Origin of the sequence: Gaoshiqia sediminis, assembly GCF_025907915.1 — a bacterium.
In the GTDB taxonomy this organism is placed as follows: domain Bacteria; phylum Bacteroidota; class Bacteroidia; order Bacteroidales; family Prolixibacteraceae; genus Gaoshiqia; species Gaoshiqia sediminis.
Map to the genome: position 1 here is coordinate 1 of NZ_JAPAAF010000036.1, position 45,792 is coordinate 45,792.

Annotated in this window: 40 protein-coding genes; 23 read left to right on the plus strand and 17 right to left on the minus strand. The window is 48.9% G+C overall.

The genetic code is table 11. The features are described from left to right. Window positions 1–347: 347 nt before the first annotated feature. Both N2K84_RS16780 and tnpA read left to right on the plus strand, forming a co-directional pair. A complete protein-coding gene (locus tag N2K84_RS16780) occupies window positions 348–545 on the plus strand; it encodes a hypothetical protein (protein WP_282592988.1) in 198 nt (65 codons plus the stop codon). 1,435 nt (window positions 546–1,980) lie between these two features. Further along, entirely contained in the window at window positions 1,981–2,427 is a 447-nt protein-coding gene (tnpA, locus tag N2K84_RS16785) for an IS200/IS605 family transposase (protein ID WP_282592989.1), read from the plus strand. A 208-nt stretch (window positions 2,428–2,635) separates the two neighbouring features. Here tnpA and hcp read toward each other — a convergent pair whose 3' ends face one another. Further along, a complete protein-coding gene (gene hcp, locus N2K84_RS16790) occupies window positions 2,636–4,291 on the minus strand; it encodes a hydroxylamine reductase (protein WP_282592990.1) in 1,656 nt (551 codons plus the stop codon). Window positions 4,292–4,485: 194 nt separating this feature from the next. Beyond that, entirely contained in the window at window positions 4,486–5,373 is an 888-nt protein-coding gene (locus N2K84_RS16795; RefSeq protein WP_282592991.1) for an ATP-binding protein, read from the minus strand. Window positions 5,374–5,454: 81 nt separating this feature from the next. On the opposite strand from N2K84_RS16795, the gene N2K84_RS16800 reads away from it, so the two are divergent. Further along, window positions 5,455–6,129: a Crp/Fnr family transcriptional regulator gene (locus tag N2K84_RS16800; RefSeq protein ID WP_282592992.1), complete on the plus strand. Its 675-nt coding sequence runs from the start codon at window positions 5,455–5,457 to the stop codon at window positions 6,127–6,129. A 69-nt stretch (window positions 6,130–6,198) separates the two neighbouring features. Here the strand turns inward: N2K84_RS16800 and N2K84_RS16805 are convergent, their stop codons facing one another. Further along, window positions 6,199–8,559 carry a GH92 family glycosyl hydrolase gene (locus N2K84_RS16805; protein ID WP_282592993.1) on the minus strand — a complete coding sequence of 787 codons (2,361 nt, stop codon included), beginning with the start codon at window positions 8,557–8,559 and terminating at the stop codon, window positions 6,199–6,201. Window positions 8,560–8,603: 44 nt separating this feature from the next. Further along, the gene (locus N2K84_RS16810; RefSeq protein WP_282592994.1) at window positions 8,604–9,299 is read right to left on the minus strand and encodes a basic secretory protein-like protein; all 696 of its coding nucleotides are present in this window, start codon (window positions 9,297–9,299) and stop codon (window positions 8,604–8,606) included. Window positions 9,300–9,522: 223 nt separating this feature from the next. On the opposite strand from N2K84_RS16810, the gene pgeF reads away from it, so the two are divergent. Next, window positions 9,523–10,293, plus strand: coding sequence for a peptidoglycan editing factor PgeF (pgeF, locus tag N2K84_RS16815; protein ID WP_282592995.1), 771 nt, complete (start codon window positions 9,523–9,525; stop codon window positions 10,291–10,293). A 95-nt stretch (window positions 10,294–10,388) separates the two neighbouring features. Here the strand turns inward: pgeF and N2K84_RS16820 are convergent, their stop codons facing one another. Next, window positions 10,389–11,210: an aldo/keto reductase gene (locus N2K84_RS16820; RefSeq protein ID WP_282592996.1), complete on the minus strand. Its 822-nt coding sequence runs from the start codon at window positions 11,208–11,210 to the stop codon at window positions 10,389–10,391. Between the two features lie 227 nt (window positions 11,211–11,437). On the opposite strand from N2K84_RS16820, the gene N2K84_RS16825 reads away from it, so the two are divergent. From N2K84_RS16825 to N2K84_RS16835, 3 genes are all read left to right on the plus strand, one after another. Further along, window positions 11,438–12,685 (plus strand): aspartate kinase, encoded by a 1,248-nt coding sequence (locus N2K84_RS16825; protein ID WP_282592997.1) that lies wholly within the window; start codon window positions 11,438–11,440, stop codon window positions 12,683–12,685. A 176-nt stretch (window positions 12,686–12,861) separates the two neighbouring features. Next, on the plus strand, window positions 12,862–13,350 hold the full coding sequence (locus tag N2K84_RS16830) for a hypothetical protein (RefSeq protein WP_282592998.1): 489 nt from the start codon (window positions 12,862–12,864) through the stop codon (window positions 13,348–13,350). 87 nt (window positions 13,351–13,437) lie between these two features. Further along, window positions 13,438–14,733, plus strand: a complete 1,296-nt coding sequence (locus N2K84_RS16835; RefSeq protein WP_282592999.1) for an efflux RND transporter periplasmic adaptor subunit — start codon at window positions 13,438–13,440, stop codon at window positions 14,731–14,733. A gap of 41 nt (window positions 14,734–14,774) precedes the next feature. Here the strand turns inward: N2K84_RS16835 and N2K84_RS16840 are convergent, their stop codons facing one another. After that, window positions 14,775–15,929, minus strand: coding sequence for a carboxypeptidase-like regulatory domain-containing protein (locus N2K84_RS16840; RefSeq protein ID WP_282593000.1), 1,155 nt, complete (start codon window positions 15,927–15,929; stop codon window positions 14,775–14,777). Window positions 15,930–16,226: 297 nt separating this feature from the next. Between N2K84_RS16840 and N2K84_RS16845 the strand changes: the two genes are divergently transcribed. Beyond that, a complete protein-coding gene (locus N2K84_RS16845; protein WP_282593001.1) occupies window positions 16,227–16,883 on the plus strand; it encodes a hypothetical protein in 657 nt (218 codons plus the stop codon). Window positions 16,884–17,008: 125 nt separating this feature from the next. Continuing rightward, window positions 17,009–17,608 carry a 3-keto-disaccharide hydrolase gene (locus tag N2K84_RS16850; RefSeq protein WP_282593002.1) on the plus strand — a complete coding sequence of 200 codons (600 nt, stop codon included), beginning with the start codon at window positions 17,009–17,011 and terminating at the stop codon, window positions 17,606–17,608. A gap of 129 nt (window positions 17,609–17,737) precedes the next feature. Here the strand turns inward: N2K84_RS16850 and N2K84_RS16855 are convergent, their stop codons facing one another. Together N2K84_RS16855 and N2K84_RS16860 are read right to left on the minus strand one after the other, a co-directional pair. After that, on the minus strand, window positions 17,738–19,075 hold the full coding sequence (locus tag N2K84_RS16855; RefSeq protein ID WP_282593003.1) for a deoxyguanosinetriphosphate triphosphohydrolase: 1,338 nt from the start codon (window positions 19,073–19,075) through the stop codon (window positions 17,738–17,740). A 39-nt stretch (window positions 19,076–19,114) separates the two neighbouring features. Continuing rightward, complete coding sequence (locus tag N2K84_RS16860) at window positions 19,115–19,831, minus strand: M48 family metallopeptidase (protein WP_282593004.1); 717 nt, start codon at window positions 19,829–19,831, stop codon at window positions 19,115–19,117. Window positions 19,832–19,875: 44 nt separating this feature from the next. Between N2K84_RS16860 and N2K84_RS16865 the strand changes: the two genes are divergently transcribed. From N2K84_RS16865 to N2K84_RS16890, 6 genes are all read left to right on the plus strand, one after another. Continuing rightward, entirely contained in the window at window positions 19,876–20,580 is a 705-nt protein-coding gene (locus N2K84_RS16865; RefSeq protein ID WP_282593005.1) for a hypothetical protein, read from the plus strand. A 570-nt stretch (window positions 20,581–21,150) separates the two neighbouring features. Continuing rightward, entirely contained in the window at window positions 21,151–21,876 is a 726-nt protein-coding gene (locus N2K84_RS16870; RefSeq protein WP_282593006.1) for an ABC transporter ATP-binding protein, read from the plus strand. 11 nt (window positions 21,877–21,887) lie between these two features. Beyond that, the gene (locus N2K84_RS16875; RefSeq protein ID WP_282593007.1) at window positions 21,888–23,138 is read left to right on the plus strand and encodes an ABC transporter permease; all 1,251 of its coding nucleotides are present in this window, start codon (window positions 21,888–21,890) and stop codon (window positions 23,136–23,138) included. Window positions 23,139–23,156: 18 nt separating this feature from the next. Further along, window positions 23,157–24,416, plus strand: coding sequence for an ABC transporter permease (locus N2K84_RS16880; protein WP_282593008.1), 1,260 nt, complete (start codon window positions 23,157–23,159; stop codon window positions 24,414–24,416). A gap of 159 nt (window positions 24,417–24,575) precedes the next feature. Continuing rightward, window positions 24,576–25,703, plus strand: coding sequence for an efflux RND transporter periplasmic adaptor subunit (locus tag N2K84_RS16885; protein ID WP_282593009.1), 1,128 nt, complete (start codon window positions 24,576–24,578; stop codon window positions 25,701–25,703). Window positions 25,704–25,762: 59 nt separating this feature from the next. Beyond that, window positions 25,763–27,097: a TolC family protein gene (locus N2K84_RS16890; RefSeq protein WP_282593010.1), complete on the plus strand. Its 1,335-nt coding sequence runs from the start codon at window positions 25,763–25,765 to the stop codon at window positions 27,095–27,097. On the opposite strand, the gene N2K84_RS16895 is transcribed toward N2K84_RS16890, so the two are convergent. Further along, a complete protein-coding gene (locus N2K84_RS16895; RefSeq protein WP_282593011.1) occupies window positions 27,070–27,300 on the minus strand; it encodes a hypothetical protein in 231 nt (76 codons plus the stop codon). The two genes, N2K84_RS16890 and N2K84_RS16895, sit on opposite strands and share 28 nt — an antisense overlap. 136 nt (window positions 27,301–27,436) lie before the next feature. Between N2K84_RS16895 and N2K84_RS16900 the strand changes: the two genes are divergently transcribed. The 4 genes from N2K84_RS16900 to N2K84_RS16915 all read left to right on the plus strand — a co-directional run bounded on the left by N2K84_RS16900 (window position 27,437) and on the right by N2K84_RS16915 (window position 31,254). Further along, on the plus strand, window positions 27,437–28,051 hold the full coding sequence (locus N2K84_RS16900; protein ID WP_282593012.1) for a porin family protein: 615 nt from the start codon (window positions 27,437–27,439) through the stop codon (window positions 28,049–28,051). A 253-nt stretch (window positions 28,052–28,304) separates the two neighbouring features. Next, window positions 28,305–28,901 carry a porin family protein gene (locus N2K84_RS16905; protein ID WP_282593013.1) on the plus strand — a complete coding sequence of 199 codons (597 nt, stop codon included), beginning with the start codon at window positions 28,305–28,307 and terminating at the stop codon, window positions 28,899–28,901. Between the two features lie 210 nt (window positions 28,902–29,111). After that, a complete protein-coding gene (locus N2K84_RS16910; protein WP_282593014.1) occupies window positions 29,112–30,698 on the plus strand; it encodes a hypothetical protein in 1,587 nt (528 codons plus the stop codon). Continuing rightward, window positions 30,685–31,254: a hypothetical protein gene (locus tag N2K84_RS16915; protein ID WP_282593015.1), complete on the plus strand. Its 570-nt coding sequence runs from the start codon at window positions 30,685–30,687 to the stop codon at window positions 31,252–31,254. The genes N2K84_RS16910 and N2K84_RS16915 overlap by 14 nt, the downstream gene beginning before the upstream one ends. A 217-nt stretch (window positions 31,255–31,471) precedes the next feature. Here the strand turns inward: N2K84_RS16915 and N2K84_RS16920 are convergent, their stop codons facing one another. Together N2K84_RS16920 and N2K84_RS16925 are read right to left on the minus strand one after the other, a co-directional pair. Beyond that, window positions 31,472–31,879, minus strand: coding sequence for a DUF4332 domain-containing protein (locus tag N2K84_RS16920; protein ID WP_282593016.1), 408 nt, complete (start codon window positions 31,877–31,879; stop codon window positions 31,472–31,474). A gap of 28 nt (window positions 31,880–31,907) precedes the next feature. Continuing rightward, window positions 31,908–32,351 (minus strand): hypothetical protein, encoded by a 444-nt coding sequence (locus tag N2K84_RS16925; protein ID WP_282593017.1) that lies wholly within the window; start codon window positions 32,349–32,351, stop codon window positions 31,908–31,910. Window positions 32,352–32,411: 60 nt separating this feature from the next. On the opposite strand from N2K84_RS16925, the gene N2K84_RS16930 reads away from it, so the two are divergent. After that, a complete protein-coding gene (locus N2K84_RS16930; RefSeq protein WP_282593018.1) occupies window positions 32,412–33,965 on the plus strand; it encodes a helicase HerA-like domain-containing protein in 1,554 nt (517 codons plus the stop codon). A 6-nt stretch (window positions 33,966–33,971) separates the two neighbouring features. On the opposite strand, the gene ypfJ is transcribed toward N2K84_RS16930, so the two are convergent. The 6 genes from ypfJ to N2K84_RS16960 form a co-directional block, all read right to left on the minus strand. Then, window positions 33,972–34,823: a KPN_02809 family neutral zinc metallopeptidase gene (gene ypfJ / locus N2K84_RS16935; RefSeq protein WP_282593019.1), complete on the minus strand. Its 852-nt coding sequence runs from the start codon at window positions 34,821–34,823 to the stop codon at window positions 33,972–33,974. A gap of 75 nt (window positions 34,824–34,898) precedes the next feature. After that, window positions 34,899–35,633: a PPK2 family polyphosphate kinase gene (locus N2K84_RS16940; RefSeq protein ID WP_282593020.1), complete on the minus strand. Its 735-nt coding sequence runs from the start codon at window positions 35,631–35,633 to the stop codon at window positions 34,899–34,901. A gap of 249 nt (window positions 35,634–35,882) precedes the next feature. Next, window positions 35,883–37,070 carry a glycine C-acetyltransferase gene (kbl, locus tag N2K84_RS16945; RefSeq protein WP_282593021.1) on the minus strand — a complete coding sequence of 396 codons (1,188 nt, stop codon included), beginning with the start codon at window positions 37,068–37,070 and terminating at the stop codon, window positions 35,883–35,885. Window positions 37,071–37,248: 178 nt separating this feature from the next. Continuing rightward, window positions 37,249–38,490, minus strand: coding sequence for a hypothetical protein (locus N2K84_RS16950; protein WP_282593022.1), 1,242 nt, complete (start codon window positions 38,488–38,490; stop codon window positions 37,249–37,251). A gap of 102 nt (window positions 38,491–38,592) precedes the next feature. Continuing rightward, on the minus strand, window positions 38,593–39,204 hold the full coding sequence (locus tag N2K84_RS16955; RefSeq protein ID WP_282593023.1) for a ribonuclease HII: 612 nt from the start codon (window positions 39,202–39,204) through the stop codon (window positions 38,593–38,595). A gap of 91 nt (window positions 39,205–39,295) precedes the next feature. After that, entirely contained in the window at window positions 39,296–40,426 is a 1,131-nt protein-coding gene (locus tag N2K84_RS16960) for a glycosyltransferase family 4 protein (RefSeq protein WP_282593024.1), read from the minus strand. Window positions 40,427–40,521: 95 nt separating this feature from the next. Between N2K84_RS16960 and N2K84_RS16965 the strand changes: the two genes are divergently transcribed. The 3 genes from N2K84_RS16965 (at window position 40,522) to N2K84_RS16975 (ending at window position 45,168) form a co-directional block, all read left to right on the plus strand. Next, complete coding sequence (locus N2K84_RS16965; RefSeq protein WP_282593025.1) at window positions 40,522–41,967, plus strand: oligosaccharide flippase family protein; 1,446 nt, start codon at window positions 40,522–40,524, stop codon at window positions 41,965–41,967. Then, window positions 41,964–42,602, plus strand: coding sequence for a DUF3267 domain-containing protein (locus tag N2K84_RS16970; protein ID WP_282593026.1), 639 nt, complete (start codon window positions 41,964–41,966; stop codon window positions 42,600–42,602). The genes N2K84_RS16965 and N2K84_RS16970 overlap by 4 nt, the downstream gene beginning before the upstream one ends. A gap of 349 nt (window positions 42,603–42,951) precedes the next feature. Then, entirely contained in the window at window positions 42,952–45,168 is a 2,217-nt protein-coding gene (locus tag N2K84_RS16975; protein ID WP_282593027.1) for an APC family permease, read from the plus strand. Window positions 45,169–45,792: the final 624 nt, after the last annotated feature.

Here is a 45,792-nt window from a genome sequence, read left to right on the forward strand (position 1 = left end):
GGATTTGCACCAATATTGATCAGAGTGGCTGGTCAGGCAATCCTGAACAGCCGGGTTGGGATGTTTATAGAATTGGCATATGCCGCAACGGTGCGCCCCCATCCGGGGCCGAATTTCTCACCGACATGCTCTTTCTATAAACATACGATGCCTCCGGCATCAAATTGGATCAATTGGGAGCCTTTAGCCCGCACTTCGCCGCCGCTTTGTAATTGGTGTCTTGCCCGTCACAGCAAACTTTTGCATTTTCAAAGTATAGGGGACGGAGGGGTACGCTTTATAGAAACGCACCAGCCCGGGGTTTTTTGTGGCCAATTTTTTGTAATTTTGTTATAAACAAAAGAAATATGGCAACAGTAATTATAAACGAAAAAACAAAAGTAGGAAAGGCCCTTATTGAGTATCTGAAAAATACCGGTCATGCTACAATTATTGAAAAATCACCGGCAGTTGACAGCGTAACAAAAGGACTTTCAGAGCTTAATCAGGTATTGAAAGGTAAAAAGAAAGGCACTCCTGCCCGTAAATTCCTGTCTGAGCTATGACCGATGTAATTTTGCTTGACAACTTTAAACACGACGCAAAACGCTTGGTGTAAAATAATATATTACCGACGGAGTATTCCAGCCATATATTGTAGCCCTGCCTTCACTGGTGGGGCTTTTTTCGTTATGCCCCAAGCTGGCGCCGCTTTGTAATCCCGATCTGGCAGGATATCGGTGTTGGACCCCGAAGTCTTGCCGTTGCCCCGGGAGACACGCATGTTGCTCTGCGAAACCCTGCCGCGGATGCGCGGCAAGGTCTTGTTGACTGGAGAGATCATGCCGTTGATGCGCGGTGGGCCCGTGTTGCGTTTCGAAACCTTGCCACAGCTCCGGGGGAAGCCGTTGTTGCGTTGAGAAACCCTGCCGTGCGTCAGCGGGAAGGCCTTGTTGCGTTGCGAAATGTTGCCCCGTGGCTGGTCCGGATTCAACCACGTTGTGGTTGTTGGCACATCGGCAACCCGCGACCACGTATTTCATCCCCCATACATTCCATCCCCATGCATTCCATCCCCATGCATTTCATACATGGCTATTCACATTTAATCGCTTCGCGATTTTTGCGGTGGTTTGAATGGCCTGGTGCAATGCAACGACAACGGGTGAAACCCGTTAAATGTGAATAGCCATAGGTGCAACCTGTGGATGTGGTGAAACCTGAGGTTTCAATGCGCTCCGCGGCCCGCAACCCAGGGACGGGGTTGAATCTGGAATAAACGATATCACATTCTAATTTAGCCACATTCGTGGTTGTTGCCCCCGATTGTCATTTTTCCCCATACATTCCATCCCCATGCATTCCATACATGGCTATTCACATTTAATCGCTTCGCGATTTTTGCGGTGGTTTGAATGGCCTGGTGCAGTGCAACGATAACGGGTGAAACCCGTTAAATGTGAATAGCCATAGGTGCAACCTGTGGATGTGATGAAACCCGAAGTGTCAATGCGCTCCGCGGCCCGCAACCCCGGGACGGGGTTGAATATGGAATAAACGATATCGCATTTTAATTTAACCACATTCGTGGTTGTTGTCCCCGATTGCCATTGTTCCCCATGCATTCCAACCCCATGCATTTCATACATGGCTATTCACATTTAATCGCTTTGCGATTTTTGCGGTGGTTTGAATAGCCTGGTGCAATGCAACGATAACGGGTGAAACCCGTTAAATGTGAATAGCCATAGGTGCAACCTGTGGATGTGGTGAAACCCGAGGTGGCAATGCGCTCCGCGGCCCGCAACCCCGGGACGGGGTTGAATATGGAATAAACGATATCGCATTCTAATTTACCCACATTCGTGGCTGTTGCCCCCGATTGTCATTGTTCCCCATGCATTCCAACCCATGCATTCCATGCATGTCTATTCATATTTAATCGCTTCGCGATTATAAAAAAAATGCTAAATGATTGGTATATTTATAGAAAACAAAGCTATGAGTACCTATACACAAATCCTTTATCAAATCGTTTATAGCACCAAAAACCGGGAACAAACGCTGTTAGAACCCAATCGGGAAGAACTCTATAAATACATTTGGGGAGTTCTGAAAAACAAAGATTGTCACCTATACCGAATTGGGGGTGTTGATGACCACATCCATATTGTAACTCATATCCATCCATCAGTTTCGTTGGCATCGCTTGTAAAAGACATTAAATTATCCAGTTCAGGTTATATCAAAACCAATCGGCTATTTCCGGATTTCAACGGCTGGCAAAACGGGTATGGTGGTTTCACTTATTCATTTAAAGACAAGGATCATTTGATTGGATATGTGAAAAAACAGGAGCAACACCACAAAACAGTAACTTTTAGAGATGAATTGATTGAATTACTGAAAGATCATGGAATTGAGTTTGATGAGAAATATTTGTTATAAACTCTTCTCGCTTGCGCCGATCTGTGTCGGTGTGCAATTCAATAGAATTGGAATTTTATTTTTGCAGGATAAGGCACACATTACAAATTTGCTTTGGACGGGGCGGGATCCGCGACAGCCGTAAAGCACGAAAGGGCGTCCTTGCGGACAGCCCTCCCGTTTTCTACCTTCCAATCATTCACTCAACCTATCATGAAAATCAGTTTGCTTAGGCTACTTCGCCCAGGAACAGTTTCATATCTTCATCCACGGTAGTGATTCCGGCAATGCCGAAGTTTTGTACCAGTACGTTGGCCACGTTTGGCGACAGGAATGCCGGCAGGGTTGGTCCAAGGTGGATGTTTTTCACGCCCAGGTACAGCAGGGCCAGCAATACGATCACCGCTTTTTGTTCGTACCAGGCAATGTTGTAGGCGATGGGCAGATCGTTCACATCTTCCAGTTCGAAGATTTCTTTCAGTTTCAGCGCTACCACGGCCAGTGAGTACGAGTCGTTGCACTGTCCGGCGTCGATCACGCGCGGGATGCCGTTGATGTCGCCCAGGGGCAGTTTGTTGTAGCGGTATTTGGCGCAACCGGCTGTCAGGATCACGGTATCCTGCGGCAGTTTTTGGGCAAACTCGGTATAGTATTCGCGGCTCATCATGCGGCCATCGCAACCGGCCATCACAAAGAACTTACGGATGGCGCCGGTTTTTACGGCTTCAACAATCGGTCCGGCCAGTTCGAATACTTGGTTGTGGGCAAATCCGCCGACAATCTCGCCACTCTCGATTTCAGTAGGGGCAGCGCATTTTTTTGCATGCTCAATAATGGCCGAGAAATCTTTCATCTCGCCTGGTTTGCGGTCGGGGATGTGCATCGATCCGGCCAGTCCGCTGGCGCCGGTGGTGTAAATGCGGTCTTTGTACGTTGCTTTTTCCAGTGGCGGAACAATGCAGTTGGTGGTGAACAGGATCGGTCCGTTGAAGGTTTCGAATTCTTCTTTTTGTTTCCACCAGGCATTTCCGTAGTTACCTACCAGATGCTTGTATTTTTTGAATTCCGGATAGTAGTTGGCGGGCAACATTTCGCTGTGGGTATATACATCCACACCGGTACCTTCGGTTTGTTTCAGCAGGTCTTCCATGTCGCGCAGGTCGTGGCCCGAAATCAGGATCGCGGGGTTGTTGCGCACACCGATGTTCACTTTGGTCACTTCCGGGTTTCCGTAGGCCGAGGTGTTGGCAGCGTCGAGCAGGGCCATCACGTCCACACCGAATTTACCGGTTTCGAGGGTCAGGTTAACCAGTTCGTCAACCGACAGATCTTTGGTAGTGGCAGCCAGGGCATCTTGCATAAAGTCGAAGATTTCCTGTTTTTCGTGGTTCAGGTTGTAAGCGTGTTCGGCATAGGCAGCCAATCCTTTCAACCCGTAAATAATAAGTTCTTTCAGCGAGCGAACATCTTCGTTCTTTTCGCTCAAAACGCCTACTTCTTGTGCTTTGGCTTCAAATTCGTCGCCGGTTGAGGCAGTCCAGTGCAGCGATTCGTGAGCGCCAACCGATAGGCCTGCTGCTTCTACTTTGGCTTTCAGTTCGTCGCGGAGTTTCAGCATCCGTTTAATGCGGATCACAAATGCGGTATGGTCGAAGTTGGCATTGGTGATGGTACTGAACAGACCGTCGAAGATGGCTTTGTTTACGCTTTTTTCAGCCTTGCCGACTGTTTGTAACTGGCCGTTCAGGATGGCGATTCCTTTCAAAACGAATAGCAGGGTGTCCTGCAAATTGGCCACGTCGCTGGTTTTTCCGCAAACGCCTTTAATGGTACATCCAATTCCTTTTGATGCCTCCTGGCACTGATAGCAAAACATGTTTTCCATAACTAAATTCTATTAATATTTAATTTTTACTTTTTTAAAAATTCCAAAGACTCTTGAGCCGGGTCATCCTGAACTTGTTGCAGGTTCTGCTTTTAATAAACATCTTTCCTGTCGTAAACAGATTCCGAAACAAGTTCGGAATGACCTCAACTGGTTAAGATGGCAGAAATAAGAACGTTTCCGGCGTAGTCTGTCTAAATCCACTCTTCCGACAGGATGTCGCCTTTGATTCCGACCACAATTTCTTTTACCGGAACTTTGCGTTTGGCTTGCTGTGCCGCAATCTGCACCAGTTGGGTGAGGCCGCCGCAGCAAGGAACTTCCATAATAACCAGGGTGATGGTGTTTATACGGGAGTCGTCGATTAAACGACGTATTTTTTCCACATAAATTTCTTTTCCTGAGTCGAGTTTCGGGCAAGCGATGACCAGTTTTTTTCCGCGAATGAAGGTGCGGTGAAAGTCGCCGTGGGCAAACGCAGCGCAGTCGGCAGCGATCAGCAAATCAGAGCCTTGAAAATATCCGGCAGCCGGGTTGATCAAATGTAATTGTACGGGCCATTGTTGCAGTTCCGATTGTCCGGCTGGGGCTGCCACTTCCGGCGCCATCATGAAGGCGGGGCGTTCGAAGCTTACCGGCGCCGATCCGGGGCATCCGCCCGAGGCGCATCCCGACGAGGCTTGTGCCTGCGGTTTGCTGTTGTGTACCTGATTGATTACGTAAGCAACATCCAGCTCCAGGCTGTCCTCGTTGGCTTTCAGGTACCGGACTGCTTCTTGCAAAAAGCCGGTTTCGCCATGATCTTTCAGGTGTTTGAGGTGGGCAATGACCAGGTTCTCGCCTTTTGAAACCATTTGTTGAATCACAGCTACTTCATCGTATTCTTCAGCTTCGCGTTTTTCAATCTCAATAGCGCCTTGCGGACAATGGCCAAGGCAGGCCCCCAACCCGTCACACATCAACTCGCTAATCAGCCTGGCCTTGCCATCAATCACCTGTAAGGCTCCTTCGTGGCAGTTGGGGATGCACAATCCGCAACCATCGCACAACTCTTCGTCTATCTTAACTATTTCGCGTATCATCTTTTTTCTGTTATTTTCCACAACAAAAGTAGGGCGGCACTGTTCCTCTTTTTGTATCATTTATTACAAACAACGCATTTTATGATCGATTTTGAGTTACTGGCCAAGTCGCCGGTTTTTATGGGATTGACCCCTGACCGGCTATCCGGTATTTTTGAGGATGTACATTACCAGATTAAGCGGTTTGATAAAAACGAGTTGGTTGTTCATGCCGGCGACGAGTGTTCAAGCCTGGTGATTGTTCTATCGGGCAGTGTGAAAGGCGAAATGGCCGATTATACCGGGAAAACCATTAAGATTGAGGATATAGAAGCGCCCCGGCCGCTGGCAGCGGCTTTTTTGTTTGGAAAGAACAACCGTTTCCCGGTAACGGTGCTGGCCAACAACGAGGTGGAACTGCTCTACATCCCAAAGCCCGAATTTTTAAAGCTGTTGCAAAAGGATCAGCGTATCCTGACCAATTACCTGAATTCCATTTCGTCGCGGGCGCAATTCCTTTCGTCACGGATTAAGTTCCTTTCATTTAAAACCATCCGGCAAAAGATTGCCCATTATCTGCTCGATTTGGCTGGCGACCGGCTGGCAGTAGTTGAGCTGCCGCTGTCGCAGGCCCAGCTGGCCGAGTTTTTTGGGGTGACGCGCCCGGCCCTGGCCCGCGCTATGGGCGAGATGGACCAGGAAGGTTTTATCGAGGTACAGCGTCGGTCGGTCCGCATTTTGGACAAGCAAAAGATGAATGATTTGTTGAAGGGCTAGTGAATGAACGACCGAAGCCATCCGTCGTGAGGCAGATGGCTTCGGTGCGCTTTTACTGTGGGGGACAAATCAATTTTCGTTTGTGGCGATCGAATAGGGCTTGCTTTCCTTTCCGGTTCCCCATTTTTTGTTGGGTTTTCCGGCCATGTTGAAGATGAGTTCGCCGCCATTCATCACATCTTCGTGGGTGATGTAGGTTTTGTGCCACGGTTTTCCGTTAAGTGTTACCGACTGAATGTAAATGTTCTTATCCGTTAAACTGTTGGCTTTCATGGTGAATGTTTTACCCTCGCCGACGTCGATCGTCGCTTCGTTCACACAAGGACTGCCAATGACGTATTCGTTGGTTCCGGGACAAACCGGGTAAAAACCCATCGAACTGAAAATGTACCAGGCCGACATCTGTCCGCAGTCGTCATTTCCACACAACCCGTCGGGCTTGGGGTTGTATTTGGTGTTGATGATCTGGTGAATCTTCTCGGCTGTTTTCCAGGGGGAACTGGTCCAGGCGTACAGGTAGGGCACATGGTGGCTGGGTTCATTCCCCTGCACATAGCCGCCAATAATTCCAACACGGTCAATGTCTTCCGATTCCTCAAAAAACTCATCCGGCAAGTGCATTTCAAAGAGCGAATCGAGCCGCGAGATGAACTTCTTTTCGCCCCCCAGCAACTGCATGTATCCGGCCACATCCTGCGGTACATAGAATGAATAATTCCAGGCATTTCCTTCAATGTAGCCCTCGCCGGTTGTTTTCAGCGCGTTGAAAGGTTTTTTCCATTCGCCGGTCGAAAGTTTTGCACGGATAAAGCCAACCTCCGGATCAAACAGGTTTTTGTAGTATTGAGCACGTTTCAGGTAAGCTGCGGCTTCTTCTTTTTTCCCAAGAGACTGAGCCATTTTGGCGATTGTCCAGTCGTCGTATGCGTATTCCAATGTCAGCGAAGCGGAGTTGTTCACGTTGTCGAATGGCGCATAACCGTATTTCATGTACTCGCCAATGCCATCGTAACTGTTGTGGGTGGACGACTTGATGACGGCTTCAAAAGCCTTGTCGATGTCGTAGTCGCGAATGCCTTTCAGGTATGCATCCACCATTACCGGAACGGCGTGGTAACCGATCATGCACCAGTTTTCGTTGTTAAAGTGCGACCAAACGGGCAACAGGTGGTGAACGCTTTGTTCGTAGTGCTTGATCATCGATTTCACCATGTCGTTGGCCCGTTTTGGCTGGAGCACAGTGAACAGCGGGTGAAGCGCACGGTAAGTGTCCCACAGTGAGAAAACCGTGTAGTTGGTGAATCCGTCTGCTTCATAAATGTTCTGGTCCAACCCGCGGTATTTGCCATCCACATCGTTGTAAGTAATCGGGTTGATGAACGCGTGATACAATGACGTATAGAAAGCCACCATCTTTTCATGACCGGCTTTAATTTTTACTTTCTCCAGTTCTTTCTCCCACAGGTTGCGGGCTTCGGTTTTTGTCTTTTCAAAATCCCAGTGAGGAATTTCCGCTTCCAGGTTTTTCCGGGCACCTTCGGTGCTTACCGCCGAAAGTGCAAATTTGATTTTCACCGGTTGGCCATCCGCCACATCAAAGTCGAAATAATTAACCATCTCTTTCGCTTCCATTTGCGGGAAGTTTTTTGTTTCATCGAACTTGCGCCAAAAGCCCTTGTAAACAAGCTTCTCGTTGCTTTTCATCCCGTATTCTTTGATCGGTTTCGAAAAGCTCATCGCGAAATACAGGTAGCGGTTACGGGCCCATCCCCGTGTGATGCGGTAGCCGGTTACCAGCGTGTCGTTTTCAACCCGAACCGATGCCCAGATTACTTTCCCGTCATAATTGTAGATGTTGTAATTCATATCCAGAATGATATGGCCAACATCGGTTTTTGGGAAAGTGTATTGATGAAGACCGGTGTGTGTGGTGGTCGTCAGTTCGGCGGTGATATTGTCATCCTCGAGCAGAACTTTGTAGTAGCCGGGGCTGGCACTTTCCTGTTCGTGGCTGAACCGGGACCGGTAGCCTGTTTCGGGGTGTTCAGTTGTTCCGGGATTCAGTTGTAGTTTACCGGTAGTCGGCATAATCAGGAAATCACCCAAATCGGAGTGACCGGTGCCGCTAAAATGGGTGTGCGCAAAGCCCACGATGGTTGGATCGGTGTATTGGTAACCCGCACAGTAGCGGTACACCTCGCCATTATAACGGCCATTTACACTGTAGGGAATGGTATCGGTTTCGGGGCTGAGCTGCACCATCCCGAACGGAACGGTGGCGCCGGGAAAGGTGTGTCCCATTTCTTGTGTCCCGATAAACGGATCGACATAATCGCATAAACTGGTTGAGGCATTTTGAGCTTGGCTGGTCGCAGCCATTGAACAATAAAGGACCAGCATTCGGCTGAAACGGACAAAATATTTCTTCATAATCTTGTTTGAAAGAATTTTTACCGGTTAACGTTTGGTTGATTTCAGATGGTTGGGTTTGCTTGGTATTCTTCCCACAATTCGGCAGTTGTTTTTCCGGTTAGTTTTACCCACACCTCATCGGAATATTTATGGTCCCGCATGATTTTATCCATTTTCTCCACGAACTTTTTATTCTTGTTTTGTTCAATCCAGACAAAAAAACGGGCCGTTATCCGGTACGAGTTGTCGTAATTCTGGTTTTCGGTTACATCGGGCAACGACCAACCTGCTTTGGCATTATCCAACCCGAACCTGAAGCGCACGTAATCGGCAATGCCTTCGGTGACCCACCAGGGGCCTGACCCATGGCCGTAAGCCTGCACAATGTGCATAACTTCGTGTGTCACCACGTCAATATCATTCGGGTGTTTGTCGAACCATTGCGGGCTGTACACGACCTGGTTGCCTGAAGTGGCAGCAACGCCGTCGTAAGCGGGATCGACCACAAAAGTAACCGTGCGGGTTGAGCCCGGATTATATTTTTTGCACAACACAGGGTAAACCTGAAAGAAAGTTTCTTGTAATTTTTGAGATAAATCGGTGCTGAAACCGGCTTCTTTGTTGATGAAAATAAGTGTATAGCCAGATTGGTTGATCGTATCCGCATGGACAGAAGCATTATCGGTTACTGATTTTTTGCTGTGAGCAAAGATAAATGCAGGTAAAGCCAGTAGTAGCAAAATAATAATCGTTTTCATAGGTGCGGGTGTGTTTTTAATTCGGGTAATAAAATGTTTTCCAACGAGAAAATAAAAATGAGCTATTTTACATCAATACGACTTCTGCGTTGTTTTTACTCATAGGTAATCATGCAATTTTGTTGATTCAGGGCAATTTTGTGCGGGCTGGAAAAGGTACTTTTGTGCCCGTTCCGGGTAGATGAGGGAATAAATATGCAAAACGCCTTTGAAAATCAGATATATGAAAGTAATACAAGCAAACTCGAAGCAGTTTTTCCAGTTCGACCACCTTGCGAAAGTTGGTGTGCTTCATTTTACCTCTACCCGGCATGGCTGGGGAAGAGATGGATATTCGCGTTTTACCGGTGACCAGGCTGACGAGTATGCGTCTTTTCGCCACGAGCTTGCCCGGTCGTTACAGATAGCGGCAGAACAGTTTGTTTTTCCGCGCCAGGTGCACGGCGATCAGGTGATGGTGGTGGATGGGCCCATTCAGTCTGCGGATGTCCCCGATACGGATGCGCTGATCACCAACCAGCCCGGGATTTGCATTTGCGTGCAGACGGCCGACTGTGTTCCCATCCTGTTGTTCGACCCGGTGCAACGGGTAGTTGCTGCCGTACATGCCGGTTGGCGGGGAACTGTCAACAAAATCGTGGCCAAAACCATTCATGCCATGCAGCGTAATTTCGACTCGCAGCCCGAGGATATCCTGGCGGGCATCGGCCCTTCCATCCATTTACATGCGTATGAAGTTGGGGAAGAAGTGATGGTGGCTGTGCGCGAGAGTTTTCCCGACCACCGGGGCCTGCTGAAACCTGCCGACAACGCGCATAAAGCCTACTTCGATTTGTGGGAAGCTAACCGGATCGTGATGATCAATTCGGGCGTGCTTGCCCAAAACATCGAGGTAATGGGATTTTGCAGCTATTCGCACGAGCCATTGTTTTATTCCTATCGGCGCGAGGGAGTCAAGACCGGGCGTATGGTGTCCGGCATCATGCTGAAGTAATTTTTTCTGTCCCGCGGGATTAACGAAAAAAGAAAGGTTTGCCGCGGCCTGAATGATGGCCGGAAAACCTTTCTTTTTTAGGAAGTCTTTCCCGGTTAAAAGTCCACATGAAAGGGGTCGGGGCCAATCCGTTTGCCTTGGTCCAAGGCGTCGATCTTGACCATGTCTTCTTCCGACAACTCGAAATCAAATATTTCGGCGTTGATTTTTATCCGCTCCGGGGTCACCGATTTCGGAATGGTAACCACGCCTTTCTGGATGTCCCAGCGCAGGGTGATTTGTGCCGGTGATTTTTGGTATTTGGCGGCAAGCGCCTTCAGTACCGGAATTTCGTTTACCCGCCCTTTCATGATCGGGCTCCAGGCTTCGGGCTGAATTTGGTGGCTTTTGCAAAATTCGAGCAGCGCGGGTTGCACCAGCTCGGGGTGGAATTCGTACTGGTTGACCATGGGTTTAATCCGGCAACCTTTCATCAGGTCTTCGAGGTGAGGTATCATGAAGTTGCTCACACCGATGGCCTTTACCCGACCGCTGTCATACAATTCTTCCAGGGCCGTCCAGCTTTCGTGCGAGCTTTCACCTTTTGGCCAGTGCACCAGATAGAGGTCGAGATAATCGGTTTGCAGCTTGTTCAGGCTTTCGTCAAAAGCGCGCAGGGTGTTATGGTAACCTTGGTCGGAGTTCCACACTTTTGATGTGAGAAACACCTCCTCGCGGGGCAGTTCGCTTTCGCGAATGGCTTGCCCAACGCCGTTTTCATTTTTGTAAACGGCAGCCGTATCGATGCTTCGATAGCCTACTTCCAGTGCATATTTTACGGCGTTGATCACCTCGCTGCCTTCTTTCGATAAAAAAACGCCCAGGCCCAGAACAGGCATCTCCAACCCATTGCTAAGTTTTACAGATGGATGTGTCATATTAAAATTGTTTTTCAGGATTAACATTGCAACGACAGAAACTGTTCGGATGAATGAGGGTTGAAAGTACAGAAAATTCACCACTCGGGGAAATGCGGATTGTGGCCAGGCGTCAATCGGTTGATAATTAGATTACCGACAACTTAATCAGCTTTTTTTAAAAGCTGTTTTAACTTCCTTTGAATTAGCTATTTTTGCCCGGTAGAAAATGGTATAAAATTATTAGCATGAAGGTATTCAAATTTGGGGGCGCCTCTGTCAGTTCGGCGCCAGCCATTAATAATGTGGCGACTATTATCGACATGTACCCAGGCAAAAAGGCCATTGTGGTTTCAGCCATGGGAAGTACAACCAACGCGCTGGAAGACCTGGTCCGCAGTTATTTCAAAAAAGACAATAAGAAAGCGGAGATTTTTCAACAGATCAGGAACTACCACGATGGGATTATCCGTGAACTGGGTATTTCCGAAGAAAATCTGGGGCAGGTGAATGAGCTTTTTGAGCAGCTGGAGGAGCGGTTGGAGCGCACACCGTCCCTGCAATTTGATTATGAATATGACCAGTTGGTTTGTTATGGCGAGCTGATTTCAACAGCCATTATTTCGGCGTTCCTGAATGAAAAAGGCTTGAAAAACAAGTGGGTGGACATTCGCGAAAGCCTGCGCACCGACGAAACCTACCGCGAGGCCATTGTGGATTGGAAATGGTCGGCCATGCTGGTCAACAACAATTTTAGCTTTAATGGTGTCGATTTGTATGTTACCCAAGGGTTCATCGGATCAACCACCACCAACCAAACTACCACGCTGGGACGCGAAGGTTCCGACTTCACGGCAGCCATTTTGGGAAATTTGCTGAACGCCGAAAGCGTGACCATCTGGAAAAACGTTCCCGGCGTACTGAATGCCGATCCGGTGGATTTTCCCGAAACCGAAAAACTGGAAGAGCTTTCGTACAAAGAAGCGATTGAATTGTCGTATTCCGGGGCAAAGGTCATTCACCCAAAAACCATAAAGCCGTTACGGAACAAAAACATTCCCTTGTGGGTGCGTCCGTTCGATTATCCCGATCAGGCCGGAACAGTTATCCATGAAGTGGGGCACCAACTCGATCTGGTTCCGGTGTATATCCTGAAAAAGAAGCAGGCGCTGGTTACCCTTTCGCCCGACGACTTCTCGTTTATCAGCATCGATGTGTTGTCGGAGGTATTTGCCTTATTTAAGAGCCGCCGCATCAAGGTAAACCTGATCCAGCAGTCGGCCATCGACTTGTCGCTTTGCGTTGACGAGCCCGAAGTGGGCCTGGAGTCGCTGGTGGTGGAGCTGCGCAAGAAATTCGATGTGCGCTACAATACCGGCTTAGTGCTGGCAACCATCCGGTTTTATAACGATGCCTCACTGGCAAAGATGAAAGATGGACGCCAGGTGTTTATGGAACAAAAGAGCCGTCGTACAGCCCGTTTAGTGCTGAAATAATTGAGAGTTTTTTTTAGAAAAGCTTCTTCTAAGAGAACCAATGACTTGCAGGTAATTATTAACTGGCAGGGTCATTGGTTTTTTCTTTTTCCAGGGAATTGCCAATGAATATTTTTCCGTAACTTGTGAGTGTGGTAAATTATTCACGGATAAATAATCTTCAAAAACCCAGGCATATGACTACTCCTTCCGGAAACCTTTACAAGTTTATGTCGATTCTCGGACTACTGTTATTTTTTTCCTGCGTGCTTTTGCCTGCCATTTTCCTCGAACTGAATATCCGCGAAACCAATCAGGTGAGGCGCAATTTGGTCCAAATGGGGCAGGAGCGCGAATCGCTGATCAACCGGATTAAAATTTACGAAGAAGAACTGGCAGCAAACGACAGTCTGGCGGCAACGCCCGAATTTATGGAGATGCGGAAAGAGTTGGAGCGATGCCGGGCCGAAATTGATTTGCGGACCAAGCAGCTTAACCTGGAAAAAGATTTGTACGATGAGCAACAGCTTCGGGAAAGATCCATTCATCCGGTGATGTTGGGAGCTCTAGTTATCAGTGCCTTGCTTCTTGTTGCCGGGATGCTGGGCTGGTATTTTCGGGTGCAACGCCCGTTAAACCGACTTATCCGACGAGAATTGCGGCGGGAAAACCCACCGGGAACCTGACTTCAATAAGATCATTCCGGTTATCCAAGTTTGCTGATTTTCCGAACGGAATTGTTATCGCAACTTACGGTCAAAAAAACCAAGCTCATGCAAAAAACTGCAAAAAAGAAAAACAAGCGACTGCCTTATGCCATTGGCTTTTTGGTTGTGGTGATTATCGTCCTGCTGGTTGGTAAGAAACAAGGGTGGTTCGGAAAAGAATTTGAAGTGAAAGTGGTGACCCAGGTTGTCGAGAGCCGGACTATCACAGAACTGATTACGGCCAATGGGAAAATTCAACCAGAGACCGAGGTGAAGATCAGCCCCGATGTTTCGGGCGAAATTATCGAATTGCACGTGGAAGAGGGCGATGTGGTAACGGCAGGTCAGCTGCTGATGGTTATCAAACCCGATCTGTACGTGCAGGCACTTAACCGGGCCGAGGCTTCCTTAAATTCGTCGAAAGCCTACCTGGCCCAAGCCGAAGCTCGTTTAATAGAAAGTGAGCTGGCTTTTAAAAGGGCGCAAACGTTGTTTGATCAGCAGGCTATTGCCCCTTCGGACTTTGAAACGGCCCAGGCTGCCCACAAAGTGGCCGAGGCGGAAGTGCGGGCAGCCGGCTTTTCAGTAAAATCGGCCGAAGCCGGTGTTGCCGAAGCCAATGAACAGCTGATAAAAACTAAAATTTATGCTCCGATGGACGGCACCGTTTCGCGGCTGAATGTGGAAAAGGGTGAACGTGTGGTGGGAACCAATATGTATGCGGGAACCGAAATGATGGTGGTTGCCAACCTCGATCGCATGGAGGTGAAGGTGGATGTGAATGAAAATGACATTGTGAAGGTGACGAGAAATGATACAGCGCTGGTGGAAGTAGATGCGTACTTGAAACGGAAATTTACCGGTCTGGTTACCGAAATAGCCAACTCGGCGAACACGGTGGGCAGCACCAGCGACCAGGTAACCACCTTTGATGTGAAAGTGCTTTTGCTTCAATCATCTTATGCCGATTTAATGGACTCTGCGGGGGTGAACCGTTCGCCTTTCCGACCGGGCATGTCGGCTACGGTGGACATACAAACCGAAACCCGTCCGCATGTCATTTCTGTGCCCATCCAGGCAGTTACCACCCGTGTCGCCAACGAAGGGGAGAAGAACGAAGCAGCGGAAGTGGCCGGGAAAGACGATAAAGAAGAACTGGTTTTTGTGCTCAAGGATGGCCGGGCCTGGAAGCGACCGGTCGTTACCGGTATTCAGGATAATACGAACATTGAGATTCTTGAAGGCCTGCAGGTTGGCGATGAAATTATTACCGGGCCCTTCAATATCGTTAGCCGCACCCTGAAAGACAGTATGTTGGTAAAACCTGTTGACGAGAAGGAGTTGTTTAAGTCAAAAACATAGCGCTCATCCAACCCGCTGCAGTAATTTTAAGTTCCTTGCCTTTATTTCTTTTCTGCGTGAAAACTTTTCCAGAAGCTTTCGATGTATGTGGTATTTTCAAAATAGTCTCGCCCGACTATTTTTTCGGGGGCGTTCGTTCGTTTTAATACCCCGGCTTTGCGGGAATACGATACCTGTTCCCCTTTTTCGTTGGCGTAGGTTTTGTCGCAGTCGAGATAACTCAGCGCGTATTTTCCGTCTTGTTGTTGGTAGAGGCTGGTCAGGTGGTAACGTACCTGCCGCTGCTCCTGGCTATTCGTAAAAAGCGAACGGTTTTGGCTGTTGTTCTTAGTGGCTTCGATGACCATTTCGTTGCGCACCAAGGCGTAGTTGCTTTTCAAAATGTACATTTTCCCATCCAACCGGGTAGCATAAAAGTCGCCGGTATGTGCCAGGTTCGGCTGGTTGGTTTTGTACGAGATCACCCAAACCGAATCGCCATTGTATGCGCTAATTCCTTCCAGGTGAAGATCAAAATCATTCAGCAACGGTTCGGCAAAAATGGTGTTCGACAGGCGTGCCAGATCCATTTCCAGTAATTCGTCAAACCCGGTTTGTCCCGATGGGAACGAGTATGGTTCAAAGTTTCGGTTTACCTGGGTGAAGCGGTAATTGCGGCTCGCAAAGGCGTCTGTGATCGACGGGTTTTGATAGCCGGCTTCATCGTACAAGTCAACAATAGCTTCGCGGATGATGGGTTCGGCTTCCTCAACCTGCATCGTTTCCAGGTAATGAAAGGTCAGTCCGAGTGGTCCCTTCTGAAAGATGGCCGGTACTTGTTTCGCGGCAGTCCTGATCACCCGGAACAGTACCCGCGATTGGGCAGCCACATCGATCCCTTCGATGCTGTAGGTTTGTTCCTTCAGCGCAATGCGGTTGAAATCCTGTTTCAGCAGATCGGTCACCGCGAAGGTCACATTTTCGTAACCCACAGCCGAAACGTACAGTTTTTCACCATAAAACTCCTCGGGCACTTTCAGCTCAAAAAAACCTTGCAGATTACTGGCGGTTCCGTAATACGTACCTTCAATACCAATATTGGCATAGGCCACTCCTTCTTGTGTGTCGGCGTCAACAATGCGGCCTTTCAGCGTTTGGGGCTGCGCAAAAACTTGTGCTGTTATCAGTAAAAAAAGAATAAAGATGGTTCGTCTCATGCGCTGTCAATTTTAAGATGGTTCATTTTCCTAAAGTCAGGTAAAGGTGTTTTCGTTATCCTGCAAATGTTGTGGCGCGGAGGCCGATTTTTTTTGCTGAATGATTTTTCCTACTTTAGGTACCGTTGTTTAAAACGCCCGGATGGTAAAAAAATTACCGGCGAAATAACATCTTTCGATGGATGGCGTTTTGAGTACAAGCACCGAACTTAGGAAAAAATCTGTTGATAATGAAACGAACACCTGCCAAATGAAAAACAACCTGAGGTAAGCAACGGTGTTCAAAAAACGAAAAATATGAGGACAAAGACATTGCTTTTATGGATGACAATAGGAAGTATGGGGATGACAGCCTGTGTTTCCAAGAAGAAATTTGTGGAGATGGAATCATCGAAATTGCGGGCCGAACAGCGGGTGCGCGAGCTCACCGGCGAAAACGAAGCCAAAGCCACCCGCATCGGGCAGATGATTGCCGACTTTGAAAAGATGAAACAGGAGTTGTTGGAAAGCAATGCCCAAAAAGATCAACTGATCACCAACCTGAACGGACAAATCAATGCCTTAAATTCCAACGTGAAGGAAAAAGATGCCACGATTGAAGAAAAGCTGTATGCTTTTGAATACGAAAAGCGGAGGCTGGAAGAAGAGCTGGCTACCGGCAAATCGGCACAGGTTGCCCTTCGGGCCGAAAACGAATCGCTGTCGGGTGAGCTCAACCAGACGAAAAACCAGTTGTCCGATCTTCAGTTTGACCTGAAACGCAAAAAGGACGAGGCCGAACGTTTGGAGCAACAACGGCTGCTGAAGGATAAAGAATATGAAGCGCAGGAAGTACAACTCTCCCGGTTGAAAGCCGAAATACAGCAGTTGAAAAACCAGCTTCAGGAGAAGGATGAAACCATTGAACGGCTCAACAACAATGTCAACTTGCTGAAAAGGGAGTTGGGGAAATAGAGCAAGGCAAAAGGAAAAAGCTAAAAGGCAAAATTCAGGAAAAGAGAAAGGCGAAGAAGGCAAAGATGGAGGAAATGATTTTTTGCAGGAAATAAACGGATTTTCAACCCTAACCATAAACCAGTATGAAACGATTTCTTTACCTCATCGGCCTGTTGGCAACTTCGGCCGTGCTGACTGCACAGGAGCAACCCAAGGCGTTATTTAATGGCGAAAACCTGGATGGCTGGCTCATTCATGGTACCGAGAAGTGGTACGTTGAGGATGGCGAGCTGATTTGTGAAAGCGGGCCTGACAAGGCTTACGGCTACCTGTCAACCGAAAGATGGTACGATGATTTTGAGCTGGAGCTGGAATTTAAACAGGAAGCCGATGGCAACAGCGGCGTGTTTTTCCGTTCCACTTTTGAAGGCACAAAGGTGACCGGCTGGCAGGTGGAAGTGGCGCCTCCCAACCACGATACGGGCGGCATTTACGAATCGTACGGGCGGGGCTGGCTTTACCAGATTCCGGACGAAGATGATGTTCACCTGAGCATGGGCGATTGGAATCTGTTGAAAATTCGACTGCAAGGTGGTCGCGTAACTACCTGGCTGAATGGTCACCAGCTATGCGACCTGGACGATCCGAAAATAGCGAAGGGCAAAGGGGCCATCGCCCTGCAAATCCACGATGGCGGCGGCATCAAAGTGCGCTGGCGCAATATCCGAATCACGGAGTTGTGACAGATCTAAGCTGTAAGTTCCGGGTTTCAAGTTCCAAGTTTCAAGTTCCAAGTTCCAAGTTCCAAGTTCCAAGTTCCAAGTTCAGAGTTGTTCATGCCTTAATGACACCCAATGACCAATTACCAATCATCATCCAATTACCGGCAGGTTGATGCCTTTGATTTTTCGGTATAAATCCAGCGCGTACAGGTCGGTCATGCCGGAAACGAAATCGATGACCGACTGGATTTTTTCGTAACTTGTTTGATGGTCGCCCCGGTATTGCAGGGGCATGAGCGACAGCAGGCGCCTCGACAGGCCAGCCTTGGGAGAAAGTACCGCGGTGATAAATTCATCGAGTAGGGTGCCCAGAATCCGGTAACCCGCCATTTCAATTTCAACGACCGAGCGGTCACGGTAGATTTTTTTTACCGACAGCGGGCCAATTTCCTCCATGGCCATTTTTGAACTGCCACCCACCTGGGTGATCAGCGCCGATTGGAAAGTTCCCTCCAGGATAGCGGCTTGCTGTTCTTCAAACACCCGGATGCATTCGTGTACCAGTTTATTGATTACCCCGGCACGCAGGTAGGCAATGCGCTCATTCTGGTCGGTCACAACCTTAAATGTCTTTTCAATCTTGTCGAACAGATGCTTGTCCCGCTGTTCATCATAGAAATTCAAAAACAGTTGTTTGGTGGTTTTGTAGTCCAGGATCTTCAGCTTGTGGGCGTCTTCCAGGTCCATAATCTGGTAGCAGATGTCGTCGGCAGCCTCCACCAGAAAAACCAGCGGGTGGCGGACAAATTTCATCGGGTTGCTTTCCAATTGGATGATACCCAGCTCCCGGGCAATATCGTGGTACAGGTTTTTTTCGGATTGAAAAAAGCCAAACTTGGGTTTGCTCACCCCCACCGATTCGAACGGGTATTTTACAATCGAAGCCAGCGTGGTGTAGGTGAGGGCAAAGCCGCCTTCGCGCCGTCCTTCAAACTGGTGCCCCAACAGGCGCAGGGCATTGGCATTCCCGTCGAAATACAGAAAGTCGCTCCATTCCTCGGGCGACACCAGCATTTCCAGGGTTTTCCCGTTACCTTCCCTGAAATAATTAGAGATGGCTTCTTCGCCGGCATGGCCAAAGGGCGGGTTGCCCATGTCGTGGGCCAGGCAGCCTGCTGAAACCACGGCGCCCAACTCATACAGCAACGGGCTTTTTTCGCCCGATTGGATCAGTTTTTCCGACAGGATGTTGCCCAGTGAGCGGCCTACGCTGGCCACTTCGAGCGAGTGGGTGAGGCGGTTGTGCACAAAAATGCTCCCCGGCAACGGAAAAACTTGTGTTTTGTTTTGCATCCGGCGAAAGGGCGACGAGAAAATAATGCGGTCGTAGTCGCGCTGAAACTGTGTTCGGTTATACAGGTCTTCTTCTTTCACAGCCGGGCCTTTGCCCAGCCGTCGTGTCGATATCAATTGGTTCCAGTTCATCATAGCGTTCGTGTTTTGTCCAATGCGGTTTGGGTTTGTACGTTAAAAAATGTCCACATGGTACTTGTTCAGTTCTTTATCCAGGCTTTTGGCGCCCGGGCAGATTTGCTCCAGCAGCTTCCAGAAACCGGGCCCGTGGTTTTTCTCTACCGTGTGTGCCAGCTCGTGCAGCAGCACATAGTCGATCATTCGGTCGGGCAGGCGCATCAGGTGCAGGTTCAGGTTAATATTATTTATGGAGGAGCAACTTCCCCATCGGCTTTTCACATGTTTTACATACACGTTTCCGAACACCAGCCCATGGCGTTTGGCCAGTTCATTGAGGCGTACCGGCAAATAAACTTTCGCTTCCTGTCGCATGACATGTACAATGGCCCGGCGTATAAACTGCTGTATATCGGCTCGTTGATGATCCTGCTGGCGAGGAACATTAATCTGGATGACGCCATTCCCCACCAGCCCTGAAACTTTTGTATGATCAACGGGTATAACTTTCAGGGAATGAAATTTTGTTTTAAAACAGTTACCGGAACCAAATATGGTTAAACCGGCTTTAATATCTTGTTGTTGTTTTTGTATCCATTCCAGTTTGGACTTTACAAAGTCGATCGCTTTTTGTTCGGAACCCAAAGCCGGCATGGATACGTGGACCTGGCCATCGGGTTTTACCCGTAGCCGTATCCGGTGGGAACGGTGACTTTTTGTGATCCGTACCGCCCCGATGGGGTCAACATGATAGTATGTATCCGTCGTTGTCATGAAGTATTGACGACGAAGATAGTGAATCCCACAAAAATTGAGATATGGAACTAAAAAATGCAATTCAAGTATTCGGTACCCTTACCAAACAGGAACCTGTTTTTACGATTGATGAAAAAGTTCTTCCCGGGACTTTGGTTTTTGAAGCCCTGGCGCCTTTTCCCGGTTACTATAACGATGGACCCGATGCCACCAAGCCAATTTACATGTATCCGGCCCTGGCGCAACAGTACACCCTGATGGATGTTCTTAAGGCGACCGAAAAGGTGGAGAAGGTTTTTCATGAAACCTTTGATGCCGGGAAAGGTGTTATTCAGGTTTATGACCTAAGCTATCAAGTGCTCCGTATCAGGCACCTCAACCGGTACGACCTGATCGGCCAGTTGCAGCAAGCTTATGAGGAACATGGAATATTGTTCCTGAAAAAACATAAAAAGTACATGGAAGAATCGGTCCAAATCAACCTCGAAAAGTTCTTTAATCTGACTCCACTGGACGAAGGCATTTACCTGGACAACAAAGAAGATTACCATGCCTACCTGGAACTTCCGAAAGAGCACAGTTGGAAGGAATTTAACGAGCTGACCGACCGCGTGAAGTACAATTGGGAAGAGAGCAAGTTCGATGCCGCCATGGGGGCTTTCTATTACCAAGATCGACTGCACGATTTTGTGCGGATCTATTCCAACAAACTGGATCTGGAATATTTGAAATGTTTGCGTAAGTTGTATCTCGAAAAAATAAAGTAATTCACAGGCTCCGGTTGAAACGATAAGCCGGGTCGTCAACGTATCCAAGATTAGTTTTTTATTGACATAGTACGAAAGATGTCATCGCCTGCGGGGGGTGGCATTTTTTTGTATCCTACAGCCAGGCACCTCCTTCTCCTTTCTTAATCCGATTCCTCAAAACAGTAAAAAAACAAACATGATTCCCGAGAATCAACAATAGGAATGGAAGTGCAGATAAAAAACAGGCTTTAATTTTCTGTTTCCTTTTTGTTTCAAGACAAAGAGTAAAATCCGTCTGATAAGACATTACTTGTAGCAATAGCGTTAGTGCAACATCGCATAAACCACACCGGTGATAGGTTAAAAATAAAGACCCTTTCAGAAAAAAAAGTTGCAAGCTGTAACGTAGGCCCAACTTGGTCGTCCTACTTCATGTAAAACCAGTTGACAAGGTAGTTGGCCATCCATATTACCAGTTCAAAAAAGGCATTTACATGTAAAAATCAACAGTTCATCGAATTAATTCTGCACATGAACGTCTGATTGACCAACTTTGAGGAACAGAAACAGAAACAGAAAACCACAGCCATGATTAAATTAAACAACATCCACAAATCTTATGAGATGGGCAGCAGCAAGCTGCATGTGCTCAAGGGGATTGACCTGGAAATTGAGCAGGGCGAGTTTGTTTCCATTATGGGCTCGTCGGGCTCTGGAAAGTCAACCTTGCTGAACATTCTGGGCATGCTCGATAATTACGACGAGGGCAGTTACCACCTGGCCGGCAAGCTGATCGCCAATATGAGCGAGAAGAAAGCTGCCCGGCTGCGCAACGAAATGGTCGGCTTCGTGTTCCAATCGTTTAACCTCATTTCGTTTAAAAATGCCATGGAAAATGTGGCGCTTCCGCTGTATTACCAAGGTGTGAGCCGCAAAAAGCGCAATGTGATGGCGATGGAATACCTCGACAAGCTGGGGTTGAAACCCTGGGCCGAACACATGCCCAACGAAATGTCGGGCGGACAAAAACAACGGGTGGCCATTGCGCGTGCCTTGATCTCGAAGCCCAAAATTATCCTTGCCGATGAACCTACCGGGGCCCTCGACACCACCACTTCGTACGAAGTAATGGAGATTCTCAAGGAGATCAATGAGATTGGCATCACGGTTATCATCGTCACCCACGAGCACGATATTGCTGCCATGACCCAGAAAATTGTCCGCCTAAAGGATGGCCGGATCCACGAAGTTATCCGCAATGGCGAGCTGAGCGAGTTCCGCTATAAATATTCGAAAGAATTGCAACCTGCCTAAAACGTTAAGCCATGTTTGATATCGATAAGTGGCAGGAGATTTTTGCCACCATCAAAAAGAATAAAATGCGCACGTTTCTGACCGGTTTCTCGGTAGCCTGGGGGATTTTCATGTTGATGATCCTGCTGGGTTCGGGCAACGGGCTGAGCAACGGCGTGGCCAGTAATTTTATGAACGACGCGGTAAACGCTATGTGGATCTGGACGGGCGAAACCACAATTCCCCACCAGGGGTTAAAGACGGGCCGTCCGGTGCAGTTTCATAACGACGATTACGACCTCATCAAATCGCTTTCCGGTGTCGAAACGGCTTCGGGGCGTTACTACATGGGAAATACCCGCTATTCCTATGGCAAGGAGTCGGGCGAATACACCACCGTCACCTGCCATCCGGAGCTGAACACGGTCGAAAACATGGAACTGCTGGAAGGCCGTTTCATCAATTCGGTGGATATCGTGGAAACCCGCAAAGTGGTGGTAATCGGGAAAGACATCAAGGAGGCGCTTTTCAAAGATATTCCGGCGCTGGGTGAGTATGTAAACATCAATAAAGTACCCTTTAAAGTGGTCGGCGTTTGTATAGAGCCCGGTTCAACCAGGAACCGCAATGCCTACATGCCGGTTTCCACGGCCCAGAAAATCTTTAGCGGCGGCAACCGCCTGCATAATTTTGCCGTCACCATCAACGGGCAGACTCTGGAAGAAAGTCAACAGATTGAAGAACGCATCCGCAGCACCTTTGCCCGAAAACTTCGTTTCGACGAAAAAGACGAGAGTGCGCTGGGCATGTACAATAAATTGGAGAACTACATCCAGACGATGCGGATCTTTCAGGCCATTAAAATCTTTATCTGGATCATTGGCATCGGGACGCTCATTGCCGGTATTGTTGGGGTGAGCAACATTATGCTGATTGTGGTGAAGGAGCGGACCAAGGAAATCGGAATCCGCAAGGCGATTGGCGCCAGTCCGGCATCGGTCATTGGTCTGATTTTGCTCGAATCGATCCTGATTACCACCATTGCCGGTTATATCGGATTGGTGCTGGGTACCGGACTGATGGAGGGCATTAACTACATGATGGTACAGTCGGCAGGCGAGGCCGCCCAGCAAGGCGAAACCGTATTTCTGAACCCGACAGTGGATTTTAACGTGGCCGTTGCGGCTACCCTGCTGCTGATTGTTGCAGGCGCCATTGCCGGATATATTCCGGCCAAACGGGCTGCCAGTATTAAACCAATTGTTGCCCTGCGCGACGAATAACCTCAAAACCGAAAAGCCATGTTAGATCTGGATTTATGGAAAGAAATTTTAAGCGCGCTGAAGCAAAACCGCATGCGCAGCTTCATGACCGCCTTCGGTGTGTTTTGGGGGATCTTCATGTTGATTATCATGTCGGGGGCAGGCCGTGCACTGGAAAACGGCGTAATGGAAGGCGTAAAAGCTTTTGCCACCAACTCGGCCTTTTTCTGGACCGAGCGGACCAGCATCCCTTACGAAGGTTTTCAACGCGGGCGACGCTGGAATTACGATAACCAGGACATTGAGTACATCCGCCAGAATGTGCGCGAAGTCGAATACCTGTCGCCCCGTCTGTTTGGCTGGCAGCAAAACGGCGATAACACGGTCCGTGGCGAACGCACGGGTGCTTTCAACATATATGGCGACTACCCCGACTATTTCAAGATTGACGGCTGGACACCGGTGAAAGGCCGCCTGATGAACGAGATCGACGTGTTGCAAAAACGCAAAGTGTGCGTGATTGGCGAGCGGGTGGTTGAGGTGATGTTTGACAAAGAGGAAGACCCGATTGGCCAGTATCTGAAAATCAGTGGGGTGTACTTCCAGGTGGTCGGAGTGATTCACCCCGAAACACGCATCAACATTGGCGGTGGCAAGAAGGAAGAAACCATCATCATCCCGTTTACGACCATGCAAACGGCTTACAATTATGGCAATGTCATTCACTTCTTTTCCGTCACTGCGAAAAAGGGGTACAGTGTAAGCGGCCTGCAGGAAAAATTGCAGCGTATCCTGAAAGAACGCCACAAAATTTCGCCCGACGATGTGCAAGCCATCGGATCATTTAATATTGAAGCTGAATTTGTCAAATTCTCCGCCTTGTTTACCGGTATCCAGGTGCTGACCTGGATTGTGGGCATTGGCACTCTGCTGGCCGGGGTGATTGGCGTGAGCAACATCATGCTGGTCATCATCAAGGAACGGACGCAGGAAATCGGCATTCAGCGCGCGATTGGCGCCACACCGGCAAAAATTATCACCCACATTGTGGCCGAGAGTGTTTTCCTGACCGTGATGGCCGGTTACGTCGGCCTGTCGCTGGGAGTTGGCATTCTCGAAATACTGAATAAGATTCTGGAAGCAGCCGGCGATGAAGTTTTCTTCCGCAACCCGGAAGTGAACCTGACGATGGCGCTTGCAGCTCTGGGCGTACTTGTCATCTCTGGCATGTTTGCAGGCCTTATTCCCGCCAAACGAGCCATCAGCATCAAGCCGATTGATGCCCTGCGAGACGAGTGAGGTGATTGATGATTTATGAATGATTATTGATGATTGAAATGGAAGATGCCAGCGATTATACGTTAAAGCCACTTAGTCACTTAGGAACTTAGGGGCTCAGGCACTTAGGAACTTTTAAAGAAACAAACAGAAAACAGAAACAATAAAAACCGAACACAAATGAAAAAGATTTTTAGGATTTTGGGAATTGTCATCATCGTGGCCATATTTGGAGGTACGATTTACTTCCTGTACACCAAATCAAAAACGCAGCCCGATATTTTTGAAACAAAAACGCCTTTTGTTTCCAATGTGATCAAAAAGACGGTGGCTACCGGATCGGTGGTGCCTCGCCAGGAAATCGAAATTAAGCCGCAGGTTTCGGGTATTATCGACGAACTGTATGTCGAGGCCGGCGACTTTGTGAAAAAGGACCAGGTGATCGCGCGTATCAAAATCATCCCCGACATGGTGAACCTGAATACGGCCGAATCGCGCCTGAACCGGGCAAAAATCAATTTCGAGGATGCAAAAATTGATTACGAGCGTCTGCAAAAGCTGTTCGACGGCGATGTGATCTCATACGAAGAGTTCAAAAAATCAAAGGTTGGCTACGACTCGGCCAAAGAAGAGCTGGCCGCTGCCGAAAACAACCTCGAATTAATCAAGAACGGGGTGACCAAGAAGGCTGAAACCGCCACCAACACGCTGGTACGCTCCACCATTAACGGCATGGTGCTCGATGTGCCCATCAAGGTCGGTAACTCGGTTATCCAGTCGAACACCTTTAACGACGGGACCACTATCGCCACTATAGCCGATATGCAGGACATGATTTTTGAGGGTAAGGTGGACGAGACCGAAGTGGGCAAAATCAAGGTCGGCATGCCCATTGAGCTCGAAATCGGCGCCATCGAAAAAGATAAGTTCGAAGCCATCCTGGAATACATTTCGCCCAAAGGTGTGGAAGAAAACGGGGCCATCCAGTTCGAAATCAAAGCTGATGTTTCATTGAAAGACAATCAGTTCATCCGGGCAGGTTACAGTGCCAATGCCAACATTGTGCTTGAACGGAAGGACAGTGTGATGGTGATTCCCGAAGGGATGCTGAAGTTCGAGAACGATTCGGCCTATGTGGAAGTGCTCACCAACGAGGTGGAAAGCATCTACGAAAAACGCAAGGTGAAAACCGGCCTCTCCGATGGCATCAACATTGAGATTGTGGAAGGCCTGGCGAAAGAGGATAAGGTGAAGGGCGAAAAGATTGATCCGAAGAAGTTGAAAGAAAATGAAAATAAGCAAGGCTAAGCTAAGTTGAAGTTCAACTGAATGATTAATTTAGCTTGGTTTAATAAAAAAACAGATCTATGAAGTACTATTTATTTACCATAATTGCCTCCGCTCTGATGGTTGCCGATGGTTTGCATGCCCAGGAAACCTGGGATTTGCGCCAATGCATCGATTATGCCCTGGAGAACAACATTCAGATACAACAGCAGACCGTTAATACCGATTATTACGGTAATGAGCTGCAGCAAGCCAAAAACAACCGGCTGCCGGGGATAAACAGCAGCCTGTCCAACAGTTTTAGCTTTGGGCGCACCCTGCAATACGACAACACGTATGCCGATTACAACTCGAACCAAACCGGGGCCAGCCTCAGCGCAAACGTGACTTTACTGAAAGGTCTGGTGCTGAAACATTCGGTGGATATGGCCCATTACGACCTCAAAGCCAGTTTGGAAGATTTGCAGAAGGCGAAAGACGATGTGATGCTGAACGTCACGGCTGCCTACTTGCAGATTTTGTTTTCGGAAGAACTGGTGCAGGTGGCACAGGACCAGCTGGCAGTGACCAAACTTCAAATTGACCGTACCCGCAAACTGGTGGAAGCCGGTAGCCTGGCCAAAGGCAGTTTGCTCGAGATTGAGGCCCAGTACGCGCAGGAAGAACTGAACCTGGTAAACGAGCAGAACAACTTGCAGCTGGCCTACCTGAACCTCTACCAGTTGCTCGAACTTCCGTCAACCGGCCAGTTTAAAATCAGTCAGCCAATTTTGCCGGTGGTTTCGGCCAATCGCACCGTGCTCAACTCCATGGACGTGTTCCGCACAGCTGTTCAACTTCGCCCGGAAGTGAAAGGCGCCGAATACCGGTTGGAAAGTTCTAAAGCGCAGGTTTCCATTGCCAAAGGAAATTTATACCCGACGCTTTCGTTTGGGGCCGACTACTACACCTCGTACAACAATAAGTACAAGGATGCTGTAGGAGCGGATATCTCTTTTTCCGATCAACTGAAGAACAACGAACGATATGGGCTTGGGGTGAACTTGTCTATTCCGGTCTTCAATAAATTCCAATCACGCACGCAGATTAAAAATGCCGAGTTGCAGGTGATGAACCAGGAGTTAACGGTTCAGAACACCAAAAACCTGTTGCGTAAGGATATTGAGCAGGCGTATGCCAACGCGCTGGCCGCGCTGAAAAAGTATATGGCCAGCAACAAAGCCGTGGATTCCATGCAGGAGGCTTTCCGCTATACCGAAGAGAAGTTCAGCGTGGGCATGCTGAATTCGGTAGAATATAACCAGGCCAAAAACAATCTTACCAAAGCTAAGAGCGACCTGGCACAAGCCAAGTACGACTATATTTTCCGAACAAAAATCCTCGATTTCTACAACGGCACCCCGATTGAATTATAATCAACCGAGAAATTCACCAGGCGACTTAAATTCACCTGGTGAATTTGCTTTTGTGTCGGAACAACTTCCGCTTTTCCTTCCTTCCTCATCTGCCATTCCTTCAAAGCAGTTTCTTTTATTGGGGCCTTTGCCAGGCTCAAAAACAATCCGTTGGCCTTTATCGTAAAATAGCCCGGACGTTCCGGCAGTTTGTTGTTTTTCAAATAAAAGCGTTAGGCGATACGGGCTGCCCACCCACATGATGCGTATTGGTTTTTCCTTGCGAAACCAAGGTGTCAGAACCGGCAAGGCGAAAAGGCCGAAAATCGGAAGAGTAGGCTAATCAGCAAGTGAAATCAAATGAAACGAATTCTGTTCCTATTGGCAATTGTCCTGTTCGGCATTTCTGCCACCGGACAACGTATCGGAGTTAAGGCAGGGGTTAGTTTTTCAAATGCCAACTTCGAAATTATGGACCTCAATCTTTCACCCGAAGGTCGAACCGGGATTCATTTTGGCTTTACAGGTGAGTTCCCGTTGACCGGTACCCTGTTTTTGAACCCCGGCGTACTGTTCTCGCAAAAAGGTTATAAGTACCGGTTTGATGATGAATTCGGACTTGGAAGCTTTAGCGGTAAGGATAATATGAATTACCTCGAAATTCCGGTCAACTTGATGTTTAAGGCTGACCTGAAAGGCCCGAAACTGTTGCTGCAGGCCGGTCCGGTCTTTGGAGTTGGACTAAATGGAAAATCTTTTTTTAACGGCGACCAGGAAGACATCGAATTTGGAGGCGACGACGATCAACTGGACCGGATGGATTTTAGCTTGAGCATCGGCGGCGGACTGGAATACGGGCACCTTCAACTGACCGTTAACAATGCTTTTGGCCTGTCAGATATTACCCATTCCAATGACGTGCACATCAAACACAAGGTATTTGCCATGTCGCTGGCCTATCTGTTTGGTGAATAATTTGTGCTATTCCCGTTTTGATGAATTGACAATTTCTGTTACAAAACAATAAAAATCAGGCATTGAAGTGGAGTGTAAGTCTTTCATATTTCATAAATTAGTGTAGCATAATCAATTCAGGACAACGGGCATGACGGGGCCTGCCTCCCCAACTACTACCGGGTGGTTTTTCCTTGTGCAACCAGTCGGGTATTCTACAGCAAGGCGAAGACGCCGAAAATCGTACGAGTAGGCAACATCAAACCCAATAAACATGAAAAAACTAATTGTAATTGCATTGATCCTGTGCGCTTATTTACTTACCGATGCTCAAACGATCGGTATCCGGGGCGGTTTCAATTTAGCAAACATTGAGATCGAGTCTGAAGGCATCAGTATTTCACCCGACGACCGCTTTGGCATCCATCTCGGTGTTGTGGGCGAATTCCCGGTAGGCGAATCCCTGTTCATCAACCCCGGACTGTTATTTATGCAAAAGGGCTTTAAAATGGAAGGAGATGGTGAAGATGTCAAAGGACGTATGAACTATCTCGACATTCCGGTAAATGCACTTTACAAGGTTGATCTCACCGGAGCCTACTTGCTGCTCCATGCCGGTCCGAATTTTGGGTTCGGCCTGAGTGGAAAAGAAGAATATGACGGTGAAGAGGAAGACATTGAATTTGGGAGCGATGAGGAGCAGTTAAAACGCCTGGACTTGGGCCTGAATTTGGGGGTAGGGGCTGAAATTCAGCAATTCCAGGTGACCCTGAACTACACGCTGGGATTAAATAATCTGTCGAATTATGACGAAATGGATTGGAAAAACAAAGTCCTGACTTTATCCCTGACGTATTTGCTGGGAAAATAAACCAAAGATACCATTGAAAGCGAAACGGCCCGGATCAGTTCGGGCCGTTCCTGTAATAACGAAAGGGCTGAAAGAGGCCTGTTCAAACTTTTTTCAGTTATGCTGAATGCGTGGAAAGTGGACGTGTTTTATGAATCTATCTGCCGCCGAACAACGTAAATAAAAGCATTTCTAAACGGTTGGTTTTCTGCATCAAAATCAGGTTGAACTATGAAGAATCGTTGTTCAGTTACCGTGGTAATTCTGATCGCAGTGAACATCTTTCAATGGGCTTGTTCATCCACTACGGTCCTTCGCCAGTTGGCCAAAGCCGATGAAATTCAGATTGACAGTAAAAAGAATGAATACCTGAAAGTACACATGAAGGACGGTGGTTTATTTGTCCTGTCTGTCGATCAACTCCTATTCGATCAGGATTCTGTTACCGGGGATGGAAATTACTTCAATGCCAGGCGTCAACTAACTTCCCCGGAAAGCGGTAGAGCCGGAACGATTAACTTTGCCGGTGGTTTCTACCGGATCGCCTTTACCGATATTGCCCTGATTGAAGCCAACACGGTTATGGGGCTGGAAGGGAAATGGATTGCGCTCGGCCTGGTCGGGGCACAAAATGTTATTCTTACCGTTTATTGTATCGCCAACCCGAAGGCTTGTTTTGGCTCTTGTCCCACTTTTTATGCCTGGGATGGAGAGGGCTTCCGGCTCATGGCGGAAGGGTTTTCCTCAAGCATTCTCCGGGCCTTCGAGAAACAGGATATTGATATGCTGCATGGGGCGAAAACCTATGGCGATGATTTTCAGCTTCGGATAACGAACGAAGCGCTGGAGACACATGTTATCCGGTATGCAAACCTGTTGGTTTTCCCGAAGGCGGATGGTGAGCGGATTTTTGCTACCGAAAAGGGTAATTTTTTTCAGTCCAAAACCATTGTCCCACCTTCATCGTGCAGCGGACCGGAAGGGGATTGTCTGACCTTGGTTTCAAACATGGATGCTCGCGAACGATTTAGTGAAGCCAATTCCAAAAATCTGGCGGCTAAAGAATACCTCGAAATGGAGTTTGAAAACGTGCCGGATGTTCCCTGGGGGCTAGTCCTGGGAACTCGTCAAACCTTGCTCACCACGTATCTTTTTTATCAGGGTCTGGCCATTACAGGTCAGTCTAACGGTTATTTGGCCGCCCGGATTGAAAGCGGGGACCAGTCCTTGCGCAAAAGGGTGGAGAAGATCTGGGATATTCTGGGTGGCATTGAAATTGAGCTGCAAGACAACTCCGGGAAATGGCAGAAAGTTGGTAAAATCAATGAGATGGGGCCGATTGCTCCCGATGTCCATGTCGTGACTATTCCAAGGGTGGAATCGGAGAAATTACGAATTCGGTTAAAAATGACCCAGGGACTTTGGCGCATCGATTACGCCGCCCTGGCTGCCTTGACCGCTCCGGTATATCCGGTTGAAATTCGTCCATACCTGGTAAAATCAGAGGGCCGGGTGAATGAAGATGCGCTGACCGCTTTATGCGATAGCATTGAGCCTTTAATCACGCTTCCCGGTGATGCCTATGAGCTACACTACGAACTTCCGGATAATGCCCACCAGTATGAGGTTTTTCTGAAAACCAAAGGATATTATCTGGAGTGGTTACGGGATGAATGGCAGGAAGAAGCTGACCTTAAAAAAGCTTTCCTGATGTACCGCCTGCCTCGGCTCTATCTGAAGTTGGTTGCAGCTAAGTTCAAGGAAGCAGAGCCGACAATGGAGGAAACTTTTTGGAACAGCAGATATGTCAAAAATTAGCAAATATGGTTTGTGGTTAATGTTGATTGCGTTTTGGGCAAGTTGCAAAACACCATCCAACATACCATCAGCTTATTTGGTGTCCCCAAAGAAAGTGCCTGAAATGACTCAGGGGTGCTGGATTATCGTTAATCAGGCTGAATCCGGAAAATCAGATGAACTCCCACCCGGAATTCAAGGGGAACTTATAGCAGCCGACAAGGATACGTTCTATATTTTAACCCGGATCGGATTTATTAGTCACCCGACGGAGAAAATCAACCAGGCTAAGCTTTATATTTTCAGAAACCAGGCAAACACCTTTGGACTGATTACCTTCTTTGGTCTTGTTCCCAATGTTATCGGAGTGGTATCTCGTGGAATGCCCGAATTTTTCGTCATCGGAATTCCCTATGCTGCCGTGGGCGTTTTGATGACTGTTTTGGAAGGTAATTCTACGGCAAACGAGTTGAACTACCCGCAAACTTCCGATCTGACCAAGTTTGGCCGCTATGCCCGGTTCCCGCAGGGAATACCGAAAGAAGTGGATCCGAAACAATTACATTTGATTGAGTAAAGGCATGCGTTATAAAATTCCGGCCTTTCGCTAAATCATGTTCAATGTTCCTGCGTCCAGAGTTGGCCTATCCAATTCTGGGATTTTATTCATGACCTACAGTGTGTTAAGTGGTGTTCTGAGAAAGTACGGAAACAGCAGCTAAGGAGACAAAAAAAAACGAGGCTGTCTTGAATTTGCTCAGGACAGCCTCTTCTATACTGCTTATTTTTCAAAATTAGTAAGTCACAATTGGGTCAAGCCCTTTGGCCTGATCGATAAAATCGCTTACCTGTTTTAGGGCTGGCACAGCATGGGTGATTTTTTTCTCATTTTGGACTTCAACCAATTTGGCATGAAGGTTTTCGGCGTTCCGGTTGCGTAGTTCCTTGACGGTGTCCACGCCCGAAGCCTTCAACAGTTCGGCAAACTGCGAGGCCACGCCTTTTATCCGGAACAGATCGGCCATGTTTACCCAGTCCAGAATCTTGGATTCATCAATTCCGGAATCAGCCGCAATTTTTTTTCTGCCTGTCTTGGATGCTCCAGCTTCCAGCAAGCCTTCAACAGTTGTAATACCTGCCTGGCCTAATTTTTCAGCGAACACGGGGCCAATGCCTTCAATTTCAGTAATTTTCTTTGCCATAACTTTATGAATTTAGTGACTAGATAATTTAAAAGCCTAATTTCTTGCCTAATCCGCCCAAGAGTTTGTCTTTTAAAGAGCCTTTCACCACATCACCCAACAAATCAGTCAGCCCCTCGGCGTTGTTTTTTCCTTTACGGTCGGCAAAGTCTTTTAGTTTTCCAATGATGAAAGGAACAGCGACTGTGGCAATGGATCCTGACATTTCTTTGGAAAGACCAAGCTTGGATACAAAATTTCCTATCATGTTGTTAGTCAGGCTTCCGGCGAATGCTGAACTGGCCCCGCCCTGGCCTAAAAGTCCCAGGATATCATTGATTTTTCCCGATTGAAGTTTTTCAGCTATTCCCTCTTTAACGGTCGTAGCAGCAGTGCTGGTCAGGCCTTCCAGTTTGTCTGAAGGCACGTTTAACTGGGATAAGAGTTTTTCCCCTAATTCCCCTTTGATGGTGTTTAGAAATTCGTCAATCATGATTTTTAATGTTAGTATGTTGAATACTGGAAAAATGATTAACTTGAATGAAAAACACTTATGGGTAAAGAAGTATTCATTGAAACAATCCGAAGCTCACAAATGTTCAAAGGCGGGTCGATTTTAATTGGCTCAGCGGTATATCAGGATGACTACGATACGCACTGCCAGGTGCGCTTACCTTTGAAGACGATCAACCGGCACGGATTGATTGCCGGAGCTACCGGAACCGGAAAAACCAAAACGCTACAGGTATTTGCCGAAAACCTATCGGAAGCCGGAATCCCGGTCATGGTGATGGATATTAAAGGCGATTTAAGTGGCTTGGGCGCTGCCGGAACCACCAACCCGGTTATTGAAAAAAGGGCTCAACAGATCGAAATGGACTGGCAAGGGAAAGCTTTCCCGATCGAGTTCCTGAGCATCTCGGATGAGCCAGGCGCCCGGATGAAGGCAACCATCTCGGAGTTCGGCCCGGTGTTGTTGTCGAAAATACTGGGGCTGAATTGCAACCAAGGCGGGGTCATGTCCATGATCTTTAAATATTGCGACGATCGTGGATTGCCGCTACTGGATATCAAAGACCTGAAAACGGTGCTGAACTTTATTCAGCAGGACGGGAAGGAAGACTTCCTGAAGGAATATGGCTTTATCCACTCCAATTCTTCCGGGGCCATCCTGCGGAGTATCATCGCCCTGGAGCAGGAAGGCGCCGATGCCATTTTTGGCGAACCTTCTTTCGATATATTCGACTTGATGCGGAAAACAGCAACCGGTGAAGGCATCATCAGTGTGCTGCGCTTGACCGACATGCAAAGCAAACCCGCCCTGTTCAGTACCTTCATGTTGTGCCTGCTGGCCGAAATTTTTCAGAAAATGCCGGAACAGGGCGATACCGGAAAACCTGAGCTGGTCTTGTTTATCGACGAAGCGCACCTGATCTTCAAAAATGCGTCGCGCAGTTTGCTGGACCAGCTGGAGATGACCATTAAGCTGATCCGATCGAAAGGTGTGGGCATCTTCTTTGTAACCCAGTCGCCAACGGATATTCCGGCAGCCATACTGGGGCAGCTGGGCACCAAAGTGCAGCATGCCTTGCGGGCCTTTACGGCCAACGACCGGAAGGCCATCAAGTCAGCTTCGGAGAATTATCCCTATTCAGAACATTACCGGGTAGCTGACCTGATCACTCAACTGGGCACAGGCGAAGCGCTCGTAACGGGACTGGATGAAAAAGGCCGCCCTACCGAACTGGTTCACACCTTGATTCGTCCTCCCTTTTCGCGCATGGATGTACTTACCGATTATGAAATAGGCCAGCTCTTGAAAGATTCTGCGCTCATCAAAAAATACAACATCGACCTTGACCGGGAAAGCGCTTTTGAACTCTTAAGCGAACGGATGGACGAAATGGCCAGGAACCAGCGCGATGAGGAAAAGGAAATCAGGAGTACACGAGCAAAAACCGGACGCACCAGCCAGCGACAAGAAACTTCAACCTTCGAGAAAATTCTGAGAAGTTCAGTGACTCAAACCATTGCCCGCGAAGTCACCCGGGGCTTGCTGGGAGTCTTGGGAATTAAATCAACCGGCACTCGCGCCAGGAAAAGATAAATGTTCTTAATTGGCTGAATTGAACGTGTCTCCCTGAGTGATATCGCCGGTGCTGAAGCCGCGCTTAAACCAGCTCATTCGCTGGGCCGAGGTGCCATGCGTAAATGAATCGGGCACAACATAGCCCTGCGATTGCAGTTGGATGCGATCGTCGCCAACCGCTTGAGCAGCGCGGAAGGCTTCTTCCAGGTCGCCCTCTTCCAGGATGTTTTTCATCTTCTGTGCATGATGTGCCCAAATACCGGCATAAAAATCGGCCTGCAGCTCCAACTGAACAGTCAGTTTGTTGTAGGCCGTTTCGTTCAGTTTACCCCGCAGCCCATGTACCTGGTCGAGCGTACCGGTTAGTTTCTGAACGTGATGGCCTACTTCGTGAGCAATGATGTAGGCAACAGCAAAATCGCCCTGCGCGCCAAGCCGGTCCTGTAGTTGTTCCAAAAACTGCAAGTCAATGTAAACCCGCTCATCGCCGGGACAATAAAAGGGGCCGGTAGCTGCTCCCGAAAACCCGCAGGCCGATTGCACCTGTTCGCTGAACAAAACCAGTTTCGGTTCCCGGTAAGTCTGCCCCATTTCATCGAAGAGCAGGTGCCAAACATCTTCCGTATCGGCCAGGACTACTTTTACAAACTCGGCCAGCTCCTGTTCATGGGCCGAAGGTTCATATGGGGTGGCACTTTCGGTAAAGCCTTGTCCGGTATCAAACAGGTTCAGCAGCGATTGCGGATCGCCTCCCAGCAGCAGAATGATGACGACGATTACGATGGTTCCGATTCCTCCGCGAAAGCCAATTTGCCGGCCCGACAGGCCGCGGCGGTCTTCCACGTTTGAGCTTTGTCTTCTTCCTTTGTAACGCATGGTGTTTGGGATTGTGATGAATTACACGAAATGCACCCTGGAATAGTTCCAAAAATCAACTGGAAAAAGGAACTGCTAGCGTAGTTCGGTTTTCAGGGGCGGCCATTGAATGTTCATTTCTTCCAGGGCTCTCAGAACGCTGTTGGCAACATGCCACAGTTTTTCCCAGTTCCGGTCGGATGGGATGACTTGCCAGGGAATTTGGTTGCAGCGCGTAAGAATGGACTCATACACCTCCAGATACTGATCGAATTTTTTTCGGGTCTCCCAGTCGCCATCGTTGTGCTTCCAGAATTTTCGTTCGTTTTCCATACGTTCGGTCAAACGCAACTCCTGCTCTTCGTACGAAATATGCAGAAAGAACTTCAGGATTCGGGTCCCGTTATGGGCCAGCAGCTGCTCAAAGTTGTTGATCAACTGATAACGCTCTTCAATGATCTCCGGTGTAAAAAGATTCTCCACCGTGGGTACCAGAATATCTTCGTAATGCGAGCGGATAAACACTTGGACAGCTCCTTTGGGCGGGCTGTGCCGGTGAACCCGCCACAGAAAGTCGTGTGCATATTCTTCGGGCGTGGGCTTTTTGAAGCTCTTCACCGAAATGCTCACCGGGTTGCAGTACTTAAACAGATCGCGCGTCAGGCCGTCTTTCCCCGATGCATCCATTCCCTGAAAAACCAGCAACAGACTGTGTTTCGATTCAGCGTACATTTGGTGTTGAAGTTCGCCGATTTGTTTCAAAACCGCCTTGGTTTGTTTTACGGTTTCTGCTTTGTTCAGGCCTTCGGTAAAGGTGTTTCGTTTCATCATGCAGACTTAGTTTTCAATAGGTTTTCAAACGATAAAGCTGAAGATATTGTTTCGTCTAAACCTGGCTTTTCCGTTTGCGGCGTTTCGGGTTTTATCCGGTGCGTAGGGTCACGGTATGCCGTGGCCGGGCGGATGGTAACGGACCTGAAAGGACAGTTTATATCCTTAGAGAAAGAATAGCTTTTGAATCCTTAAAAGCAATTTCCCTAAGCGCGGTATAGACTTACAAAGGAATCACGGTTATTTTTCTTAGATCACCTTCAATTCTTTCCCCACTTTAATAAAGGCGTCCACGGCCTGGTCGATCTGTCCCGGTGTATGGGCGGCGGAAAGCTGCACACGGATACGGGCCTTTCCCTTCGGTACTACCGGATACACGAAGCCGATTACGTAAATGCCTTCCTGTAGGAGCCTGTCGGCAAACTTGACAGCCAGCGGCGCATCGTACAGCATGACGGGGACAATGGCTGTTTCGCCTTTCACCAGATCAAAACCGGCAGCTTCCATTTTACTGCGGAAGTGATTGGCATTTTGCATCGTGCGGTGTTGCAGTTCGGACGAAGAGGAGAGCATGTCGAGCACCTTCAGCGTGGCTCCCACGGTGGCCGGGGCCAGCGTGTTGGAAAACAAGTACGGGCGAGAACGTTGGCGCAGCATTTCAATAATTTCCTTACGCCCGGAGGTACAGCCTCCGTTTCCGCCACCCAGCGCTTTGCCGAAGGTGGTGGTGATGATGTCAATTTTCCCGAGCAGCCCGAAATGTTCGGCCGTGCCGCGCCCGTTATCGCCAATGTAACCCGAGGCGTGGGAATCGTCCACCATCACCAGGGCATCGTACTTGTCGCACAGGGCAACAATCTCGGGCAGTTTGGCCAGGTCGCCGTCCATCGAGAAGACGCCGTCGGTCACCACCAGCCGGTATTTGGCCAATTGGGCATCTTTCAGGCATTGCTCCAATTCGTCCATATTGGAGTGTTTGTACCGAAAGCGCTGAGCCTTGCACAAGCGCACGCCATCGATGATGGAGGCATGGTTCAGCTCATCCGAAATGAGGGCAGAATCGTCGCCCAGCAGGGGTTCAAACACGCCGCCATTGGCATCGAAGCAGGCACAGTACAGGATGGTATCTTCCGTGCCCAGAAATTCGGAGGTTTTTTGTTCCAGCTCTTTGTGGATCGCTTGTGTGCCGCAGATAAAGCGTACTGATGACAAGCCGAATCCCCAGTCGTTCATCATTTCCTGAGCGGCTTTTACCACCTCGGGATGATTGGCCAACCCCAGGTAGTTGTTGGCACAAAAGTTCAGCACCTCCTGCCCGCCGCCCACGGTAATCCGTGCACTTTGCGATGAGGTGATGATTCGTTCGGTTTTATAAAGTCCCTGTTCTTTTAGTTCTTCGAGGGTGTTTTGCAAGTCTTGTTGAATTTTTCCGTACATGGCGCCATCTGATTTAGGGTTCTCTACAAAATAAAACAATCGGCAACGGAAAAAAAGTGATAAAAAACAGCTGCAAGTTGTGTAGCAGCGATAATTCCGAAGCAGAATCCAAAACCAGGAACTTGAAACTTGAAACTTGGAACTCTGAATTCGGAATTTGAAACCTGAAATTTGAAACTTATCCCTTCAGCCTGGGATTGACCACATTGTTGAACAGGGAACCAAACGTGAACGAAAGTCCCATGTTGATTTGGTAACGGTAGGCTGTAGCCATTTGTCGCTGCTGAAGCAGGATTTCTTCCAGGCTGGCTTCTCCTTTTTCGAGCGAGAGCCGGTCGTTGATCAGCGAATAGTTGCCCGACAGGTTCAGCGAAAGCCCGCGCCAAACCCTGACGTAAACGCCCGACCAAACCGACAGGCTGTTTTTGTTGAAGTCGTGAAAATAGTTTTGGAAAGAAATGGTGGTATAGGCAGAGCCCCATTCTTCTTTTACCCGGTAGGCAATGGCAAATTTCCCGCGGAACAGATCTTCATCAATCTTGTTAAAGATCGTCGTATCTTCGTATTGACGGCCGTTGTAGCCCAGAAAGTAGGAGAAACGCAACTGGCGGCGGCTCGAAAGTTCATAGGGGAACAAGTTGTATTCGATGGCCGGGAAAAACCAATAGTTAAGTTTGATGTTGTCGTAACTGCTGCGGGAAATACCGCTTTGCATGCCAACGGCCATGTGCTCGCCGATGCTTTTTACAACCAGCGACTCAAACTGACGGAAGTTTCGGGTTGCGATAACTTCATCCTCGCCGGTGTCGTACCAATCTTCATCGTATTGGTTGTCAAAATCAAACTCGTATCGCCATTCCGGCGTGATGCGGGTGGATTCAACGGAAATGTCAAAGTCAGTTTGTCGTTCCGCTTCTTCACCGCTGATTCGTGACGTTAGGTCAATATCGAAAACCCAGCTGTCCCATTTATCTTTTTCAGGCAAAGCTTTCACGGCTGCTTTCCCGTTGAATTGCAAGTCGACCCATTGTTCAGCATGGGCCAGGTAGCGTACCAGTCCCATCTTGATCGCTTTGGTGTACCCTTCGCGTACTTCGGTGTCGGTTTGGGTGCCCGATGAGAAATAATGCAGGGTGTCACTTTTCCCGCTGAATTCGTGCAAACCGATAAAATAGAAGGTGTAGTCGCTCCCTCCGCTACCGGTTTGCGATACGGTGCCCAATAAATGAACGTTGGCCGCATCGCGCGTGCGGGCATAGTTTACATACCTGAATTCCTCCCGCAAAAAGGTGATATCAATTCCCGGAGCGTCAATGAAAACGCGTACGGCCCGGTTTAATCCGGGGGCAGGTTGGCTTTGGGCAGATTGGCAGAGGAATAATGCTGTCAGCAGAAATAGGACAATACCTGATTTTTTCATGAAAAACGGGTTAGGTGTATTTGGTTCTGCCCGCTAAAATAGCAAGAATCAGGCATTAAGAACAGGCCTGTTAAGAGATGTTAACAAACTTGCAGCGATTTCTTACAGATCCAACGTCAGCTGGTCGTCCAGCAGGCGGAAGGTCATGCGGTGAAAAGGCGTGGTGCCAAACTCGCGGATGGCCTTGCGGTGGGCCTGGGTAGGGTAGCCTTTGTTTTTGTCCCAGGCATACCGGGGAAATTGATGGTGGAGTTCGTTCATCAGGTCGTCGCGGTAGGTTTTGGCCAACACCGATGCTGCCGCGATGGGCAACAGCTTGCCGTCGCCTTTCACCACGCAGGTGTGAGCGATATTGGGATATGCGCGAAAGCGGTTCCCGTCAATCAGCAAATGATCGGGCACGGTACCCAACTGCTCAATGGCGCGGTGCATGGCCAGGAACGAAGCGTTCAGGATGTTGATCTCGTCGATCTCGGTGTGGCTGACCACGCCCACCCCGTAGGCAACGGCCTGTGCCTCAATCAGGGGCCGAAGCTGGTAGCGCTGCCGTTCGGTGAGTTTTTTGGAGTCGTTCAGCAAGTCGTTTTCAAAATCGGGGGGCAAAATAACGGCTGCTGCCACCACCGGCCCTGCCAGGCATCCGCGCCCGGCCTCATCGCAGCCAGCCTCCACACGTCCTTCTTCCAAATAGAGTTGTAATTTTTTATCAGGCATAGCTGTCCTTTTAAGTTCCAAATTCCAAATTCCAAGTTCCAAATTCCGAGTTTCAGGTTTCAAGTTCAGGCTTTTGAGTCTTTCTCACGACTCACGACTCGCTAACGCATGCCCGGATGCTTTCCCAGAGCCGTTCAGCCGTCTGATCCCAGCTGAATTGCTGTTGCCGGATCGTCCCTTTTTCAATCAGTCTATAACGCAATTCCGGATCATCGGCCAGGCGTTCCATGCCTTCGGCGATCTCTTTTTCATTAAAGGGGTTGACATACAAAACCGCGTCGCCACCCACTTCGGGCAGGGAACTGGTATTGGAACAGATCACCGGCACCCCGGCGCGCATCGCTTCTACTACGGGCAAGCCAAATCCTTCGAAATACGGCACAAAAATAAGCGAAAAGGCTGCCCCCAGCACCTGGTGAAGCTCCTCGGTCGTTAGTCTCCCGGTAAAAACTACCTCGTCCGGATCGTGCATGGCTTTATGCGTTTTGCGAATGCTACCGGTTTTAAACATCTCACCCCCGGCAATCACGAGCTTGAAATCCTTGTCGGTGCGCTTTCGGATAGCGTCGAAGGCCCGGAGCATCCCGGGAATGTTTTTGCGGGGATGCAACGAGCCAATGTATAAAAAGTAGGGCTTGCCCTCTGTGTATGTTTTTCGGGTTGCAAGCTGTTCTTCCTTAGCTGTCGGCGTGTACAGCGTATTCACGCCGTTGTAAACCACGTCAATCTTGTCCCGATCGATGTGATAGCTCCGAACCAGATCTTCTTTCGAATACGACGAAACGGTGGCTATGCGCGTTGCCCGCCGGGCAAATTTCGGAAAAAAGTAGTTATAATACCATGCGGTCAGCCAGGGCAAATCCTGGGGGCGGTGCACAAAATTGAGGTCATGGATCACGGCCAACTGTTTCACCGGTGTGTTCAGCGATAAATAGCCATCGGGCGACAAAAACAGATCGGCCCGGTATTTTCGTAACACACGCGGCACCTGCCACTGGAACCAGACATGCCACAGCAAAGGGTGGCGGGTTGGGGGCGGCACTACCACCGGGGTAATGTTGTCCGAAAAAATAAATTCCGGATCGTAGGGGCGGTCGAAAATAAAGATGAACCGGTGCTCCGGATGGTGGCGGGTGATGCGCTGCAAGGTTTCATACAGAAACCAGCCTGTTCCTTCCAGTTTCCCCTGTTGCAATAATCGGGTGTTGACAGCAATGACCATACGGGCCCCTCGTGGTTGATTTCGTTCAAAAGTAAAAAGTCTGCGTAAAAATTGCGTAATTTTAACCCGATAAATAGGCTAATATATTCAGGACGTTGAAGCGGAAGTTTGTCACCAATTTATTTTTATTGTTGTTGCTGAATGGTTTGATCAAGCCATTCTGGATTTTCGGGATCGACCGGACCGTGCAAAATGTAGTGGGGGCCGAAAGTTACGGCTTGTATTTTTCGCTGTTTAACTTCTCCCTCGTGCTGAACATGTTCCTGGATCTGGGCATCACCAATTTCAACAACCGCAATATGGCCAGGCACAGCCATTTGTTACGCAAATACCTGGGCAACCTGGTCAGCCTGAAATTCTTGCTGGCCATTGGGTATGCCTTGGTCAGCCTGAGTCTGGCCCTGTTGATTGGATATAGCCGGCAACAATTTCACTTGCTTTTCTTTTTGATCGTGAGCCAGTTTCTGGCTTCGTTAACCCTCTTCCTGCGCTCCAACATCAGCGGCTTGCACCTGTTCCGTACCGACAGCCTGCTATCGGTGCTCGATCGCAGCCTGATGATTGTTTTGTGTAGCGCCCTGCTGTTTACCAATTGGTTTGGCGGTAATTTTAGCATCGAGTGGTTTGTGTATGCCCAAACCCTGGCTTATCTGATCGCGACCTTCATCACCTTTGGGGTGCTGCTGCGCTTCTCGGGACGCGTTCGGCTGAATTTCGACCGGCGCCTGTTTGTGGTGTTCATCCGGAAAAGCTGGCCTTATGCCCTGCTGATTCTCCTGATGTCAATCTACTTCCGCACCGACGCGGTGTTACTGGAGCGCTTGCTTCCCGAAACCGGGAAAGAGCAGGTGGGCATTTACGCGCAGGCTTTCCGGCTGATGGATGCCTTTTCGTTGCTGGGCGTTTTATTTGCAGGCTTGCTGCTGCCGATCTTTTCGCGGATGATTAAGCAAGGGGAGAAGGTGGGGCAATTGTTGCAGCTGGCCTTTTTGCTGATCATGGTGCCGTCGGTCTTGATTGGGGTGGCCGCCAATGTCTTTGGGCTCGAAATCATGCAGCTGCTGTACCGCGAACACGCCGAAATTTCGGCTCCCATGCTGGGCTTGCTGATGGTGGGTTTTGCAGGCAACTCGGCCAGCTATATTTTCGGCACGCTGCTAACGGCAAACGGCAGCCTGAAACAACTGAACGTGTTGGCAGCCGGTGGCATGGGCGTTAATATTGGCCTCAACCTGTTGCTGATTCCCCGTTTCGGGGCGCTGGGCGCGGCCTGGGTGTGCATGATCACCCAATTGCTGATGGCAACCGCCCAACTGATCCTGGCCGTGCGTATCTTTCGGTTTCGGGTGAATTGGGTGCTGATCCTGAAGCTGACCGGCTTTCTGCTTTTCGCGGTGCTGGCCGCAAAAGTTACCCACCTGATGGGTAACTGGCTGGCCGGAATGGGGCTTTTTGCGTTGGCCGGATTGATGTATGCTTCGCTGGTTAAACTGATCGACCTGAAAACGCTTTTCCTTCTTTTAAAAAACGAAACACGATGAGCCAACTTACCCCCGAAGATTTAAGGAAGGAGGATCAATTTGAATTGCTGGCCGAGGTGGAACACAGCCAAATCAAACAGTTCATCCTGGATCAGATTACCCCTGAGGTACGGCTGGTACGCTGGTTCTCGGCCTACCAGGTGGCCATGATCACCTTGTTTGTCTTTTTGCTGGTGAAAGCTATATTGCTGGCTGCGCGGGCGATGAACGATGCCTTGCTGTGGATCGGCCTGTCGGTCGTATTTTCGTTTACCGTGCTGATTGTGCTGCACGAGCTGTTGCATGCCCTTGCCTATTGGTTCACCGGTGCCCGTAAGCTGAAGGTTGGCGCCATCTGGAAGAAGTTTGTCTTTTACGTGGTGGCCGACCGCCAGGTCATCGATGCCCGATCGTTCCGGCTGGTGGCCTACGCCCCGCTGGTGGGGGTCAAACTGCTGTGCCTGGCGCTGGGGCTTTTTTTCTGGTCAAGCCCGTCGGCTTATTTCTTTTTCAGCATCATGTGCATCCATTCCTTGTTCTGTGCCGGTGATGTGGCCATGCTGGCCTTTTATCAGATCCATGCTGATCGGGAAATCTATAACTACGACGATGTGTCCACCGGCAAGTCGTTTTTCTATGTCCGAAAAGAAAGTTAAAAGGGCAGTTTAATCTGCTGAAACGTGGTTGTCTGCAAGCTATTCCCCTACCCATATTTGATCCCTCCGGGATTACCCGTCATGACCGAACAGCCGATTGTTCGATGTCAAAAGTAGCCGTGGTGGAGGTACAGTCCCGTAGGGACGTAATATCGGTAGAAAAAGAAAGTAACACCTGATTACCCAAGTCCGGCAACTGCCGGACTCAATAAAAACACGGGTTACAGCAATTCTGGAATAAATTAACCGGACACCAATGAACCTTAAATACGATTTACCAGTTAATTTCCCGGATCGTTTGGTCGTTTTATAAATTTTCGGTAGCTTTTGCTATTCTATTTTAAACCGTATGACCGATAAAATCAAGTCTTTTGGTACTGCTCCGGTTTTCTTTACGGCCATCTCTACTATTCTGGGGGCCATTCTCTTTCTGCGTTTTGGTTTTGGCATTGGCACCCTTGGCTTTTGGGGTGTAATCCTGCTGATTTTTGTCGGCCACCTGGTGACCATCCCGACGGCCCTGGCCATTTCGGAGCTGGCCACCAATAAACGGGTCGAGGGTGGTGGTGAGTATTTTATCATTTCGCGCTCGTTTGGGTTGAATATTGGCGCCACCATCGGGATTGCCCTTTACCTGTCGCAGGCCATCAGCGTGGCGTTTTACATCATCGCCTTCACCGAGTCGTTCGAAATGCTGTTCAACATGGTGCAAGACCAATACGGGCTGACGCTTCCCCGGCAGGTGGTGAGCCTGCCTGCTATGGCGGCGCTGGCCTTCCTGATCCTGAAAAAAGGGGCCAACATGGGGGTGAAAACCTTGTACGTGGTGGTGACAATCCTGGCGCTGTCGTTGCTGTTTTTCTTCCTGGGCAAAACGGATTATGCAGCGACCAAAACCTTCAGCTTGTTTTCGGCTGAAATGCGGAATATGGACCAGTTCTTCTTTGTTTTTGCCATCATCTTTCCGGCCTTTACCGGCATGACTGCTGGCGTGGGCCTGTCGGGCGACCTGAAAAACCCCGCCAAGTCCATCCCGCTCGGAACCACGGCGGCCACTGTCACCGGGATGATTGTGTATTTATTTGTGTCGTGGAAGTTGGCTGCTTCGGCCAGCGAAGCCGATATGCTGGAGCATCAGCTCATCATGAGTAAAATAGCCATAGGGGGCAGTATCATTGTGCCCATTGGGCTGGCGGCATCCACCTTGTCGTCGGCAATCGGTTCGGTGTTGGTGGCGCCGCGCACCCTACAGGCATTGGCTGTCGATGAATCTTTCCCGGCAAAAAAGTTGAACAACTGGCTGAAAGCCAATGATCAGCGCAAGGCCGAGCCGGTAAATGCCAGCTGGGTTACCATTATCATAGCCTTTGTTTTTGTGGCCATTGGCGATGTCAACGCGGTGGCTCGCATCATTTCCATGTTCTTTATGGTTACTTACGGATCGTTGTGCCTGATATCGTTTCTGAACCACTTTGGCTCATCGCCTTCTTACCGGCCTTCGTTCCGCTCGCGCTGGTATTTCTCGCTCACCGGTTTTATCACCTCGGTGTATGTCATGTTCAAGATTGACACCGCCTATGCTTTCATTGCCTTGCTTGCCATGGCGGGTATTTACCTGTTTATCGACTATTATCATTCCGACCGGAAAGGCCTGGAGCTGATTTTTTCGAATGCCATCTTTCAGGTAAACCGGAATTTGCAGGTGTATTTGCAGCGAGTGCGCAAACGCAAGGTGTATCAGGAATGGCGTCCGAGTTCCATCTGTATTACCGACCGCAGCTTTGAACGTAAGCAGGCTTTCCGTCTGCTGAACTGGCTTTCCTACAAGTATGGTTTTGGCACCTTCATTCACCTGATTCACGGCTATTTCTCCAAATCGTCGAACGCCGAAGCGCAAAAAAGCCTGGAAGAGCTGATTTCCCAATTTGAGCGCATCGAGAACCACGTATATGTGGACACCATCATTTCGCCATCGTACACATCGGCCATTGCCCAGGCCATCCAGCTGCCCGGCATTGCTGGCATGGAAAACAACATGCTCATCTTCGACAGCGATGTGGACGACCCCGACGGGCTGAAACGGATCATTGAAAACTACGCGATGGTGAATGCCGGTAACTTCGACGTACTCATCCTTCGGACCGGCAAGCGGAAAATCGACACCTATAAAGACATTCATGTGTGGCTTCACCGCCACGACGAGCACAATGCCAACCTGATGATCCTGCTGGCCTTCATCATCAGTGTTCACCCCGATTGGAAACAATCGAAGATCAAAATATTCGAAGTGTCGGCAAAAGAATCGGTTGAAAAAAGTATGGCGGAATTGCAGGAGCTGATCGTTCGCGGACGCCTGCCCATCACCCTGAAAAATATCGAGATACTGGAAGAGCGGCCCGATCGCAGTGTCCGCGACTGGATCAATGAGCTTTCGGTGGATGCCGGCCTGGTGATTACCGGTTTCCGGGGCGACCATCTGAAACATGCCCGCAAGCAGGTGTTTGAAGATTACCAGGTGGACGCCATGCTTTTTGTGAACAGCCACGATGAGAAGATCATTGAATAGTCCGGTAAATGCTGCGGCAGATGGACCGCGAAGAAGAGAAAAAACGTTTCAGGCAGAAGGTGATTGAGTTGGTGAAACGTCCCGGAGCAATTCCCGGTAGCCATCAGCCTGCGATATCGAGAAAGCGATTCCTAGTGCTAATATAAAATTGATCTGTCCTCAAGCCGGACTGGCTCTTCCTTTTCCATTCGATGAAAAGCCTGCCTGCGGTAGGCAGGGAAGCAAAAACCGTGTCAAAACGAACCTTCTGCCGGGCGTTTTGACGGCCAACGCACCCGCTTCGATCCGGGTTCCACGCAGCACGAGCAGGCATTGGAATCTGTTACTTTGGTGTCGCATTTTTTATGGTGCGGCCTGGGGTGCTTAGAAAGCCAGGGAAGGGAATCTGATTTCCCAAAAACCTTATTTTGGGTTTCTCAACCTTAGTAGCGTTGTGTGCAAATTGACAGCATTTTAAACCTTATTACCGTATTCGTGTAAACCCAGTTTATAGAAGGGAATAAGGTTGGTAGGAGGTTCGGTGCGGTATTTTTTTCTACTAAGGTTTGTCAAATGAATAAGGTTTTTATTGGTCGCAATCCCCCAATTCGATTGGGGGTGATGAATGGTTCTATCCCTTCGGGA

Coding starts and splice junctions, on each gene's coding strand:
- N2K84_RS16900 (WP_282593012.1), top strand. CDS start 27,437: ATGAAACGAATTCTGTTCCTATTGGCAATTGTCCTGTTCGGCATTTCT.
- N2K84_RS16930 (WP_282593018.1), top strand. CDS start 32,412: ATGGGTAAAGAAGTATTCATTGAAACAATCCGAAGCTCACAAATGTTC.
- N2K84_RS16865 (WP_282593005.1), top strand. CDS start 19,876: ATGGAACTAAAAAATGCAATTCAAGTATTCGGTACCCTTACCAAACAG.
- N2K84_RS16920 (WP_282593016.1), bottom strand. CDS start 31,879: ATGGCAAAGAAAATTACTGAAATTGAAGGCATTGGCCCCGTGTTCGCT.
- N2K84_RS16880 (WP_282593008.1), top strand. CDS start 23,157: ATGTTAGATCTGGATTTATGGAAAGAAATTTTAAGCGCGCTGAAGCAA.
- N2K84_RS16830 (WP_282592998.1), top strand. CDS start 12,862: ATGACTACTCCTTCCGGAAACCTTTACAAGTTTATGTCGATTCTCGGA.
- N2K84_RS16845 (WP_282593001.1), top strand. CDS start 16,227: ATGAGGACAAAGACATTGCTTTTATGGATGACAATAGGAAGTATGGGG.
- N2K84_RS16950 (WP_282593022.1), bottom strand. CDS start 38,490: ATGAAAAAATCAGGTATTGTCCTATTTCTGCTGACAGCATTATTCCTC.
- N2K84_RS16960 (WP_282593024.1), bottom strand. CDS start 40,426: ATGGTCATTGCTGTCAACACCCGATTATTGCAACAGGGGAAACTGGAA.
- ypfJ (WP_282593019.1), bottom strand. CDS start 34,823: ATGCGTTACAAAGGAAGAAGACAAAGCTCAAACGTGGAAGACCGCCGC.
- N2K84_RS16955 (WP_282593023.1), bottom strand. CDS start 39,204: ATGCCTGATAAAAAATTACAACTCTATTTGGAAGAAGGACGTGTGGAG.
- N2K84_RS16940 (WP_282593020.1), bottom strand. CDS start 35,633: ATGATGAAACGAAACACCTTTACCGAAGGCCTGAACAAAGCAGAAACC.
- N2K84_RS16860 (WP_282593004.1), bottom strand. CDS start 19,831: ATGACAACGACGGATACATACTATCATGTTGACCCCATCGGGGCGGTA.
- N2K84_RS16875 (WP_282593007.1), top strand. CDS start 21,888: ATGTTTGATATCGATAAGTGGCAGGAGATTTTTGCCACCATCAAAAAG.
- N2K84_RS16840 (WP_282593000.1), bottom strand. CDS start 15,929: ATGAGACGAACCATCTTTATTCTTTTTTTACTGATAACAGCACAAGTT.
- N2K84_RS16850 (WP_282593002.1), top strand. CDS start 17,009: ATGAAACGATTTCTTTACCTCATCGGCCTGTTGGCAACTTCGGCCGTG.
- hcp (WP_282592990.1), bottom strand. CDS start 4,291: ATGGAAAACATGTTTTGCTATCAGTGCCAGGAGGCATCAAAAGGAATT.
- N2K84_RS16870 (WP_282593006.1), top strand. CDS start 21,151: ATGATTAAATTAAACAACATCCACAAATCTTATGAGATGGGCAGCAGC.
- N2K84_RS16810 (WP_282592994.1), bottom strand. CDS start 9,299: ATGAAAACGATTATTATTTTGCTACTACTGGCTTTACCTGCATTTATC.
- N2K84_RS16915 (WP_282593015.1), top strand. CDS start 30,685: ATGTCAAAAATTAGCAAATATGGTTTGTGGTTAATGTTGATTGCGTTT.
- N2K84_RS16925 (WP_282593017.1), bottom strand. CDS start 32,351: ATGATTGACGAATTTCTAAACACCATCAAAGGGGAATTAGGGGAAAAA.
- N2K84_RS16885 (WP_282593009.1), top strand. CDS start 24,576: ATGAAAAAGATTTTTAGGATTTTGGGAATTGTCATCATCGTGGCCATA.
- N2K84_RS16855 (WP_282593003.1), bottom strand. CDS start 19,075: ATGATGAACTGGAACCAATTGATATCGACACGACGGCTGGGCAAAGGC.
- tnpA (WP_282592989.1), top strand. CDS start 1,981: ATGAGTACCTATACACAAATCCTTTATCAAATCGTTTATAGCACCAAA.
- N2K84_RS16805 (WP_282592993.1), bottom strand. CDS start 8,559: ATGAAGAAATATTTTGTCCGTTTCAGCCGAATGCTGGTCCTTTATTGT.
- N2K84_RS16970 (WP_282593026.1), top strand. CDS start 41,964: ATGAGCCAACTTACCCCCGAAGATTTAAGGAAGGAGGATCAATTTGAA.
- pgeF (WP_282592995.1), top strand. CDS start 9,523: ATGAAAGTAATACAAGCAAACTCGAAGCAGTTTTTCCAGTTCGACCAC.
- N2K84_RS16975 (WP_282593027.1), top strand. CDS start 42,952: ATGACCGATAAAATCAAGTCTTTTGGTACTGCTCCGGTTTTCTTTACG.
- N2K84_RS16780 (WP_282592988.1), top strand. CDS start 348: ATGGCAACAGTAATTATAAACGAAAAAACAAAAGTAGGAAAGGCCCTT.
- N2K84_RS16910 (WP_282593014.1), top strand. CDS start 29,112: ATGAAGAATCGTTGTTCAGTTACCGTGGTAATTCTGATCGCAGTGAAC.
- N2K84_RS16905 (WP_282593013.1), top strand. CDS start 28,305: ATGAAAAAACTAATTGTAATTGCATTGATCCTGTGCGCTTATTTACTT.
- N2K84_RS16825 (WP_282592997.1), top strand. CDS start 11,438: ATGAAGGTATTCAAATTTGGGGGCGCCTCTGTCAGTTCGGCGCCAGCC.
- N2K84_RS16820 (WP_282592996.1), bottom strand. CDS start 11,210: ATGACACATCCATCTGTAAAACTTAGCAATGGGTTGGAGATGCCTGTT.
- N2K84_RS16800 (WP_282592992.1), top strand. CDS start 5,455: ATGATCGATTTTGAGTTACTGGCCAAGTCGCCGGTTTTTATGGGATTG.
- kbl (WP_282593021.1), bottom strand. CDS start 37,070: ATGTACGGAAAAATTCAACAAGACTTGCAAAACACCCTCGAAGAACTA.
- N2K84_RS16795 (WP_282592991.1), bottom strand. CDS start 5,373: ATGATACGCGAAATAGTTAAGATAGACGAAGAGTTGTGCGATGGTTGC.
- N2K84_RS16835 (WP_282592999.1), top strand. CDS start 13,438: ATGCAAAAAACTGCAAAAAAGAAAAACAAGCGACTGCCTTATGCCATT.
- N2K84_RS16890 (WP_282593010.1), top strand. CDS start 25,763: ATGAAGTACTATTTATTTACCATAATTGCCTCCGCTCTGATGGTTGCC.